This is a genomic window from Natrinema salsiterrestre, from assembly GCF_029502005.1.
Taxonomy (GTDB): domain Archaea; phylum Halobacteriota; class Halobacteria; order Halobacteriales; family Natrialbaceae; genus Natrinema; species Natrinema salsiterrestre.
The window spans coordinates 1-53,806 of the sequence record NZ_JAMQOT010000016.1; the positions used below are offsets into that span (position 1 = coordinate 1).

Below are 53,806 nucleotides of genomic sequence, written 5' to 3' on the forward strand. Positions count from 1 at the left end.
TTTTGAGCCAGCGACACTGCCTGTTTAACGAAGCGGAAGAGGGTGCTGGACACATCCGATTCTTCCGCTTCGCTTGTCCCTTCACAGCGACGCTATCCGCTCGCCGTCTCCGGATTCAACAGAGCAGTAAGGATCCAAATCAGGACTGGTCGGTGAGAAGAACCACGAAGTGATGTTAATTCGATCTGAAACTGGGCTATCCTCCGAAACTGTGGCAGAAAGAGGACCGAGATTTTGTATAGCGATATACGATATACAATATTCTGAAGTGCGGAGTTCCGGCGCTAAGAGACTCTAGACCCCCGAATACTCCCGATGGCTCGAAAACAACAAGTGGTCCTGATTATGCCCGTAATCACGACCACTTTGAAGTACCCCGACGCCGTCGGTGAAGCACGAATGCTGCAACTGCCTCACGACGGCGCTTCCTCCGGGGTAGAGGCACCGAGACCGGGGTCGCAGGACGGTGGAGGGCCGGTGGATGCCTGATCGAGCGCTTTCGACGCCGCTCCACGACAGCTTCGAGCGTTACCTCCAGGACAAGGGGAAAGGCCGCGGTGGGGACGGTGGGAACTATCGACGCAACGCAGCCCGCGAGCTCGAGCGGTTCGCCGAGTGGGCCGCCGGCGACCGCGGCGATGACGACTGGACCGGGATCGTCCCCGGTGATGTCGACCGGGAGCCGACCTTCGACGATCTTGACGAACGCGTGTTCCGGGAGTACGCCCGGCATCTCGGTGGAGATCGGGGACTCAAGCAGAACACGGTACAAACCTATTACCGCTATATCTCTGCATGGTGTGGCTGGTGCGTCAACGAGGGACATCTCGAAGCGCATTACGCGCAGCGGGCGAGTGCGATGGCACCGCTACCGGAGGACGATGGCCGCAAGCCCGGCGACCAGCAGGCCTGGACGTCCGAGCAGCGCCACACCCTTACCCGCCACGTCGACGACCAGGCCCGCGACGCCGTCGAGGCGTACACGACACTTCCGGCGGATACTGACCCCCTCGATAAGCAGCGCGCCCGCTATGCGGCGCTGAAAGCCGCTCGTGACCGGGCTCTGGTGTTCGCCCTCGCGTACACAGCTGTCCGCGTCGGGGAACTTCTCCGGGACCCGAATGACCCCCGCCGGCGTGGCGTCCGCTGGGAGGACCTCTCCCTCGACGACGGGAGTATGGACGTCTACCGGAAGAAACAGCAATGGGACGCCGCGAGTCTCCCCGACCCGGTGATCTCGCCCCTGCGGAGCTACCGCAAGCTGATGGACCCGCCGACAGACCGATGGCCGGTGTTTCCGACGTTCGACCAACGAACGCTCGCAGGGCTCGTCCAGGAAGAGCTCGCCGACCGAGGGGAACATCCGGATGCAATTGCCGAACGCCGTGAGGAGTACGCTCGCGACCTACTGCTGGCGCTTGAGGAGGATATTCGACCGCCGTCGATCACGACGGACGGCGCACGGTCGATTCTCCAGCGACTCTCGGAGGCCGCAGAGATCGATATCGACCATCCGAAACACGATTACCTTGCTCCACACGGCGGCCGTCGTGGAATGGGTGAAGTCCTCGTTCGCGCGTTTGGGTATACAGTCGCAGCTCGATATCTCGATAATTCCGAGGAGATGGTGCGGGAGCGGTATTCACACATCGAGGCTGGCGAACTCGGTGATGTGGCTACCGAAGCACTAGAAGAGATCGATTGACGCAAGCGTTTATACGGGAGTAGAACCAAGATTGGATTGAACAATGAGCCTCGAACAAGCGGTTGACGAAGCCCTCGCGACATACAATATGTCGCGGAGCGAAGAGGCCGAGGAAGCGGGCCGAACAGTCGCTACGCTCCAAGACTGAAAGGGTCACTTAGTCGAGATCCTGAATCTTCTCCGCGAATTCTGCTCTCGAGAGTCCCGGTGTCTCTGTCAGCTCCGGATAGCCGGCACGTTCGACAGCCTCCTCAACGAACTCGATCCAGAGATCCTCGTGCTGCTCCGCGTAGACGAGTTTCGCCTCACTCGGGTACATATCCAGTTTCTCAGGAAACAACGGCTATTGCCGGACTGTGTCGATGTCGCGATAGACCACCATCAATGCGGTTTTACGGTGATGCAGACACTGACCACGTTCTGATCACCTATCCCGATCAGGGAACAACTCGAACGTACTGTTTTGCGACAATCTGTATCGTTGTACCAGGAACGCGGTTTACACTTGATGTACTGGCATTGGAGGCGAACGGCTTTCGCGCCAAGCGCGAAGCCGTTCGCTTGCTGCTCGAAACGGCACGAAAGTACGTCTCGATCAGACACGTCTACCTCGATAGGGATTTCTATCAGGTTCACGTCGTTACGGAACTCGAACAGCTTGACGTCGACTACATCGTCCGTGCACGCCCGAGTAAAGGGATGAAAGACCGTCTCAGCGCCGGCGCTGAGACGGTCGTCGATGAGTATCTCATGCAACGAAAGCGTAAACCAACTGCTTCAGTTCCAGTAACTGTGTTTGCCGTTCCACATCGATCAACCGAAGACGAGCACGTCTGGATCGTGACGAATCTTGAGCTCAAGACAGAGTCGGCGAGAGCGTACGCGGCGACGGAACGTCGCCGCTGGGGAATTGAAACCTCCTATCGGCAGATCGGTGATTTTCTCCCGAGAACGTCGTCGCCGACGTTCTCGGTGCGGTTGTTCTACTTCTGTTCGCGGTTGCGATGTACAATCTGTGGGTCCTCGCAAATGTGCTCGTCTCAGCTGGTGCTGTACCAGAGAAACCGCCGATCCCGACGCGTCTCTTCCAAGAATTCGTCGTTATGACTGACTACGGATAGCGGTTGATTGACCCGACCGAGCTTATCGGTCAGCACGCCATAACTGAGTGGAAACGCTCAGAAACGCCGCCAGCAGCGGCGTTTCTTCGCTCCTTCCATCTCTGTATCGCCTAGAGCATCGCAGTTTCACAATCTAAATCGCTTCATCAACTACGACTTCGCTCGGCCGTCGTGTCGAATCGGAAACTACTGTAAATGACGGGATTCTCCCCTCGAAGAAAAATAGTAGGTGATGGTCAGTGACGCAGAGGATAATAGTGTGCTGGATACCTTATCTACCGAGCGATTGACGGGGAATAGTAGTGATTTGATCCAGAAATTAGACAAGTACTGGCTCTCAACGCCCGTGTTGATCTTACCGCCGTAGAATACAAACAGTCGATGAGAAGCGGTCAATAGAGACTCCTAACAATGGGCAAAAGTTCTACATTAGTTTACATGGCTGTAAGGATCGGGCTATGGGTTGTCAGGTTCTGTTCGCTTCCGTCTGGGTTACAGACGGTCAGGACCAGTGGTTATAGCAGGGAAATTCGTAGATTTTCACTAGTGGAGCACGGCCAACCGGTTATTCACTGGTCCCGTTACCGCCAGTTTCGTTGCCACCGCTGCCGCCACCTTGGATTTGCAAGTCGCCCTCCATATTCGGATGGGGCTCACAGCGGTATCTGGCCATCTCGCTACTGGCCGTAAAATCAAAAAACAGTCCGTCACCGGGGTCTGAGACCGGTTCGCCCGTCGTGAGGTCATCGATGACTTCGTCGTTACTGTTCCGAATCTGCATATTGTGGGCTGCACCATCGCCTTCCGACCAGCCGATCGTATAATCCTCACCCTTCTGAAGGATAAGCGTCGGGTTCTGCTCGCCCTCGATTGAGGATGGTGCAAGGCCTCCCCAGTGACCCGTTTGACCGCTGAAATCAAGTTGTGTTCCGGGTTCAATTTCGTAACCGTCGCTGCCACCACCACCACTACCACCGCCATTACCGCCACCGTTACCACCACTGCAACCGGCGACAATCGCCGTCGATGTCGCAACACCAGCCAACTTGAGCATCCTCCGTCGGGATAGCCGCTCGTTTCGTGTCATCAAGTCACTCTTGTGCTCGTTCTCAAATGGGGGTTTTGGTTCAAGTGTCGAAACGCAGTATAAATTAGTATACATCCTTTTGGCTCTGTCAAATTCTGTTTCCCATATAAGCCTGTCCAAGAAACACTGACAGGGTAATTGGATTCTGCGAGTTCTGAGTTCACATGGCGTAGATTTTATCTAGCAGAAACTTCTGGATAGTGTGAGAATCCACCCGTGACGTCCAACATCATCCGATACGACCAAGATCAGCAACACCTCTTGCCGAAGAACGTCGCGGAGTGGGTTGAAGAAGATAGCCTCGAACGCTACGTTTCCGGCGTCATCAATTATCTCGACAACGAGGGCCGGCTCGACTCCTTCTATCCGGAAGATCGGGAGGACGGCTGTGGGCGACCGTCCTTTCATCCCGTGATGATGCTGAAGATCCACGTCTTTGGGTACTGTATCGGGATCCGCAGCTCCCGAAAATCGTCTGTCTCCTTGAACGTGACGTCGCTTTCCGTTACCTTGCCGCGAATCAACACCCTGACTTCCGTACAATCAGCCTCTTCCGCAAGAACCACCGCGAGGGTCGTGGTGAATCGCCATACGGCGCTTGATTTCACTAGTTGACGGCACGCTTGATGTTATAGACAACACACATCAGGACGATTTCACGGAACTCTCGATACCAACTTCGCGCACGCACGGTGTCGCCGAGCGTGCGCTTGATTACGGAGAAGACGGTCTCAGACAACGCTCTCTGGCCGTAGAGAGTCCCATCAATCCGCGCGTTATGCGCGTAATCGATGGGACGGAACTCTCGATGCTTTATCAACGGTCTTACGCCCTCTTCCCTGAGCTTATCGCGCAATTGCTGCCAATCGTAGCCTTTGTCGGCAGCGAGGCTGTGCAACTCGTCCGCGTTGCGGCGGGCGAGTTGCCAGCCGATCTGCGTGTCGTGACGTTTCTCGGTTGTGCAGTGAATGTCGAGGATAGCTTGTGACTCAGTATCGACGAGAGCGGTTGTTTTGAGCGTCTGAACACGATAATTCGTCCGACGGCAGTAGTGTTTGCTGGCGTTCTCGCGGTCGAAAAACGTCGCGTCCATCGCTGCATGGCTAGATGGCTCGTGCAGCTGCGCCAACAGGCGCAGCAACACTCGCCAGACTGCCATATTGATCCTATCAAACGCCTTCACTAGCGTCGAGTGATCAGGGAGATCGGCCTTCTCAAGGCCGATCTCCGCCAATATTTGTGGCATCTCGCTCCAGAGATCGAGCGCTTCCCGGTAGGATTTCTCTAAGTAAATCCGGAGACAATGCAGCGAAACGACGGCGTAGTCGGCGAATCCGCCGCCACCCTGCGGGGCGGATTCGCCTCGGCCACCAACAGCATTTTTAGCTAATCGCACTGCTTTCTTCGTGAAGCGGGAAATCTTCGACATGGACATCGGCGGTTTCCCGCTTCATCTCCCTAGTTCTGACGAACGAAGCCGACGCTGTCTAGCGATTCACCAGAGCCTTCCCTCGAATATACCGACCTTGAGATGGTTCTCAAAGTCGTGTTTGTCCGTGTACGTACCGATTCCGAATTGATCGGCGATGAACTCGCTGTCGACTACGTCGAGCAGCGAGTAAAATGTGCTCGCAATTGTAGGAGAATGAACGTCTTCGCTACTGAGCTCCTGATTCGACGAACACGGTATCTGAGGATGTGTCGTTTCCGTCATCAGCTTGTATGTGACGGTCTGACGCCGGATTTAAGTACTCGAAATGGGACAGATCGAAAAGTGGTTTTACACTCTCAAAATGCATGTCGGCCACTTCCATAACTCGTGAGTAGGAAGTCGAACCAGCGTTAGAGAGTGGCTGGGTTTGAGAATTCTTCAGTGATGTTACTCAAACCGAAACAAATTTGGATGAGATATCAGCTAGTATCGCTAATATAGATCTTATGCCATCAAAAACCTGCCCCCTCTGTGCGGAACAATTTCCGTCAGCCAGTGCTGTACGAGACCACACATGGGATCAACATCACGCATGTCATTATTGTAACGAACAGTTAAACGACGATGTCTCTAAACATGTGCTGTTCAAACACTGGCTCACAGCCCACCCTGACGACCTGCGGCGAGTGGATCGCAAGCAGGCAGACTCAGCTGTCGACTCAATAATGTTCTCGGACCGGCTCTCCAGCCAGGGTGTTGGAGCTGCCGTGGCAGGCCTCCCTCGACGATATTTTCTCCTCGCGGGTGCTACTTCGGTAGCAGGTGGAATTGCTAGTGCTAGCGCATACCTAAACTCCCAGTCCAACGGCGAAGTGGACAACAAGGTGAATTCAGTCGACGAGTACGAGTATGCGACAATCGGGGCCGAGGATTCTGGGACGACTATCACCTACTACGGCAGTTACAAATGCCCATTCTGCGCGCAGTTTAGCACTGGCATGCTCAAGGAGCTGATTCGAGACTACGTTGAACCAAGCGATCTTGCAATTGTCTACCGCAATCTTTCGTATTTCAATGGTCAAGCATTCTTAGGAGCAGATGCCCCGAATGCCGGTCACGCAGGACTGGCAGTCTACAACAACGAGCCTGAATCGTACCTCGATTATCATGATTACGTATTCGAAAACCAACCGCCAGAAAGTCAGCAGTGGGCAACCGCAAACCGACTGACAGAGTTCGCCCGCGAAGCCGGTATGTCAGATTCAAGTATTGTGCAAACAGCAGTCCAAGAAAATCGATATAGGGGTGCACTCCGGGAAACGGAATCCGCAGCTATGGAGGCAGGTATTAGAGGAACACCAGCACTCATCATCGACGGAAAAATAGCTACTCCGGGCCAAGATCCAGTCCGAGAACTTATTGAAAATGCAATCTCCAATCCCTGACCGAGTAGACAATATACAGCTCTGGCTTGCAAGTGGAACGCTCATCGCTACTGTTGCAACTGCTGGAAGCCTTTATTTCAGTCTTGAACTCGAGTTACTCCCCTGTGAACTGTGCTGGTATCAGCGAATTTTAATGTATCCTCTGGTGGTTGTGCTCGGCGTTGCGACGCTTGAACGAAGGCCAGACATCTGGCGGACTGTTCTCCCACTGTCAGTTCTCGGGGGTGGCATTGCGGCGTATCATTCTATTCTGCAGGTAACGACCGACTCGTGTTCGTTCAGTGGGTCCTGTGCAATAGTGCAGTGGCAGGCTCCGGTCGTTGGACTATCGATTCCGAATCTGTCACTGCTTGGTTTTCTGTTTGTGACGATTACTGTATTCGGTGCGAGCGAGACTGCACGTACAGATACGACAAACTCGTGAAAACTTTCAGAACAATTCTCGGGTGAGGTGGCCATTTGAGGCAGTCTGCTACCTGGAAGGACGACTCCGGGTAGCTGAGCCCCAAATTGATGTTTATTGAACCTATAGTCAAATCTGTCTTCTTATTTGTATATTCCTACAATCATGCACAAATCATCTTCTTACTGACCGATCTAAATTGTTCTGCTAACAAGATAATCGGACGACGCGCTGATTTGACGAATAGATAGAACTTCTGACAAACAGGACACTACTCACAACGATGAACAGCATACTGAGCGGGTAGCAGTATCAACAAGTACTCAACCAGCGGTGTTGCGATGGAAGGTCTAGCTGCTAACTCAAAAAGTGCCATCAAACAGTGAAATCCATTGCCTCACGGTGATTCAACAGGGCCAATCAGGGAGACATCGAACGGTCTTTACACGAGAGATTTCGAATTTGACTATGGCCGATGACGAAGTCAACATTACTAGGGACGGAACTGCAGATGAGACGACGATCCAGTGGCGGTGGGATGCCAGCACCTCACGTACCGTTCGACTCCTATGGGCGTTCGGTGTTGGTACCTTCTTCGCCGCGATCGTTACCGTCATCTGCTGGCGACTGTACAGGATGGCCGGTGAGGTCGCTGGCGGATTTGGTCGAGCTGTCGTTATCGCCCTCATCATCGCGCTTGCCGCGACTGTTCTCGCACTAGCTGCCTCAAGCGATACCGAACGACACCTCAAGCGGATCACACGCCAGCTCCCCATCAATGTACCGTCAGAAACGAGTCTAGACAGGGCAATGGACGCTGCCGTCGGCACAGTCGTAATGGGGGTGATCATCGGTATGCTGATGGGTATCGGTCGATATGTTTCACAAAATGAGCTGCTGGCCGTCGGTGCTGGTCCCTTTACTGGGCTGGCTGCGCTGTTGCTTCCGCTTGCGCTCGTCGCGCTCGTCCTCGCTTCGTTCCTCCAATCCGTCGGTGCACTTGATTATGAAGAACAGATGATATACCTCTATGAGCCGGAACAGACAATCGACCTCGCAGTAATTGAAGTTGTTTCGACCCGGCAATTTGGGGATGTCGTAGTAGTGAAACTCAGCTACGCCCAGCCAGATAATCAATACATCCAAGGCCCACGTCGAATTGTTGTACCGCCGGAGGTTGCCCATAAATTACAGTCGCCCATCGAACACCGCATGGCATAAACAAGCACATGGGAGAATGTTGATCCACTCGCTGCCAGGGGCTAACCTATCCTTTCTCAATCATGATTACTATTCCCCTCCTCTTGAAGTTTATATATCAACGCCACAAGTGCTGATATAATAGCCACCTCTATAACACCAAATGTCCAAGCCAGGACCTTTCCCGTAGATAATGCGTATACCAAGCTCACAAACAAAATGGCGGCGACAGCTACCCATTTAGTCGAAACTTTGTTAGTAAGATAATTTAATGACATAAATGGCTATTCATGGGGCATGGGTAAAGGCCCTTGGGTAGAGATATCACGGAGAGTGTTATAGAGCCAATGCGATCGTCATACTACCTTTTCAACCGTAGTCCAATTAAATCGTGGTCTCCATAACAGTAGTTGTGAATATAAGCCGTCATAATTCCGCCATATCTGTGAAATATACGTGCGAAATAAGATATCCAGATTTGCATAGAAGCGACACGTAAATGGACCACCAGTATCAACTACTAACCGATGAGTGACCGTTCGGCTCTTGCTCGCCGGACTAGTATCGCCTTATTGCTTACACTTGCAGTTCTCGCAACTGGTGTCGGTGTCGTCGCTGCGAGCATGACTGCTTCAGGCCTCTCCGCGGGTGAGACTGATGTCACCGTTCCAACATGGTTATACCTCGCGACTGGCGGCGGTACCGTTGGTGCCTCAGCTTTATTGACGATGCTCGTCACTGATCGTGAGGTGATTGATACATATCATGATCGTGCAATCAGAACGTCTACGGACCGACTGCTAACTGCAGGCTCATTTTTGTTCGGAGTAATCGGTATCCTTGGGCTTATACTAATTTTCGTCGCTGGTGTTGTGGGGCCGAACATTGGGTTAGTCAGCGCAACTGTCTTAGTGACATTTGTTGGTGGGCGTACTCTGTTAACTATTGGTGCCTATACCATCGGAAATCCATGGCCGGCACTTAACCCTTGGAAACAGATTGCTAGAGCGCTCCCAAACAGCTATAAATCCTATCCCTCTTCGTTCGCCTCCTGGCCCGCCGTGGTGGCACTATTGACGTTTGTTGGTCTCGAAGTTATCGCTCCCCTGACTTCGTCACCGACTATATTGTTGCTTGTACTTGGCTTCTACTCGCTATTTACACTCTCAGGTGCGGTCGTGTTTTCGCCGGAAACGTGGTTCCGACGTGGTGATCCGCTCTCAATGTGGTTTCGGTGCTATGGGGCTGTTGCGCCGATCCAACTAACTGATAATGGGTTCGAATTGCGGTACCCTGGATCACGGCTGAGCGATGCCGACCTCATCACTGACACTTCGCTTGTGGCGTTTGTACTTGCACTGGTCTGGGAACTAACCTACAGCGGATTCATTGTCACTCCACTAGGTGTCCAGACTATCGAATTCCTCGTCGGACTTGGTGTACCTCCCTTATTTGTCTATTTAACGCTTCTCGTCGGTGGCTTCGGTCTGTTCTGGAAGGTATACTGGATCGCGATTGATCGGACTCGCCGGCGGGCCGAGACGTATCTCTCCTGTCGATACCTTGGGCTGCGGTTCGCAACGCCATTGCTGGCCATCGCGGCCGGCTACCACCTCGCGCACTACATTGGATTCGGAATCTCACTGTGGCCGTCGTTGCTTGACGCCTTGGCGATGCCGCTGGATCCACCGCCGAACCCAACCCGGTACGCTTTGCCAGGTTGGTTCAACTATGTTGAGATCGCTGGCATCCTGCTCGGCCACGTCCTCGCAGTTTGGATCGCCCACACCATCTCCTTTGAACTATTTCCTGGGAAGCTCCAAGCAATCAGGAGCCAGTATCCGCTCATCGTTTTAATGGTCTTTCTCACGATGGTGAGCCTCTATCTCGTTTCACAAGGAACGATGAACCCGCCATACATTTCGAGCTGACTAACCCACGATCGTAAACGGGGTGGCTGCTAGACGAGTACGATATTGGATTTTTGGCTCTGTTGAAATCATCATAACATGATGGGTTTGCCACTCTGTGCGGTCAGTACAGGGAATACACATTCCGCTTAGTACGAGTGGCTATTTTCTAAGTTGCATCAGAATATTCTCCATCTGAAGAGATTTCAGGCTGTATTGTAGAAATAGGCCCTATCTTTGCAGGTGTTAGATCTATTTGAAGAGAAGATGTGCGTTCCCTGCCGGGGTGCGGTGGAAAATCATACTACCATCGTCTCGTGTCATCACACTACCCCGGCCTTGTTAATATTCAGGGCCGCTCAGGAGAGTAGTACTCAACGGCGACTCAGTAGCCGAGACCTTGCTGCCTAGAGTGAAAATATTCACCCCAGTGACGACTGCTAAGATCTTCCCGAATAGAGTTGTTATTCAGTTTGGTTTCCGGTTTCATTCCCACCAGTTTGGTTTCCGGTTTCATTCCCACCAGTTTGGTTTCCGGTTTCATTCCCACCAGTTTGGTTTCCGGTTTCATTCCCACCAGTTTGGTTTCCGGTTTCATTCCCACCGTCACCGCCTTGGAGCTGGATATCTCCTTCCATCTGGGGGTGGGGCTGACAGCGGTAGAGGGCAATTTCGTCGGTCGCCTCGAACTCGAAGAACAGGCCATCCCCCGGATCCGAGACGGGTTCGCCTGTCGTGTAGTCATCAACGACCTCGCCGCTCGAGTTGCGCAGTTCCATGTTGTGGGCGGCACCGTCGCCTTCCGACCAACCGATCTCGTAGGTTTCGCCGCTCTGGAGGATCAGCGTCGGGTTCTGCTCGCCCTCAATCGAGGACGGTGCAAGGCCTTCCCAGTAACTGGTCTGACCACTAAAATCGATCTGCGTACCGGGGTCGATTTCGAACCCGCTTCCACCGCTGCCGTTCCCACCGCCATTACCGCCGCCGTTGCCATTACCACCGCCACCGCAGCCGGCGACGAACGCCGTCGACGTCGCGACACCTGTCAGCGTGAGCATCCGCCGTCGGGATACATGCTTATCTTGTGTCATCGGGTTGGCTTGGGACTCAACATGAATAGGTGAGTACCCGTCTAATGCATGGGAATCAAGCCTAATCGGAGATCCAACTCTCTGGACAAAAGCTGATAGCGATTTTAAATTGGTGTTTAGCTTTCACATGTGGTGTTCGTGTATACACGTTAAAAAACACATGAATGATATAATTTCAACAGATCCGGTTTTCGAATCAGCAAACATTTCATCACGCCACTGCAATGGTCGGACGAATGGTGACCGATCACATGATCGAACGAGAGTATCGGGTGCCGACGGACGAAGACGAGACCTGTCCGTACTGTGGGCGACCATTCCGATCCAAGCGCTATATGACATTTCACGTCGGCATCGATCATGCTGAGAAGTGTTCAGATGTCGAACTTGAGGCCTTTAATGAGGAGCGCGACGACGAGGAATACGAACTCTTCACGTTCCACTTCAAGGCAGCCATCTCCGTGTTCCTAGCCTACTTCCTGTTCACGTTCATTTATGCCCTCGTCTGGTCTGGATGAAATGGACTAATATTGCATAGCAGAGATTAGCTGCCGTGATGGCCTTGTTACGTACCTTTTGGCGGTGTGTGTATTATTGAAGGTCTTGATATTATCGTTAAGAGATGGTAGACTCGCTGCAGGGCTCTTTGAGCATTTCAAATTTAGATGAGTAAGTCTACAGCCACGGAAACATGAGATAAGTCACTAGTATCCCGATTCCAAAAAGGAAGATCAATGACACCTCAGACAATACCTCCATTCCTAAGGATGATCGAACTATGACTAACCGATCACGTCGCTCGCTTGCTAACGTCCGATCGTTACTTTCACGGAACCGACTCCGGGTCGCCTTCGCCGTTATTATACTCCTTTCGGCAACTATGGTCGTTAGCGCGTCGACAGGAGGAATTTCGACGGCGTCAAAGGACGATGTCCCGGAGGCACCGCCGACGGAGAATCACACTGTTGTCACTGAATCAGGACGGGCTGGGACGATTACGGCTTACACACCTGACGGCGAAGTCCTCTACTACAACAATACGCGGACGAAGTATTTCGATGTTGACCCCGTCGAGGGAGATCCCCTGACCGTTGAGTACACCGCTACAGACACAATCCACACGGAAGGACCCACCTGTGGCGACCCGCCATGTACCCGGAACGTTATCGAACGAGCCGACCTCGAGACTGGGGAGGTTGAGGTCATCTATGAGCGCTACGACTACAAGGAATACGCCGGTGAGTGGCATGACGCGGATCGCATCAATGAGACCCACGTCGTCGTCGCCGATATGGTCTCGGACCAGGTGTTCATCGTCAACACCGAGACGGAGGTCGTTGACTGGCTTTGGGATGCACAGAGCGACTTCCCCGTTGAGGAAGGCGGCTCGTACCCTCGCGACTGGGCTCATATTAACGACGTCGAATACATCGAATCAGGAGAAATGGGGGGTCGAATCATGGTCAGTCTCCGAAATCAGGATCAGGTTGTCTTTCTCGATCGACAAGAGGGTCTGCTTGGGAACTGGACGCTTGGAAGCGAGAACGACTACGATATCCAATATGAACAGCACAACCCCGACTACATCTCTGAGAGTGAGGGCGGGCCGGCCATCGTCGTCGCCGACTCTGAGAACGGCCGCGTTCAAGAGTTCCAGCGCGAGGACGGCGAGTGGAACCGAACCTGGCAGTGGGAGGACGACCGTATCCAGTGGCCCCGCGACGCCGACCGACTTCCGAACGGCAACACGCTGATCTCCGACACCCACGGCAACCGAGTGATAGAAGTCAATCAGTCTGGCGATATTGTCTGGCAGGTCCCATCAACGCTCCCCTACGAGGCTGAACGTCTCGAGACCGGCGATGAAAGTACGGGCGGCCAGAGCGCGGCCGCGCTCGGCCTTGAGTCCCGGATAGCAGCCGAGAGCGACGGTGGTGACGGTAGGGGCGTATTTGGGTTCAACCCACTGGGATTCCTCGGTGACCTCATCGAGTTGGTCCTCCCCCACCGGATCTACAACGCCCTCCTGTTCGTGAGTCCGGTCTGGATAGGTCAATCTGAGTTCGCCGCTATTGGGATTGCACTACTGACAGGCTTGTTCTGGGCTGGCCTCGAGATCAGATGGCAGCTCAGTGACGCTGGGATCAGCTTTCGGCTTCCTGTCTCCCGTCAGGGCGACGACTGATGAGGTCATAGAATTACCGCCCATACGGGTTCCGCTTTCATCGCTTTTGCTTGGTATATTTCCAGAAAACCGAAGTTTTGTGGGATGGATATCCGGATAACACGTATGTGGTGCGCTCTATTAGGTAAACATAGTACCTCTAAATGGTCCAAATGCCACTCCTCATCTGGGCTGGTGTTCTCGTTATTGGTGCATTCGTCGCTCACTGGGGGGCTGACAAACTAAGCGCACCACTCAAAAAGGTCCGCCGCCAGTGGGGTCTGACTTCCGTTGCCGGTGGTGCACTCGTCGGGATCGCCGCTGCTGGCTCTGAAATTGGTATTAATACCATCAGCGCTTACCGAGGCGTCTCAGATATCGGTCTCGGAATGATGCTCGGATCTAACATCGTCTCCGTTCCCCTCATCGTCACGACTGCCTACTTCGTGTCTCGCACAGAAAGTCTGGGGGGCGGAAACGGTGAGAATGAGGATAGTGGCAGTAATGGATCCACTGGCCAGTCTAACAGGCTAGAAGCAGGCCATGAACAGCACCGGCAGGAGAATTTACTTCGTATTGGTCGTGATGCAGTCCATGTCCTCACTGTGCCGTACTTGGGAATACTCGCTCTCGTCGCCATTCTCACAGTACCTGAACCAGTTCGAGGACTTCAACCGCTGGATGGGGTGGTTATGGGTGCGGCGTACCTCGTATATCTGGGGCAGGCATTCATGCGTGGCCGTTCTTCTCCAGAGGATGTTAAATGGAAGAGAAAAGAGATCGGTCTCACTATTGCTGGGTTAGTCGCACTCGCCGCGGGAGCATATACAACCGTCCGTGCAACAGAGAAAATTGTGGCTGGACTAGGGATCACCCGGCTCATCGGGGGATTGTTTATTACGGCGATTGTCACGGCACTTCCCGAAATTTTTGCCACCAGAAGCGTCGTCAAAAGTGGCCAAGTGACTGCCGGGACGACGAGCGTCATCGGCGATAACGCTGTGACGATGACCGTGGCGTTTCTCCCGCTAGCTGTTGTTACCGTCCCGATTGATAACTTCCAGTTATACTGGGTGAACCTTACATTTGTGGCCATCGTGGCAGCGATGTTTGGTTTACTCATTCACGTCGGCTCGGTCGGTGAACACGGATTTGAGCGCTGGCAGGTTCTGGCCCTTGATGGCGTGTATCTCCTATACCTGATCGTGATAGCGTTCTGGGTACTGTGATTTGAGCCGATCATATTATTCTCGAAAATTCCTAGCTGGATAGAAGGAGAAATCCATAATTTCATCGCTGTTCTAGAACAGTAGAAGTTTGCTGTGGATTTTGCTCACTACTCTATTCGGCCCTGGTGAATCGTCAGAAGGCGTTGGATTGGACTGTCTTAGCACTCCTCTGAACGAATCCAATCGCTTCGCCAGCATGGACTTGCTGGAAGTCATCGCCAAAATGACCTAAACGCAGCGTATCGACCCACTGAATCTAGTGGTGGAAGTCGCCGTCGTCTAGCGATTCACCTGAGCCCTCTATTTAAGTATTCTACAGGCGTCAAGGTGAATTTGTTGTTAATAGACTCGTAGGCCATTAGCAACATGCTAGTAATTTTATCCCTATTTTCGCAGCTACATTAATAGGGCTAAAGCGATTAGAGTCATACAATGGCTGATGAACCCACAGGATCACCACAAGATCAACCTCGAGAGAGTGATCACAACCATGGTCATGATCATGACTCTGACCACGACCAAAACCCTGAGAGAGCACTCGGTTTCAGGGAGAGTGAGGCAGTCCAGTTGTCAGTTTCAGAAATGGATTGTCCTTCCTGTGCCGGAAAAGTCGAAAATAGCGTCCAGAAGCTCGACGGAATCGAGGACATCGACCCGCAGGTGACGACAGGGACGTTGACAGTCACCTACGACGGGTCACAAACGTCAGCGGACGCTATCGCAGAGCGCGTCGAAAAGGCAGGCTACAGCGTTGATACCGATTCTAGTGAGGATACGGTGACGTTCACCGTCCCTGAGATGGACTGTCCGTCGTGTGCCGGCAAGGTCGAGAACTCACTCGACAAACTCGATGGCGTCACCTATGACACACGACCGACCGCTGGAAACGTCGTCGTAACGTACGACTCATCGTCACACTCCATAAACGAGATCGTCGACGCGATTGAGGCGGCTGGCTACGAGATCACCGACTCCTCCGCAGAGACAGGCGTCGGTTCCGACGACGAGCCGACCGACGAACGTGAGAGCGTCTGGACCAGTTCGCGTGCGATCAAAACATGGATCAGTGGTGGGTTCGTCGCGCTCGGTCTCCTATTCGAGTTCCTCATTACGAGCCAAAACGCCCGTCTGGCAACGGTTGTTGGCCGTGAGTTGTTCGTCGCGGATATCCTCTTCCTCGTCGGCATCGGGATCGCCGGCCAGGTAATCTTCCGCAACGGCTACTACTCGCTTCTCAACCGAAACTTGGATATCGACCTGCTGATGTCGATCGCTATCGGCGGTGCCGTCACCGCGGGGCTCGCGTTCGGTCAGTCACTCTACTTCGAAGCTGCGACGCTGGCGTTCCTCTTCAGCGTCTCCGAACTCCTCGAGCGGTACTCGATGGACCGAGCCCGTAACTCCCTCCAGGAACTCATGGACCTCTCGCCGGACGAAGCCATGGTTAAACGTGACGGAGAAGAAATCACGGTCCCTGTTGAGGAGGTATCCGTCGGTGAGATCGTCATCGTCCGACCCGGCGAGAAGATACCACTAGATGGCGACGTTTGTGAGGGCGAAAGCGCTGTCAACCAAGCACCAATCACTGGCGAGAGCATTCCCGTCGACAAGACAGCAGGCGACGAGGTATTCGCCGGTAGTATCAACGAGGAAGGGTATTTGGAGGTCGAAGTCACCTCAGAATCTGGCGATAACACCCTCTCACGAATCGTCGAGATGGTCGAAGATGCTCAAGCTAACAAGACTGAACGTGAGCAGTTCGTCGATCGATTCTCGGCGTACTATACGCCGGTAGTCGTCATGTTTGGTGTCCTTGTCGCGCTCGTTCCACCACTTGTCTTCGGTGGCTCGTGGGTCACCTACATCGTCTACGGGCTGACACTACTCGTATTGGCTTGTCCATGTGCATTTGTCATCTCAACGCCTGTATCCGTGGTGTCGGGTATCACCAGCGCCGCAAAGAACGGTGTCCTGATCAAGGGTGGTAACTACCTTGAGGCAATGGGTGAGGTCGATGCTATTGCGATGGACAAGACGGGTACGATCACGAAGGGCGAACTCACTGTTACCGACGTTATCCCTCTCAACGATAACACCGAAAAGGATGTTCTCCGGTGTGCTCGTGGGCTCGAGTCACGGAGTGAACACCCCATCGGTGAGGCCATCATCGATAGGGCAGTCGACCAGAATGTCGGTGACCGCGATGTCTCGGACTTCGAGAGCCTCACTGGGAAGGGAGTTCGCGCAGACCTTGATGGGACGACTCACTATGCTGGCAAACCGGGATTTTTCGACGAATTAGGCTTCGACCTTGGCCATGTCCATGCCACGACCGATGGCGGTGTCGTTACCCAGAAAACGCAACAGATATGTGAAAAGAACCGATGTCTCGATCTACTTGATGGCGTTGTTCCTGACCTCCAAGCCGAGGGGAAGACGGTTGTCTTGGTTGGCACAGAGGACGAACTTGAAGGAATAATCGCCGTTGCCGATGAAGTTCGCCCGGCGGCAAAGCGTACTATCGAGCGACTGCATGACCTCGGTATCGAGCAGATTATCATGCTCACTGGCGATAATGAACGTACTGCTCGTGCTATCGCTACGGAAGTTGGCATCGATGAGTATCGCGCAGAACTTCTCCCTGATGAGAAAGTCAAGGCTATCCAAGAGCTCAATGAGCAGTACAACGGCGTTGCAATGGTTGGCGATGGCGTCAACGATGCACCGGCACTCGCGACAGCAACGGTTGGTGTCGCGATGGGTGCCGCGGGAACGGATACGGCGCTTGAGACTGCCGATATCGCGCTCATGGCCGACGATCTTACGAAGCTTCCGTATCTGTATGAGCTTTCGCACGACGCTAATAGCGTCATCCGTCAGAATATTTGGTCGAGTCTCGCCGCCAAGTCCCTTCTTGCGCTGGGGGTGCCATTTGGCTTCGTTCCCGTCTGGGCAGCAGTCCTCATCGGTGATGCCGGAATGACAACTGCCGTCACTGGGAACGCGATACGACTGTCCCGTATCTCCCCTAAAGAGCTACTTGATCAATCGGACTGACGGGTGGATCGAACGGAATACTACTGTTTTCACGAGAGTTCGTGTTCATGTTGGTAACTAACGACTTCGACTGTCGAGTGTGTAATGTCATATTCAGCCTGTAATTTTTCGTGAATTTGGTTAATCAGTGCGTCACGCTCGTCAACTGTCTCCGCAGAGTCTGTCACGTAGACGGACGCAATCGCGATCTGACTTGAGAGGGCCCATACGTGAAAATCTTCGATATTCTCAACACCGTCGAGTTCCGCGATGCTTGCTCGGACTTCATCGGGATCGACAGGACTTTGCTGGAAAAATATCACACCGCTCTCACGGAGTAATATCATTGCCGACCAGACGATGAGAGCCGCGATTAGGACGGCTGTCAGCGGATCCACGATGAGTGCGTTCGTGAACATGATGACGAGCATCGAGACGATGACAGCAACTGACGCACCGGCATCGCCGAGAAGATGGTAGAACGCGCCGCGTTCATTGAGGCTCATCTCATCACCCTGGAGGATATACACAGACGCGAGATTGATGATAAGTCCGCCCGTGGCCAATATAATCGTCATCTGTGCATTGATATCGACCGGCGAGAGATAGCGCTGATATGATTCATAAATGAGATAGAGGACCATCGGAACGAGGAGAACACCATTAAGGAACGCCGCGAACGGCTCGATGCGTTGTAACCCGTATGACCATCGACCACCTGGATCCGACCGACGAGCAATAACCGTCGCTCCGAGGGCAATCACGTACGCTATAGCGTCGAATAACATATGAAATGCGTCGCTGATGAGCGCAACAGAACCAAAGAGCAGACCTCCGGTTAGTTCGATGACAAATCCCGCTAGGTTGATGGCAGCTACTATTCCCAGTTTCCGAGTGCTCTGTTCCTCCTGTTCTGTCGGTGCGCCGCGTTCATGGGTTTCCATTGGATGAACCAAACGAATGTTAAATAAGTTTTACAAGATAGCTTCCTGTGTATTTCAATAACTAGACCGCTTTGATGGATCAGGACATACTATACCGGATCGCTCAGATCCATGGCCATAGCTACCATGACAAGTTTTCTTGTGCCGATGGAAAGAGACGGTCCCTTGGCGTGCAAGTTTTTCTAGCAACGCGATCACTGCGAACAATTCCGGTCGTATTAGCCGGTATTCTATACGAAATTTCGGGCGTCCACGTTATGTCGACCGATAGTAGAGAGCCGTCGATACAATGGCAACAAGTATGGGATATTTGATTGCACCACTGAGATTTGTCCACGCGAAACCGGATTCGAATCCGGCGTTGACGGCAAGGCGCATCGTCGCGTGGGAGGAGAGCAGGGTCGCCAGCGGGTTATGGACCAGGACGACGTCTAACAACGGTGCAAACAGGAGGATCAAACACCGGCGAGCCGATCGACCTGTGTTCCGACGGTGACACCGACTAGCCCATAGATGAGCGCCGTTAGCAGTCTAGCAACCGCCAGCCCGAGTATATTCGCAGGGGCGAACACAGGTAGTGCGACCACCATAGACACTCCGACCGTCGCACTCGCTGCGATCGCTACGAGCGTGCCCCGTGCCAGAAGCGACCAGTAGTGCAAGCAGGACTGGTATCCGGAATATTTACGCAACTCGGTCGCGATGGTGGTTCGGACGTGGTTCGTTCGCATTAGGTGCCACCCCCGTTCACGCTCTCGGTTCGTCAATAGACAGGGATTGCTACAGTCCCTGCCGCGAGAGTATAGCCGACCACTGGGAGGACGTGCCCGCTACTGAGTCCACCGTCCACGACGGCCGTCTGGAGAAGTTGATATGGGTGATAGAGAGGAAACACCTCGCCTACGAATTGGTTCGTTGGGAGGAGACTCGTCGCGAGGATGACGACGATATCAACGAGGAAAACGAGCGCCAGCGATCCCTCGAGCTCACCCGATAGGACGACCCAATAAGGAGTCCGACGAACGCGTACAGAACGCCGCTAATACCGAGGATTGCAAATGTGAGTATGAGGTCTAAAACGTTCTCGGTCCAGACGAGGGCGACGGTCACGACAGCTGCCACGACTATTTCGAGGCCGCCGATCAGATATATGGGTTCGCCGAAGACAACCGGTTAAACAGAGAGAAAACCCCAGCACAGGATTAGAGCGCTAAGTGACACCTGCCGAGACCAAGATCCTCGGGACAAAGGTAATATCCTCAGGGGACATTTCGAATCTCAGGCTATCACCTCGTAGTGGACTACAACAGGGAACTTTTACCTCCATTCTGCATCAGAGGACGACTGGTGACCAAGTATGAATACTGTTGGAACCTTTCGCTTCAGACGACAAGAAGCCACAGGATCACGGTTAGAACGAGCGTCAACAGCAAGACAGTCGTCCCAATACCTGTTCGGAGGTGGATTGTCGACGGCCGGCCACCATCGGTCGGCTGGTGATCGTCGACTTCAACCAGCCAGTCAGGGAGACGACCCGCAGCCGCGTCGACGGCAAGGACAGGGTTGTTCCTAATCCAGTAACAGCGTTTAACCGCGCCGACGACGGCGTTATCGACCGCGGCATAGGTTTCGGTCATCGCGAGCATCGTCCACCGGCTACCGTAGTAAGTCGCGGGGAAGACGACCATCGCCGGATCGCCGAGGTTAAGTTTCGAAAGCGGTTTCCGGACGATCACGAATACGACGGCCGCGATCGCAGTCAGAATGCCTGCGGTTTCGAGGTGACCTCGGCTGTAGGGGTGAAGTTCGCCGTGGCCGCCGGGATACTCGAATTCAACGCCGTGGACCATTGGAGTAAGGTCAGCCAGGCCCTGCCACCAGACGCCGAAGAGGAGGCACGCACCGCCGAGTCCGAGCATTGCAACCGTCTGACCGGGTTTCGCGTCTGCGACCTCAAGGTCACTCTCACCGTGGAAAAAAACGTAGTAGCCAAGCTTGAGGAACGAAAGTAGCGTTCCTATTGCACCAAGGTATAGCAGCCAGTACAGCGCCTGGTACTCGGGCTGGCCGTAGTAGTGGGGGTCGGCCGCGTTGAAGAGCATCCCCTTGCTGATGAAGCCGTTAAACCCTGGAATTGCGGTGATCGAGAACGCGCCGAGGCCGAACCCGATTGCGGTCAAGGGCATCTCACGCCAGAGACCACCGAGTTCATAGAGGTCCTCCTCACCGGTCCGGTAGATGACGACGCCGACGGCCATGAATAGAAGGCTTTTGAAGAAAACGTTGTTGAACAGATGAGCCATCGCACCGGCGACAGCGATCGGAGACCCAATTCCGATGCCAGCAACGATATACCCTAATTGGGCCTGGATGTGGTAGGAGAGTAGCGCCCGCATGTCGTGTTGTAGTAGGGCAAAGGTTGCACCGTAGACGGCCATCAGGCCTCCCATGTACGCAATATAGATTGACAGATCGCTCTGACCCTCCACGGGGAACGCCCGATAAAGCACGAACGCGCTCGTCTTCGTCGTATACACCGAAAGGAACACTGAAGCCGCGAAGTGGGGTCGCGGGTAGGTGTCTGGCAGCCAGACATGAACACCGATGAAAGCGACGTTGATGCCCATTCCTAGCACTGCGAGCAATGCTGGAATCCCGTCGGCGATGCCGGCAGCGTCGTAGATAAACGTGCCAGACTTGACGTAGTGGACTGCGACCGCCATCATCAGGAGTACCCCAGCGGTGCCGTGGAAAAGCGCGTACCGGAAACCAGCTCGGACCGCTTCACCCCCATACTGCCAGACCACCAGCGTGCTGGTCACCGCCATCAGCTCCCACATAAACAAGAGCATGAGCCAGTCGCCAGCGAACGCCGCCCCGATTGACGAGGAGACATAGACGAGTGCGAAAGCAGTCAGCGTCTTACTGGCTTCACTTGAGTAAGCATAGATGACGCTACAGATACCCAGAAACCCGAGTCCGAGACCGATCATCCGAGAGAATTCGTCGACGTAGAATGGGACGACCTCGAACCCGAGGAAGGTCCCGGTTAGGTGCTGGCCCTCTGGGGCGACGATCGAGATCACCAGTACCGCCGCAAGGCTGAGTGTACCGACGGTGAAGCCGGCAATTCGCGGTAAGACAAGTACGAGCAGCGCCGCTATAAACACTAACAGTGGCGGGTAGGTCATTGTCAGAATGTCGACTTCCATTAGTCATTCACCTCTGTCATGAATGCCATACCAAAACTATCAACTAGTCACTCGAATAGTATCTTGAAGACTCCATCGATATCCACATAATGTATACCGCTTGTTAACATATTAGACCGGCGAGCGCTAAACAGGGAGTTATTTCCACCTGCTAGGACCGATTCCGTATTGTCTCTCCTCTCATTCTACAAAAATTAAAATGATTATATTTCCTTTAGATTTTTGAAGAGATAATGTCTGTGATTTTCGATAAAAGTTCGAGAGGGGACTGCCCTATGGAGTTCCTATCATGTGATAATGTTTCATCCCCTTCACTAGGGGTGTCTTTCTCAGTGATATCTTCACTTGGGGGATCCTGGCAATAGAGACACATTGTATGGTCTCCCGTTCAATATTAAACCATATAGATCCACCGAGTTAGATTAGAATCGCTGTCATTATCTGGGAAAATGAGCCGATGAGGATCATAGACGCACTCAGAGTCACTTAACAAATCGAATCCTGTTTATGATGCCAGCTTGGATCTAGACACAGTAAGATGAGTAGTTCACGCCTCCAATCAGCTTCCGCAGCTATCGGTCTTACCTATGGATCGTATCTCGTCGGAAACATAGTTATTCTTCTTGTGGTGCTTGTTTTGGGGGGAATTGGTATAAACCTCATGACCCGACCGTCACTTCGCCTATTACTCAGTACTGTTCTGCTTCAGGGAGTGACCTATGGCGGTATCGTAATTATCTATCTCAAAGTTCGTAGCCTCAGCCCCGAATTCATCCCATTCTCTCTCCCGGATAAACACGATCTTATCGTCATTATTGTCGGGATCGTAGCTCTTCTCGGACTTCTCTTTGCGATGTCATCGGTCATCTCGTATCTCGGAATCGAGTCGGCTGAAAATCAGGCTGTCGAGATCGGGGAGCAAAATCCAGCTACCCTCCTTCTTCTCATTCTCCTCTCGTTTCTCTTGGTGGGGCCTGGTGAAGAGTTGCTATTTAGAGGGCTCGTTCAAGGTGCACTCAGAGAATCATTTGGCCCCACTCGAGCAATTGTCTTAGCCAGTGCACTCTTCGCCTCAATTCATCTTTTCTCCCTCTCCGGGGATGGCAAATTCGTGTACATAGGTATTGCGTTTGTTCTCGCCCTTGTACTTGGAGCAACGTACGAACACACAGATAATATTATCGTACCATCACTTATTCACGGTGTGTACAACGCCATTCAGTTCGCCCTTGCATATTTAGCTGTAACTTGAGATATTTAATCCACAAGATGGCTGCTTACAGTTTATAAGTTCATGTTCACCCGTAGTCATTTTCAATTATTATATGTGTGGCGAACTCAATAGTGATTGTACCATCTCTCAAGATTCGGTTGACTTATACTGTTCGACAAAGATCCTTAATATATGAATAAGACACTTGGTGATGCCATGGTTGTAGTAATGTTGCTCCTTGGCTTTCTGATGGTGACAATGTATATTACACTTTCAGATCCTGCCGGATCTCCAATGTTTAATTTGATCGTTAAGGGGACTGCAGGGGTCTCCCTACTCTTCACGATCACTCTCATTGGGATGGTAATAAAAGACACTGGTCCTAGTAATTACTAATTCCTTGACGTTCCGTGTTGATTTGGGTTAGTAGCGTAGAAAGAGATGGTATCCACAGGAAATGATTGACGCAGCAAAGACAGAATGACCTCTTACCAGGCTGGCCCTCGAAAAGAGTGTTACCGCGCGGTGAAACTATGCGGACTAAAGTTTTAACATGCCTACTTGCTGCTATTTGATAGCACCTTCATAAGAAACCGAGATCTCAATTAACCGGTTTTGTGAAGTGTTGAGTATTGGTCAGTGGCCTGCACGGCGCATTTTCCAGAGGTCGTCATAATTGATGACTTCAACATTGTCGGTATCATTAATATGCTGAAGTAGTTTCTCATACTCGTTTTCATCAATTGTATTATTAATCTCGAATTCGTGAAAGTTCAAGATTGTACACTGGCGGTGTTCGGCAGCAAGGTCGATACATCGGGTTGCGATATCGAGATTACTGCCGATTGTTCGCGGCAACGCAAGCGGATCAAATCCGTGGACACCAGTGAGGTTGACGTTACCAGACTGGTTGAACCCGCCCGCATAATAGTAGTTCGACGCGATATCATGGACAGTCTTGTCGAAGCTGTTGTGGGGATAGACAAGGAAATGACCGCCCTCCAGTTCATTTTGAACAGCCCAGTTCTTATCTCGCCGTAGCGCATTCTCAAGGTCGTTCTCCTCCATCTCCGCGAGCCGCGTATGAGTCCCGTGAGCGACGATCTGATCGCCAGCCTCTTGGCGCTCCTTGAGTTGTGCGACTGTCATGACTCCCTCACGCTGGTTACGCGTCCATTGTCGGACGGCCGCTTGAACGGCATTTACATCGTACTCATCGTGCAGCGGACTTGCTCGCTCATAGAAGTCAGGAGTGCCGTCGTCCCAGCTGAGAATGACGTATCCATTGTCGGGTTTCTTGTGAGTACGTAGATCGTCAACCCATACCTCTGCATCACCAGTATTGTAAATAATAATCTGGATCTCCTCGACAACTTCCCGTTCAAGAGGCATCGAACTTTGCTCGAAGACACCAGGACAGGTCCGGAACCAGTCGACATCGGATTCCCCGTAAGTAACAGATCGAAGTTGATGGTGAGCGTAGCCGCCGTAGATATCAACGAGTCGGATATCGATGGCGATATTCGACGGCGTTGAGGTACGCACGGCCATCGAGACATCGAGGTCGCTCATATCAGTCTTCTCAATCTGGCGTGAGAGGATAATATTCTGGTTATTCTTGGCGGAGAGTCGGATGCTTTGAGAGCCGTCAAAGGTGATGTTCTGATCGGCTTCACCGGATCCCCGACTGACCTCCCATGGCTCGAGGTTCTCGAAGTCATCGAGTTGCTTGCCGGGTTGTTTGAACTTTTCGCGGCTGTTGTACTCCGTCTCGACCGTGAGTTCTGGCGATTCGATCTCGTCTATGTCGTTACTGGAATCAGATTCATTTCCGTTCGGCGAACTGTCGCCACCGTTGCCGTCGTTGACATTCGGAATTGCAGAGTTCACCCGGTCCATACAGCCAGCCATCGCGGCAAATGCAGTTACGCTAGATGCTGCAAGAAACTGGCGACGAGTATTCTGTTGGTTCGTCATCGGTGATACCCATTTTATAGACTAAGGATTGTGAATATACGTGTGTTAAATGGAATGTGCCGTATAAGCTTAAGGATGCATATATAGCCTATACCGCTGCAGATCCGAATATTACCACCTCTATAAACATTCTCAGGTTGAGCATTTTAGGACTTGTTTCCGAAGGGCTCTCAACACCTACTAGTAAAATATAGGACCTGAAAATATGGTAATAATATGTATAATATTTAATAAAAAGTGGTTCTTTAAGTATTGATTGCTGGCGTATTTTTTGAGCCTTATAAGAGGTGGAGCCCTTCTCGGGTTCGATTCGGGAAGCAGTACTCGAAAATGACTATGAGCAGCGCTACCCTGGAATCTTCGATGATTCAGAGACCCAGTACAACAAGATGTATAACATGATCGAAAACGGATTGACGACCTTGTTGACGAGGTCGATAAAGCGGTCTTGAGTGGCCAATTCAATGAGTGCTCGAGGTCCAAAGCCACTTCCATAACTACCCCGCATCGAAATACACTCTTCCTCAAACTCTAGTATCCCGAGGCGACAAAGGTTACCGGCTACAACACGTGACGAAACGACTTCGACCGATAGGATGAGACAATCACTATCAACGCCGAAGAAATAACGACCAAGAATAGTCGGATATAGAGTCCGCCGCCACTATCTCGCCAGAGCCACAAAATGACAAGTATATTTATTTGTTCGTATTATGTGAGCACGTCTACTGATTAGATGATCCGATCCTGAAAATACTGCAAATAAACACTTCTGTGACACCGCGCTTTCGTGAAGTGAACCAACGACCATTTGATCCGTTGGTTCTACAGGTGAGATATGGATCGACGGACATATCTCGGCACAGCCGGAATCACGGGACTCACTAGTATTGCTGGTTGCCTTGGAGGAACGTTTGGCAGCGATAAGGGGAACGGAAACGGAAGCGAAAACGGAAGCGAAGGCAGAGGAAACTCCAATACCGTCCTTAAGCCGCCAGAGAGGAACCTGAGCGAGGCATCACACCCGAGTTACGGCGACGAATTGCCCGCGCTCAGTCTTCCTGATCCCTTGGCCGGCGAAACGATCTCGACCGAGCAGTTTGAGGGTGAACGGGCCGTGTTGATGACGTTCGTCTATACAAACTGCCCTGACGGGGTGTGTCCGGCGCTGACACTACGATTGCGCCGTACTCAAGAAGTCGCTGCCGAAGAGGGCTTCAGCGACGATATCGCACTCCTCGAGATGACATTTGACCCTGAGCGCGACACCGAATCAAAACTGCGGACGTTTGCCAATGAGCAGGGTGTCGACGCCGAGGCCGAAAACTGGCACTTCCTCAGACCGGAGACCTACGACAGTGCAAAGGAGATTATGACCGAGGATATTGGCCTTCCCTTCAAGAAGACTGATGCCGAAGAGTACGAGGACCTTGAGTACATCTTCCCCCACTTCGCCCTGATCTTGCTAGCCAATGAGCGTGGAATCGTCGAACGAGCGTATCCGAAGGGCAGCTCCATCGACCCGTCGACGGTCGTTGGTGATGTCGAAACAGTGGTGTCAGAGTAGATGCGCCGGCGTGACGTCCTCGCTGGGATCGGCAGTCTGGGCGTCATCGGCGGTGCGGGAGCGGTGGCAATCTACGGCCTGCCATCGGTCAACGACGAATCCGACGATGAACGCGAGCCGGTCGACCCCCTTACAGTCGAGACAATCGAGGCACCTGGTAGCGAGGCCGGCAAGGTTCGTGTGCCGGCAACCAACCAACCGACGTTCGTCGACTTCTTCGCGACATGGTGTGACCCTTGTTCGGAGCAGATGCCCGCACTTATCGAGGCCCACGATCGGCTTGATAACGATGTGCTGTTCATGTCAGTTACAAACGAGGCGGTCGGGCGCTCAGTGGCGAAAGCGGAGATCGTCGACTGGTGGAAAAACCATAACGGAAACTGGACGCTCGGGATCGATCCGACCGCAGAATTGAGCGCCCAGTACTCCATCACCGGAATTCCCTATGCCGTCGCAATTGACGCCTCTGGGCGCGTACAGTGGTCGGCAAGTGGGAGAAAATCAACAAACGAGTTCGTTGACGGCATTGAACGAGCACTCGAGAGCGACGGTGCCGAGGGAGAATAACGATGGTCGACGCGACGCTTACTACCTCAGTCGTGTTCGCGCTGTCGACTGGTATCGCGACGTTTTTCTCCCCGTGTGCATACCCGCTACTGCCAGGTTACGTCGGCTATTACGTGAGCCAGACCGACGGCGAGCGGGCATCTCTCAGTGGTGCGCTAAGCCGTGGCTTGCTCGCTGGGCTTGGCGTCCTCGTTACCTTTACGGCCCTGCTTGGAGCGACCTTCTGGGTAGGTCAGTCAACGCTGTCGTCAGTCAAATGGTTCGAAGGCATAGCCGGACTCCTCCTAATTGGGTTCGGCGTATTGATCCTCATCGATCGTGCCCCATCGCTTTCGGTCCCACTCCCGAAGCGGCGTTCAAGTGTACTCGGTTTTGCTATCTTTGGCGCCGGCTACGCGCTTGCCTCGGCCGGCTGTGTCGCGCCGCTGTTCATCAGCATCGTCACCCGCGCGCTCTCGCTGTCAACGACTGATGCGGTGATCCTCCTCGGGATCTACGTTAGCAGTGTCGTCGTCCTGATGGTCTCGTTGACCGTCGTGACAGGGATGGGCCTCGTCGCCAGCGCCGGTCGATTCGCTGCCTACTCTGGGCTGCTCAAGCGGATTGCGGGTGCAGTGATGATTATCGCTGGCCTTGGCCAGCTATATCTCGCCATTGTCGTCTTCGACCTGGTCTCATTGCCCCCGTTCTAAAATTTCATTTAATAAATGGCGGCGCAATCTGTGTATCGTTTTTCGTGTCGTGTTGAGATGGAGATCAAAGATCGCATTCACGTTAGTCCCACGAGTAGCGTGATCTTCAACTGCTATATCATCAATTTAGGCTCAACAGTCACAGAAATGTTCAAAAGTGAAACTTTTTGCTCAGGAGATGTCGAGTTCCACATACTTATTCCCTGTTAATTTTGAAAGGGTGAAGGTTAGTTGTTGGCCCGCTTCGGTATACGGCGTAGAGTACAATAATAGCGATCAGAAAGTCGAAGCTGTGTTCAACAAGATGGTGGACGGTCATCGGTACCAGTCCAAAAACAGTACCGAGCCCAACTATAGAGCGGGCAACGAGCATTCCAAGCGCAACTGTAATCAAGAGATAGCGGGCCGTTCGTCGCCTCAGATATGATATAAGGCCTACACCGAATAGAAGGATTGTCCCGATAACAGCGAGGATGATTATCGCGATGAGAACTGGCGCTAGCTGTGGATCTAGCCATCCACTACTGAGTGAACTTAAAGCGAGCATACAGATGTGATCCGTATTTGGTTAGAAGGCTATCTATGTACTTCGGTGTAAAGCCTTCAGGAAAAATTTGTTATATAACAATAGGAGACTATCTATATATAAATAGTGAATATAAAAGCATTCTCTTTATCTAGCCTTCCTGCCTCTTTAGAATGGTCGAAAGTCGTTATGATAGTTTATATATATAATACAATCTATTCTGTTTGACATTCCTGCGTAGAAGAATGCAAGAACAGACGAATAAACATGTTCCGGTGTGGGGCTCAAATTACACGTCAATTGAGTTTCTCAAATTAGCTATTTGGAACTGATAATCCTTGGTAAATTGGATTATTCCTAAACAGTGGGAATCCCCCCTATACTCATATTTGGTCTAGTGCTACTTGCTAGACAGCCACTGCCAGGATACAACCAGATAACTATAATCATCTCAAATAATGTATAATATACACACCACGGTTAGATCTCATGAGACATCAGACCAAACAGAATCAACTGAGTCAAGTATAGTATGTCCAGAATGTGATGGACAGATTACCAGCGATGTTGAACATGGTGAGACAACGTGTAGTGAATGCGGGCTTGTCGTTGATGAGAATATGATTGATCGTGGCCCTGAGTGGCGAGCGTTTGGCGATAGAGAGCGTGTAGAGCGTAGTCGAGTTGGGGCACCGACAACCGAACTTAGACACGATAATGGTCTCAGTACGATGATTGGTTGGCGCGACAAAGATACGCACGGAAATCACCTCTCTTCGGAAAAACGAAAACAGATTCAACGTCTTCGAACCTGGGATAAGCGGTTCGCTACGAAGAATGCACAGGAGCGTAATCTCAAGCATGCCTTTGGTGAGATTGATCGAATGGCATCAGCACTTGGGATTCCAAAATCCTGTCGAGAAACTGCTGGTGTTATCTATCGGCGAGCCGTTGAACACGAATTATTACCAGGCCGATCGATTGAAGGAATGTCAACAGCTAGCTTGTATGCCGCTGCTCGCCAACATGGAACGCCACGTACACTGGTTGAGTTCGAGACAGTGAGCCGCGTCAAAAAGGTACGTATACAGCGGGCATATCGTTATCTGTCCCAAGAGCTCGGCTTACAACTTGAACCAGCCGATCCACTCCAGTATGTTTCGCAGTTTGCTTCGGCACTTGATGTGAGTGGGGAAGCTGAACAACTTACACGGGAATTAGTTGAGACGGCGAAAGCAGAAGCCATACACAGCGGACAGAGTCCAGCAAGTATCGCCGCTGCAGCGCTTTATGCAGCTGCTCGACTATCGAATGAGCAGATTACACAAGATGAAGTGAGCGATGCCGCCCATGTGAGTTGTGTCACAATTCGAAATCATTATACAGAAATACTTGACGTATTCGCTGAGCAGGATTGACAATGGATAACGATGATCGCTGGCGTACTGATTTTTGCAACAGGTGGAGTCACGTGGATCGGTCCCCGAGAGCGGCCGGTTGTCGTGAAGGCCGCGACGCTTGCAGAGATCTTCCACCTTCCGGTGCAGGTCCACCTCAGCGGGCTCACAGTAACGTAAGCGCCACAGCCGATTATCGTGTCAGTATATCTCGGTATCCCACTTCTCATCCTACTCAGCCTTACAGCTCCGACCTTGATGGCCTGATACAGTGTGAACTCTATTCACACTATCTGTCCTGTGAAGGAGGCCGTCGACAATCGACGGCAGGCTGCTGTACGGAAACAGAAGTATTCCGCTATGCTCTCTTCCGCGACATTCGCAAGTGGATCTGCCCCATAGCGTCACTGTTAGCACGTGAGAACTAGATGAAACCAGATGACCATCATTGAGGACACTCCACTTCCCGCCGGACAAGCAGCCGTCGCTTGTGAACAACAGAGACTACGCGCGGAGGTCGCTGCGTTTCAGGAATTTGCCGAGCGGCTCTCTGATATTGAGCCTCATTGGTCTCAACGGCAAATCTCTACTAGTGGCACACTCGGTAGCTTATCTACGAGCCGACCAATGAATGCCGACCAGCCGTCGGCATTCAATACAGTCTATACGGTGTACCACGAGACTGTGCTTGACGTTGATCACTGGCAAACTACGTATGCTGAAGACACGGTCGAAGAAAGCCTTGCGAACGTGTTCCCATCCGATTTTGCAGACGCACTCACGAATCCGTCTGGGACAACATTTTCACCAATGCTTCGTAATCGTCTCATTGCTGAAGCTACACAGGTTGCGACCACTCGTAGTGAAATTCTTGGTCTGATCGATACAGACTACTGTGGCGTCCATCTCCGATCGCTTTTTTGAGTTCGTCGTGGAATTCTTCTTGATCTGATTCACCGGCTTCGGCGGCTGAACGGCGTGATTTTTGATAGCTCAATCCTGCTTCTTTCAACAACCGCCGACAACTCGGATAGGAGTACTCGACGCCATAGGTCTCCTGATAAAAATTCCTAGACGAGCGCCGGTGTCCACGCCGGCGCGTCGATCCCGACTTCCTCAGGAGGTTGGTGAACGGTTTGTTTGAACTCTTCTTGCTGTGGTTCTGAGAGTTTTCTTTTTCTTCCGGATCGATGGGCATCAGAGACAGTTTGCTCAAGCGGTTCGTCCGTATCGAGTCGAATGAGCCAGCTGTAGACCGTTCTTCGACCGGTGTCGTGCCACTCCGCAAGTTCGGTCTGCGTCACCCCGTTCTTGTATGCAATCGCCGCTAACAACCGTTGTGTCGGCTCGTTTCCCTCAACCTTGTCAAGGGCATCTTGGAGATCTTCGACGGAAATTTTGTCGAGATGGTCTATTGCGTACAAGTAACAAGCTATCGGCGGAAAATTCTAACGGTTACTATAGCGGGCACGAACGAAAGCCGACTTATTAGCCGCGATGCGAACGGGACGTGGACCGACGCGGGACAAGTGCCAGATGGGATTCGATCGCTCGCAGAGTAGACCAAAAACGACTGTCTTCACCTACCGTTGCCGAATCTGCATTGGGAGGCCGTTCTTTGTCTGTGTGGTAATCTCCGGTTCGATCGTGATTGTTGGATCTCCACTAGCCCACTCGAGGGTCCACTGTTGGCCGATCGTCGCTAACACGAGCATCGCCTCAAGACGAGCAAACTCCCGACCGATACACGTCCGGCGACCACCACCGAATGGGATGAACGCATGGTCAGCGAGTTCCTTTTCAAATTTTTCTGTCCACCGGTCGGGCTGGAATGAGAGTGGATCGTCGTAGAACCGCTCATCACGATGAGCCGAGATAATGGACAGATGAACTTCCTCGTCGGCCGGGATCTGGTAGCCATCGACCTGGACATCTCGAGTCGTCTCCCGGGGGATCGTATGGATAGGGGGATACAGTCGGAGGGTCTCAGTGACGATTCGGTTTGTGAGATTGAGGTTTGTAATGTCTTCCGGTGTCGGTGGTTCATCCCCCAGAACAGCATCGAGTTCGTCGTGGAACGCTTGCCGGATATCAGGATTCATCGCCAGCGAGTACCAAGCAAATCCGAGCGCCGCGGCGGTGGTCTCGTAGCCAGCAAAGATCATTGTGAGCATCTGGTCTTCGACTTCCTCCGTTCTCAGACGGTCTTGGCCACTTGCCTCGCGTGCCTCGTGGAGCTTCGATAAGAGCGTCTCTTGCTGGAGGTCGTTCGACTGTGAACTGTCCGCTTGTCCCGAGTTTGCACTGTACTCCGCAAGCAGTTGTCGAACTTCCGTTCGGAGACGCTCTACTGAGTTGCCGAACTCCCGTCGTGATGGTGTTGGAATCCAGTTCGGTAAGAGCCATGACGTCGGCGCGAACCATTTGTTGAGTCCTTCCGATGCTGCACGGAGATCGTTGCCTTCCCCCGGAGGTAATTCGCGGCCAAAGAGTGTTGCAAAGAGAATCTCTATTGTGAGATCTTGCATCTCCGATTCTATATTTCGAGTTTCGCCTGGTTTCCACGTAGCGAGTCGCCGTTGCGTAGCGTCGACCATATACTCGCCATACCCCCTGATTCGATCCCGATGAAATAATGGCTGGAGGATTCCTCGCTGGCGACTCCATTGCTCTCCCTCTGTCGATAGCAATCCATTGCCAAACACCCGCCGAAAGTCCGCGGTCTTTCCGAATGCGTCGATGTCAGTCACTAGCGCTTGTTTGAAATACTCCGGATGGGCTAAGACGTAAACGTCGACGCTAGGAAGTTCCATCCGATAGAGGTCTCCACACTCGTTCGTCGCGCGGTCAACGAACTCAAACGGACTTCGAGCAAAATCGAGCGTATGACCGATCACTGGATGCCCTGAGGGCGTGGGAGGGAGACGAGCGTTTGGATTCATAGTAATTCATCCATACAGAACATAAATAAATCCACTGTAGATCCATGCTCAATTGGTAGTTATTTATGTGGTGTGGATTCCATATTGAGCTTGGTTATATCGAGAACCAATAAAATTGAATAACTATTAGATTAAAGAGACAGATTGGAAACTCAATATGGGGGATACAACTGTGACTGGAAATATACGCCGAGCAAAGAACCTCCTTACAGGCGAAAAACTCGTTGTCCGGAACGTTATCAATGAGACAGTCGACTCGGCGCGTCTGGAAGTTTTACGAGCTATGGGAGATTTCTCGAGCCCCGTGGCACAGACTGATATTGCCCAACAGGCTGATATCTCCCGACAGGCCGCCTCTAATCATCTTGCGGTTCTCCGAGATCGTGGATTCATCAAGAATCAGAACACGGGGATTGAGCTAACCGCTGGTGGTCTCTTACTCCTGGATGTTATCGAGAACTGTCTTCAGACGGTCTCGGTTGAGGGGCTATCGTTTCTGACTCGCTCTGTCCATCCAATTGGCGTATTAAGAGCACTTGAGGGACAATCATACCGTCCGAGTAAGCTAGAATCAGCAGTAAGCAGTTCCCCGTCACGTCCCACAATTGGGCGTATCCTCAAGGTCTTCGAAGAGTATGGATGGAGCCAAGATGGCGGGGGACAACAGCAGATCACATCTGCTGGAACACGAGCCCTGAATGCCTATGTTGATTTAGCGACGGCAGTTAAGCAACTCATAGAGAAAGCGCCATGGCTACAGCGCCTCCCGAGAGAAGATGCGACCTTTCCAATTTCAGAACTGGCTGACGCTGAGTTAATCATTTCTGACCCCACTCACCCCTCCTCAGTACTTTGGGCAGCTCTCAAGCTCTATGACCGACGAACAAGTCGCTTTCGAGGGTTCTGCTCTATCTTTAATCCAGTTCTGTTCCACGCCTACCGAGGGTTACTTGAACTTGGCATTGAATGCGAGGCTATCCTTGATTTGCCAACCTATGTTGAAGCCGCCGAAAACCCTCAAACCCAGTATGTGGTCCACAGCTCGACGTATAACAACTACCAGCCCCTGGTCCTCGATCGTGCGCATACGCTCGGTATCGGAATCTACGATACTCGCAAGGTCGCTATTGGAGCGTACAATGAATCCGGTAGTGGAAAGCACATTGCGATGATTGTCAGTTCTAACAAACGACTCGTCGAATGGGGAATTAACTTGTACGAGTCCTATCGCGCGCAAGCTCGACCTGCCTCCGAACTGGAACCAGAGTCGGTATAGAATTCATCAAACGCCCGTCTATCGAGATTATTTCCGGGTTACAGATAGATTCATCTGAGGATTAAATAACAGTACGGTTTACATACATATTGACGGTGTAAACGCCAGTGAAAATATAATCGTTCTCCTCGAAATTTCGCTTGGTGAGAACCAGTGGAAAAACAGTCAATGGAGATAATTCAGGACCGACTCGCTCGAGAAGCACCTTCACTCATCTCCACCTGGCTCATTGATGGTAGCGATGAACTCCTTCGGTTCAGCGTTCGAGTCACGCGATTACTGATTCATCGAGACTCTGATAGAAACGGTGACTCTGTGATCAGTACCCCGCACGATGAGGACCTTCTCTCGAGTTTCCTCAGTCAGCGACCGGTCTGTGAGTAAGAAAATGGTGAAACGAACCACCACTACGACTATCTCGGTTATGCCCGCCGACGCCTTGTTCCTCAGTTGGGCGACCGGTATCAACGCATCGGGGCTATTCCGCGAGGCACTCGCCGAACAGATGGCGTACCGTGACATCGAGCGGGACAGGCTCGTTGCACTTCTCGAGGAAGCGCTCCGCGACGACGATCGTGACCTCGACGACCTGATCGAACAGACCTCGTGCTTCGAGGACCTCGAAAACCTTCTCGACACACCAAGCGTCAACTCAGTTTCCCATGAGTAACCGTTCATCCTCCACGGCAACTGAATCGTCTAGTGAACACCCTGCTACCAACGAAAAGTCCCCGACATCTCGTCAAACGAGACCGCGAGTGCAGTTGCTTTTCACCTCTGTTCCACCACAGCTTGTCTCACTCGCAATTGGACTCCTCTTGTTAATTGTTGCAGTCGGTCCAGCGACCGCTCAAAGCGATGTCGGAGACGTTTACTGCGGCACCGGTGTCGAGACTGGTATCGGTATTGTTTTCGGCGCTGTTGCTGGTCTCGGGCTCCCTGCAACTGGTCTCTATGTTGGCCGAGCTGGCCTCTCGTACATGCGTGCTGGTGGAAATCCTGAAAAGAAGAACCAAGCCAAAGAGAAGCTCGTAATGTCGGGTATCGGATTCGGCATCATCGTCCTTGCCCTCATTTCACCGGAACTTATCGACAAAGTCGGTAGTCAGATGGGATTCGGCTTCTCTGACTGTGTGAAACCGTTCTAACACAGCGGACAAACCATTTCACCGAAATCCAATGACCACGTCACGTGCGATCTCCGTCGCCGTTGCGTTCCTCGCCGTAAGCGGAGGCATTGCGAGTCTGACTGTAGGTGTCGCTGCAGCTGCCCCAAACTCGAGTACGGCGATTCCTGCTGACGGACCGGATTACGGTGTAAACGAAACGCGGTTCCCGCTGTTGTGGTCGGAAGACATCGATAGGGAGGACCGCTCAAGTGAGGAGTTCACGAATACCGTTTCTTCCGACGCGGAGTTTTCCGCTCGGCTCGCAGGGTCGACGGATGTTCCGTTCGAAGAACCGGTTGAAGACGTCGAAACCTGGAACAGTGGTGACGTCCAGGATTTCACCCCTGGAAATGAGAAGACGTCAGTTCATCCCGAGAGAGCACAGCTTGAGGACGGGCGCTACATCAGGGATGCGTACGCGAGCATCTTTGTAGTACAGCCGTCGACGGTGTTGCATTCAGGAAACAACTCGACACAGTACATCGCTCCAGACGGTGAGATCCTCGCGATAACCGATTACCGAGTCCGTGTTCCAGATGACGATACCACTGGCTCGGTCCGCAATCAGTGGTCGATTGCTGAGACAGATATTGACAGTGTCGAACTACGCGCAGACGGTCAGGTACTCGACTCCGGTGACGATCATCGCTCCACTCTCGAGTTCAGTGGACTGTCAGGGACACAGAACCTCTCCGTGGACGTTGCCATCTCCGTTCGTCTTCGCCATGAAATACGAACGTGCGATGATTACGACAGTGAGGCAGACTCCTGTGATGAGTCGTGGGAGACTGAAACCGAGAATGTGAGCGAGCGGGTAACGGCAACCGAATCCCGTCAGACGGTCGTTACTCGGATCGACAATAGTGCCGGGAAGCGCGTGACGTTCGAGAGTAACGAGAATCGCACTGGCGTCGTCGTGCACCCGGGCACTAGGTGGACAGCAATCGATGTTGACAGTACCGCTCGTCTTCGTGGAAATTGGCGGTTCTACTCTGCAGGAGTAGACGGCTGGCGCACGATGGTGTCCCAAACGGAAGGGGACACGACCCGGAAGAACTCATCCGTCCGCCCAGCGCAAATTCACGCCGTACCGGCGCAGAAACGGCCAGATATGCCAAGCGAGGCGACGGATACTGCTGAGCCACCGTTGGTTATCGAAGAAGCCTGGGGGAGTGAACAAGACGGTCCCTCCCTCCCGAACGAGATCGATATTGCGACTGTCGATCGCTACGTGAACGCAACGTCAGTCGCCGTCCAATCGGAGACGCTTCCAGCAGCGACCTTTGACGAGGTGACCGTTCACGGCATCGTCCGTGGCCAGTCGCAATCCATCTCGATTGATGACAACGGAACCGTTCGCGAAACGAACCTCGAATTGACGGTCCTCGAAGCGAACTCGTCAGGGGCCCGCGTTCAGGCAACTGTCACAGAGAAGGCGACCGGTGATCCGATCACAACCGGCCGGGTCGAAGTTGGGAATCAGTCCACTACTGTCAACGCTAGTGGAATGGCCGTTCTCGAACTCGAGAATCGGCCGTCTGTAGTCGTTGATGGGCAGTACATTCCAACGGAGTGGTGGCGCGCGAATCAACTGTACTCCGCAGCAGAAGATAGGGCGAAGATCCCACCGAAATATCCCGGTTTCCAGAAGATCGTTCAGTTGATTCTCGTAACACTGCTCTGGTTTCTGCCGGTCGCTCTGGCTGTCTACGGTTTCGACTACCTGTCCGGAGGCACGTTCCTCGGACTTACAGATCAACAATGACAGAAAATTCCAATACGGATGGCAGTCGTATCGCTCGCAGGTCAGTCCTTGCTACCCTCGGCGTTAGTACAGCCACTCTTGCTGGCTGTGCGTCAGGGTCAGACCCATCGAACAATAGTACAAATGGAAACGGAATCAGTGCTGGAGATAGTGATGTCTTCACGTCCGTCGAGATAGCGGAGGAGAGCCTCGAGATCGAAGTTGCTGATGATACGTCGGTTGAGTTCATCAATCTCGTTGATCCGAGTGGAGAGCTGTATGATCAACAGCGTCTCGAGAACGGCGAGACTGAGACATCGTTCGAAATTCTTGGCCGATATGAAGATGACTTCCCCACTGGAAAATACGAGCTAGTCGCCCTCGATGGAGACGATCAGGTCGATACAACGACGCTCACGCTCGAGGCTAACTGTACAATCACAGATGTCCTGTGGGCGGCAGAGAATCCCGACATGGGGTGGGACAAAAACTCGCCTACTTGGGAGACATATGCGGCAGTCGTTATTGAGAACACGGGGACGATTCCATCGTTGCTCACTGAACTCGAGTGGGAAGGAGCTCCGGTTGCTCGACTGCAGTCGAAAAAATCGCAGTCATACTACCACGAGGCACGCTTACCGCCGGGGGAGACTACTGTTTATTCTAAGGGGTCGGTCTATGCTACAGATGGTGCAGTTCACTCGCTGAACTGTAGCGATCTCGAGACAGAACCGATGACTGTCACGGCCGTCGTTCAAGTCGGACCAGATCCATCATATACTCAGGATATTGAATATGGGGGCGATCAATCGTGTAGTCTTACCATCGTCAATAGCGACTCTACTAGAGGTTCATTTAGCGAGGGTGAGAGTTGAATGGGATGGCTTCAAAACGAAGTTGAGACTGCAATTGAGAACGTCATCGAGGATTTCACCGATGCGCTTCTCGGCCTTGTCAATGACATTTATGAAGCGATCTTAGGTCCAATCGTCGGTGTTCCAACCCCCAAATCAGATTCGGGGTATATGGTTGTCGGAACCCCGGACAATGCGCCATGGGAGAGTCTGTATCAGGACGTATACCTCTCATACATCATGCCGCTGGCGATCATGCTGTCGGTTATCGCCTTTGCGTTTGTTGGACTCCGGGCAGGTTCGATGAGTGAGTACCGACGAAAACAGCTCCTGCGACGACTTGGTCTCGTATTTATGGGGACTTTTGTTTGGTTTCCACTTGTATCGATTCCGTTACAGTTCATCGACGCAGTAGGTATGACGATTGCCCCAATCGACGAGATGTCGGCAGGACTCGGTGGCCTCATCCAATCCTCGCTTGGGGGCGTGTTCACCATCCTTGCGATGGTCGTCATATCGAACTTCTTCTTAGTTATCGCAGGGTTTGTCGTCGCTCTCCGATGGATTGCACTCTGCGTCTTGACGCCGATCATGCCGCTACTAGGCGTCCTCTGGTCGATGGAAGTCTGGCCGTTTAGTCCTGCGGCAAACATGGCACGCCGAGCTTCAGGGATCTATCCAGGCTTAGTGCTCGCTGGGATTCCGCCAGCTATTCTCTTCCGAATCGGCTGGGAGGTTGGCGGTCTCGAAACATCTGTTAAGGGCCTCTTTTCGTTGTTCATCGGATTAACGCTGATTCCTGCAGCGATTATCACGATGATCATGACGGTGTACTGGAGCAGCCCGGCAATACGGACCGTCGCACAGAAGGGCGTCTCGGCAACGAATCCTACAGCAGCCGCATCCGGGGCTGCGAAGGCAAAACGTACTTCTGGAAAGGCTGTCCGGGGGGCCCGAAACGTCCATCGAGGATATGCGAACAATCAGGTTGGCGCAGTCACGAAGAGTGGCCAGACGACGCTCGGGGGTGGCAACTCGAAAGCCTACCAGCTCGGATCATCAGCCCGCTCGACGAAGGCTCACGCTGGTCGGTACAATAATCTTCGGAAGTCGAAGACGGGCCGTATGCGAGACAAAGCCGCCGATGACGCTCGTAAAGCCACACAGAAGACATCGACTCGAGCAAAGCGCGGGCTCAAGAACACGAAACAGAAGGTCTCACGGTGGTAATTTCGTATGAGTACGAATACAGCTGATAGCGAGTATAGTACGAGAAAGATCCATCAATCACTGGGCGGCACTACGGCGTTCTTTCGAGGGTACACGATCGGCGAACTCATGCTGTTTCTCTCAGTGGCGTTCGTCACTGTCATCGCAGCGACGTTCGTCCCTGCTGCACTGACGATCCCGGTACTGGGATTCGGAATCATGCTCACGATCCTCCTGTTCTTGCTCCATAAGGTGAAGCCCAGATACCTCTGGCTCACCGAGTGGCTCGCTGCCCGCTTCGGCTGGGCGATCCAGAACAAGGAGTATGCCCACGGTGGTGAGGACAACAGCGAGGTTCGGTATCTGACTCGCTTACAACGGGTGTACCCCCACGCTGTCGAACGAACGGATGGTGCACTCGTCGGAGCGATGCAAGTCGAGCCAGCGAACATGGCCCTCGAGGACGACGATGCATGGGCGAAGGCTGTCCAGTCGCTTTCTGAGTTCGTTAACTCGACTGTGGACTTCCCAGTGAAGATCTATATCACCAGCCGAGAGGTCGACGATGACGATGTCGTCCGTGCACACCAAGACCGACTCGGTGACGCTGATGTTCGGTCACGGCCGGTCTTGAAGCGGCTTCTCGAAAAATACGTCACCGCGAATACGACCGAAAGCGGAGACATCGACTCAGAGACGACAACGATTCGCGAGTACTACCTCATCACTGCAGTGAACGATGACGATGTCGAACAATTCGATGAGACGGGTGACAGCGTCCTCGCCTATCTCGCAGAGATGCCTATGGTAGGTCGATTCTTCGACCGGTTCCAGACCGATGAGCTAACTGACCCTGAGCGTGAGCGACTCAAAGCAGAGCAACTCGAGTCACGACTCACACAGCTTCGACGCGGCGGCTCGTCGCTCTACCAGTGTTCAGTTGGCCCGGTTGACGCATACGACCTTGCTCGGATCACGAAGGAGTACTGGTCGTGTCAGTCCGAGGAGTACGCTGATATCACGGATACACTGGGTACGTTCCCAGTCGTCGCCCACGGGATTAGCGATGGTGTTCCAGCAACGCCCGATCCCGATGACGTCCTCGATGCAATGGACGAACAGACCAGTACGTCGGAATCAGCCTCGGACGATCGTACTGAAGAGAATATCGACGAGGGTCTCTCGATTCCATCCGGCGATTGGTTGCCAGATACGTCGACGATGCACCAGTCGGTTATCGCCCCGACGACGGTCGATTGGGAGACGACCTACGCCGTGATCAACGACGAGACGTACGTCCGTACGTTCTGGATCGAACAGTTCCCCGAGGAACCCTCGGATGGCCTCCTCGAGCGTCTATTGCTCGAGACCGACCTTCAGACGGATATCAGCATCCACCTCGACCCGTTCGACAGCCAGTCGGCCCAAGACATGATGGCGGACTGGATCTCGGATTTGAAGATCAATCAGCACGACTCGAACAGCCTCCAATCCGAGGATCTTCAGGACGATATCGATCAGGCGAAATACATGCGGTCGCTCGTTCGTGCGAACAAAGCGTCGTTCTACCGCGGTGGCGTGTTCATTCGCCTCGCCGCTGACAGCGAGCAAGCGCTCGACAATCAGACGACTCGCTTGCGGTCGATCGTCAAGGATGCCCCGGCGAACTGTACGCTCAAGGTCGCGAGCCGGTGGCAAGAACGTGGCCTCGCAACGGTGTCACCGCTCGGGACGAACGAACTCGGTCGCGATCGGATGTCCACACTGACGAATCAGGCGATCGGCGCGATGTTCCCGTTCTCGTCGAACTACCAGATGATGGACGACGGTATCGAGTACGGCTATCACGGCCACAACGGTTCTCCCATCCGAATCAACCCGTGGGAACTCGAGACCGGGCACAGCGAACTCGTCGTCGGGATGCCGGGTGCTGGGAAAACGTTCGGTGATATCATGCGCCACCTGCGGATGATGAAGCGGCGCAACGACACGATGCTCGTCCTCGTCGATCCAGTCGGCGGCTTCCGTGGTATCGCGGATGCTTTGAACGCGAAGACGATCACCGTCGGGGGCGACACGAAACTGAACCCGCTCGAGATCCGAGAGACGCCACGGCACGTCCTCAAGTCCAACGATGGTATCTCACCTCTCTCGGCGAAGAAAGACGAGGTCTACGCCATTCTCGAGAACTTCCTCGACGCTCGTGATATCGAACTCGGTGCCGAGACGGGTGTCCTCTCGTACGTCATTGACGAGGCCTACCGACAAGCAGGGATCGTCGAGGATGATGTCTCGACGCATACCTCGAAGAACTCACCGACGATGCAGGACGTCCATCGGATTCTCTGTGATATCGCCGAGAATCCAGATGAGCACAATATTGCGGCATCCGAATCCGCTCGCGAGCGTGCCGCACAATATGCAGACGAACTTGCAATCGCGTTTCAGCCCTTCCGAGAGGGCGGTGCCTACGAAAATCTCTCACACCGCTCGGAGATCAATATCCTCGAGGGCGACAACAAGGTCGTCTACATCGATCTCGGGCAGATCGAGGGCAGCGCATCAGGAATCGACCGCCAGACGTTCCTGATGCAACTCTTGCTCTCGACGATCTATCAGCAGGCGAAGAACACCCAACGGAACGTCGAACTCGCGATCGACGAAGCGCACTACCTCTTCGAGGACCAGGCGAACCTTGATTTCCTCGAGACGGCATTCCGTCACCAGCGCCACGCCGGCCTTCGAATGGTTCTCCTCTCGCAGACTGCCCAGGAGTTCTATGAGACCGAGCAGGCCGAGAAGATCATCGGGATGTGTCCGATCAAGGTCTTTCACAAATTGCCCGACCTAGGCGACGAGACAGCCGACAAAATCGGCCTCACAGAGGAACAACGTCGGTACGTTCGACGGGCTGATGCAGGGAAGGAAGACCTCGGATACAGTCAATCGCTTGTTCGCGTCGAAGAACATGGAACGTATCCGCTGCATCTCGTCGCCGACGACTTCGAGAAGCGCGTCATCAACTACGACCCAGAGGACCAGGCCTTCATCGAGCAGGCAATTCGTGAAGAGCCAGCGGAGTTGCTCGCCTTCGAAGAGTTTGTCGAGAACGAAGCCCAGCGCAACGCGCTTGCAACGCGTCTCGATCTCAGCGCAGACGCGGCCGGTCGGCTTCTTGAGGTAAATCTCACGAAAGAGGAGGTTCTCGATGCGCTCGTCAAGTATTCCCTCGAGACAGACAGTGAGAAGTCGGCTGTCCGGCCTGATGGTGGAGAATCAGGAGAGTCAGTTACTGCAGAGGAGACGACTGAAACTACGTGTGATACCTAAGACCATGACTAGGCTCAAGCGAATCAAGACGATCTTGGATTCGTCGCCACAGTACGAGGCGACACAACTCGACTTCGGTAAACACGATTCGTTCGTCCAACAGCAAGCGGATACGCCAGGTACGCTGCTGCGGATCCGCCCCTACAAAGAGAACAACGGTATAGCGGACGGGGCTGGGGTTCTCCAGTCAGTCCACGATGTGACGACGAACTTCCGCGGAAAGAATACGAGCGACCACCACTCGTTTGAGGTCTGGTTCGACAAAGGGAAGATCAAGTTCTACATGCACGCTGCCACTGAGGCAGCTGTCGACAAGTTCCGTCGTCGTGTTGGGAACAACTACGCCAACAGCGAGGTTTTCCCGGTTGAAGAGGGCTATGCGTTCCCCATTATCAACTCTGACGAGTACGTCGCTGGTGCGTGGCTCGAGATGGAGAAGATCCCCTACTACCCGATTCGCCATCACAATAGCGAGGGGTTCGAGACGGATCCCTACGGCGAGGTTACGAGCGAGATGCTGTCGCTCGATGAGAGTACCGTCGTTACGCAGGTCGTCTTCCGGCCTGCAAAACAGTCGTGGACCGACGGCGACCGGTTCAAACATAATAGCGTCGACGAACTCGCTCACGCGCTTCGGCAAGGGACGTCCGTCGGCTGGCTCAACCCTCGTACGCGACCGCCAAGCGAGAAGGACAAACAGGCCGCGAAAACCATCGAACAGCAGCGTGGTCAGCAGGCGTTCCACGTGAACATTCGCGTCCTCGCTGCCTCGAGCGAACAAGACGAAGCCGAGGCCCGTGCTCGTGGCGTCGCGGGAATGTTCAGGAAGTACTACAACGCGATCACTGAGCAGGGCCTCGACGACAAGCCCGTCTGGCATCGCCGAGAGAGCAAACGCGCAACGCGGCTTCGGCAGTTTGTCGAGCGAATGCGTGACCGCGAGTGGATCAATCAGCACATGATTATGACCGTCGACGAACTTGCCGGTGTCGCACACATCCCCAATTCGGAGATTGAGACACCAAAGATTGACTGGCGATATACACAGCGTGGTGATCGGTTGCCAGCAGATGGAAGCCGATACGCAGCTGACGAATCACCGGTAGATGGGCAGACCCCTAGCATTCCGAACGAGACAGCAGTCAGCTTTGAAGAGCCCACTCGAGAGCAGGAGGGATTCGATGGTGCTTGATCGCTTCTTCGGACCCGGCAACGAGGCTTCCAGCGACGACCGACATGAGGAGCGAGTTGCTAGAGGCGATGAACAGACAGAAGAGAACACGATCTCAGAATCGTCCACTCATCAGCAACCCGATCTCGATGACGGTGACCAATATAATATCGTGGAACAGAACACGACTCGTATTGGTGGGAAGCCGGTTATCACGGAAACAGTCGACGAGGGAACAGTTGCAGGCTCGTTCGTTCGAGAAATGTTCGAAGCTGGGATGTACAACGCACCAGCCCCACTCTGGATTGGCTACTCAGAGGATCCCCAGACTGGTTTTCGTGAGGCGCCGCTCCGTTTCGAGTCGCTCTTTCGCCACACCTGGATCGCTGGAACAACTGGCTACGGAAAGACAACCGAACTCCTGAATATGATGGTTCAGTGGGCCTACTCCGGCTATGGCTTCACGTACTTCGACCCCAAGGGTCGTGACTCTCGAGAGTTGCTCCGGATGCTCCCCAAACATCGTCTCAAGGACGTGGTTTGGATCGAACCTGGCTCGACCACCCACGAGAAGACGATCGGGATGAACTTCCTCGAGGTGCCCGAGTGTGAGACTACCGAGGAACTCGAGAACGAGATCGAAAACCGAGTTGAGAACCTGAAAGCGGTCTTCGATACTTCCGATTACTGGGGTATCAACATGGAGGCGATCACCGAATCGATGGCGCGAGCGATGATGAAATCGGAGAAGCCGTTCTCGATTATCGATATGTACTTCACCTTACTCAACGCCGAGCGGCGCGAAGACTTCGCACTCGACGTTGAGGACCCCTATATCAGAGAGTTCTGCCTCGAGATCGCGAACATGGAAGAGGAGACGATCCGCCCGCTCCTGAAACGGATCAAGTCGTGGGTCGAGAATTCGGTGATTCGTCGGATCATTGCCCATCGTGAGAGTACGATCGATTTCCGAGACATCATTGATAACGACCGAATTGTCATTGTCCGAACGCCCGTCGAGAACACAGACATCAAGAAGATGGTCACGCTCGGCGTAATGCGCAATCTCTGGAGTGCTATCCAGCGGCGGTCGTACGAGATAGATACGACGCCGGATCCCTACTTCGTCCTCTGTGATGAGTTCGATGATATCGCCAGCGATAATCTCGATATCGAGTCAATGTTGGCTCGAGCCCGGTCGATGCGGCTCTCCGTGACCCTTGCCTCACAGTATCCCTCGCAGTTTGACGAGGATACGTTGAAAGCGATGCAGAACAACTGCGACAACCTCCTCACGTTCTCGGTCAACGACAGTGATGACGCTAAGTTATTGATGAAACGGTTCCGCGACTACACAGCAGAAGACCTCATCACGACCGACCAGTTCAAAGTGTGGACGCGGCTTCCCCTCTCTGGAGGACGATACTCCGAACCCGTCTTGATTCGGACGTTTCCGCCGTATCCGCCTCTCCGTGGCACAGACGACGTTGATGATGTTATCGAACAGAGCTTAGAGCGCTATGGTACTAAGCCGTTGACTGACGCGGAGATCCTCCAGAACCTCATCTACAGCGACGCCAATGAAGCCGCCAATCCGACGAAGATACTGGATGAGACCATGGCAGAAGCGCTACGTACAGTCCAGATCCGAGAAGGTGTGCGGGCGGAAAACGGCTGGGTCGACGTCACGGCTGTTGACGAGGAACTCATGGCCCGTCTTGAGAAGACCGAGCCTGAGATTGATTATGCATACGAAGACCTGCCGGACGTGCGTGATACCTCGCAGTTGATCGAGGTCGACCTGCAGAACGACGAGATCGTCGCTCGCCTCACTGACAAGGGTGAAGAGCTAGTCCGGCCCAAGACGGGCACTGTCGGCTCAGCTGGTGGAACTAGCCACGATGCAGTGCTCCTGGATGCTGAGGTATCGCTCACTGAATGCGGGTTTAGTGTCGAGATCCTCGAGCAAGATGGGAGCGAGCAACCTGACGCAGTTGCCACGCACCCAGATCGCGATGTGGTGTTTAACATCGAGGCTGAGACAACAACGCCCGACCGACCGGCGAAGGTTCTGCAGAATCTCAAACGCGCTCACGAGGAAGACCGCATTCCGATCTTCGTTGTTCGACCTGGAGAATCTGAGACACAGGTGGCATCACGAGTCGAGAATATCCTTTCAAAGCCACTGCACGAACGATCGGATGGCACTGAGCAGTTCTACAACTGTGATGAGATTGTGACCTTCGGTGGTGGCGCGACAGCTCATGGTGGCGTCACTGCGGTTCGTCCACAGACGACGGATGCAAATCGGACTGTCTGGGTACGTGACAACGGAGAGCGTGTGCTGTCAGATGGTGAGACAGAATTTACCCGTGTGCCGGATGATGGTCCGACCTCGAAAGATGATGTGCCGGCCTACTACAGTTATGATCATGAGTCCGGTCAGTACACCGTCCACCAACCCGGTGAGACACTGACTTACAACTCGAAAAGCGAGTTCGAGACAGAGTGGACGCCGATCAAACGGCCGTTCCTTCCCGACGTTGACCTGCCAGACGCGAACTATTCGCGTGAGAGCTATCTCATCCTGATACACCCGACAGACGGGAGTCCCCTGCTCTTCCAGCAGGGCGACACGTACGAGCTGTCTGAATCGCCGGATAACGAGGAGCTATGGCCAGATGCTTCTTCTGCTGAACACTCCAAGGCTGTGGAGCCGTCCCAGCCGGCAGAATCATGCTCCACAGGAGAGCAATCTGTACAGATCGAACCAGATAGTGATGGCATCGAGGCGTTCGCAGCGATGTACATCAGAGAGGCAGATGGTGTGCAGATACCGAAGGAAGAATTGTTTCAGGCGTACTCGAGATGGACTGATCAGCAGGACATTGATGGGACAAACGCGAGCTGGTTCGGTCGGAAGCTTGCGAACGTCGTTGAGTATGAAGATGACCGTATCAGAGACAGCGATAATCTGGTAACAGTCTACACTGGAATTGACCTGACCAGCGATGGATCAAAGCTCCTTGAATGAGATTCATATCATAAACATGTCTATATTTAAAGAGAATAAAACATTGGATACCTCTGCACTAGCACTAGTATTCCGATCTCTGCTCATCAGGCCAGTCACACGCCAATTTCCTGTTTACACCACTATTTGTTCAGGGCAAATTAATTATTCAGGTCAAAGGTCTGAAAAATGTTCAGGGCAAAACCGCAGGACGGAAGCGATGTTCATGGCAAGTCGAGGGTCAAAACCAACTAGTATAGAAGGGGTAGCCCCCGTTGGACAGGGTAGCGAACAGCCCACTGGATTTCGGTGTGTTTGTCAGCACCGTGATAGTGGATGCACGATGTCCAACTGGACGCATATTACGAGGTCGATCGATGATGTCTGAGAGTGCGGTCTCGGTATTCCCCGAAGAACTACGTGAGCGCGACCAGTGGGTCTGCTGGAAAGAAGAGCCTCGAGATGGGAAGACGACAAAGATACCCGTGACGCCAGGCAGTGGTGCGTTCGCGTCGTCAACGGATCCCGAAACATGGGCGTCGTTCAAGACAGCACTCGAGTACGCTGACACAGGGAACACCGATGGCATTGGCTTCGTCTTTACCGACGACGATCCCATCGTCGGTGTGGATCTGGATGACTGTCGAGATCCCGCAAGCGACGACGTCGACGGCATAGCGCTGGACATCATCGAGCGACTCGATTCCTATACGGAGATCTCTCCCTCGGGTACTGGGTTCCACGTACTCATTGAGGGAGAACTCCCAGATGGGCGGAACCGCCGTGGCAGTATCGAACTGTACGACACTGCCCGGTTTTTCACCGTGACCGGCGACCGCCTCGAGGACACGCCACCTCGCGTTGCACGCCGGCAGGACGCACTAGTAGCAATCCATCGTGAGTACGTCCAAGACTCTGACCCACGTTCAGAGCACGAATCTGGGAACCATCGCAATAGGGACGAGACCGAAACGACAGGCAGTGCAGCTCATACTGGCGTTGATCTCAAGGATCAGGAGCTGCTCGAGCGAGCGCAGAACGCATCGAACGGTGAGAAGTTCGAACGGTTGTGGCGTGGTTCGACTGCTGGTTACGAGAGTCAGTCAGAGGCGGACATGGCGCTGTGTTGTTTGCTGGCGTTCTGGACTGGTGGTGACCAGCAGCAGATAGATCGGCTCTTCCGCCAATCAGGGCTGTTCCGAAACAAGTGGGATGAGGTCCACTACGCAGACGGCTCTACGTATGGCGAGAAGACCATCGAACGAGCGATTGCGAGTTCCTCCGAGTTCTACGACCCGGACACTCGAGATACGTCAACTGAATCTATTCCAAGAACAAGCAAGTCGTCCACCACTGCTAGCCGTGACGAATTGGAGCAGAATCAGAATCGTGCGTATCTAGTCGAGAAGAATCGACTGTTGACTGTCCGTGTCGACGAACTTGAGGCCACGCTCGAACAGAAAGATGAGCGTATTGATCGCCTCGAGGCAACGATCGAGGATCTCAAAACCGAACTTGCGGAGCGTAACCGAGAGATCAAGCAGACTCGAGAAGGACAAGCCGAGACGATGTCCGACTGTGACACCGCTTCAGAGACATCCTCTCTGTGGGGACGATTATTTGGAGGTAGTTCCAAGTAACTCGTTGAGAAAAGGGTTTCTTCAACTTAGAGCGACTGATAATAGAGGCACCCAATTCGGTAAGTAAGTCTGCGAACTGAATGACAACAGTTTAAGTCCAGTTAGTCATCAGAATCCGTCCCTACTCTGAGGGGACGCATCATGTCGTGATCCTCGTGTTCAATCATGTGACAATGCCACATGTATTCGCCAGTCTGGTCGTTGAACAACCCTTTGTACTCTCCAAAGTGTGCAATCACGTGAACCACCTCACCAGGATCAACAGTCACTACGTCTTTCCAGCCCAATTCGAAGGGTCTTGGTGACTGGAATGTGTCCGTATCGATGGTCTCCGCGGTCGCGTCGTAGTCGGCCAGCGACTGTCGGCCCAATACCTGAAAGTGGATAAGGTGGATATGTATTGGGTGCGACATCCCGGTGTTATTAGCGATACTCCAGATCTCGGTATCACCGAGCATTGGATTTTCGGTGACGGGATCAGTCAGTTTGTACCCTCGTATTTGATCCTGTGTCCCGAGTAGGTGGAGCCTCCGTCCATAGTCATCGGTTCGCGTAGAGAGCCAGAGCTTTCTGTGTCTGTCAACCGTGTCAGCAGGGAGTTTCGGAACTGTCGTTAGTTCGTTCGGGACCTGGCTTGAATCTTGAACATTTCCTGCGTCGTCAACGTCGATGAGCATAACCTCCGGAAGTGGCTTCGTCTCCTCGCTTCTCTCTAGCGTGCCTCGGTACAGTGATGGTGCATTGTTGTGGAGGAGCAGCGTTTGGCCAGCGTAGTCGGAAAAGTCAACGACGACATCGGCACGTTGACTCGATCCAAGTTCGAGGCGATCAGTGATCTCGACCGGTTCTGAGAGGAGACCACCATCGTTCCCGATCTGGATGAATGAGGGACCATCGGCAGCGGTCTCGCCGGAGGTTTCGTCGTACTCAAGGAGTGTAAGATTGTAGTATCGACTATTTGCCCCGTTGAGAAGCCGCAACCGGTATCTTCTAGGTTCGACAGGCAGTCGAGGCCAGGCTTTCCCGTTAACGATTGACGTATCTCCGTAGAACTGTGGAACGATGCTTGGCTCCGGTTGTGGATCATCTCCACGTATCTGATCATCCGAGACGGCTGTCGGATAGAACAACGATCCGTCATCATTGAAGCTTCGATCCTGAAGAACGAGTGGGATCTCGTACTCGCCCTCTGGTAGCCCGAGTTCCTGTTCGTGTTCGTTTCGAAGGAGATAGAAGCCCGCCAGACCGGCATACACGTTTAGTCGTGTGATGCCGAGAGAGTGGTCGTGGTACCACAGAGTCGTTGGAGGCTGATCGTTCACATAGTAATAGTCATTTTTCTCGAATTTCGGTCCCGTCTCCTGAAAGTCCCGAGTGAACCACGCCTGAGCATGACCATCGCTCTCGGATTCGACGTTCCCACCATGAAGGTGCGTTACGACGCGTACGCCTAGCGTATCGTACGGTATAAGATCGCTATGGATCGTCGTATCTTCGGGTAAGAGGTGATCGTCTGGTAATTCGTTTTGCCACCGCACATAGATTGGTTCGCCCTGTTGGGCTTCGATAGTCGGCCCTGGATACTGGCCGTCGTATCCCCAGACTGTCGTCAAGGGAAGATCGTTGTGGAGTTTCTGTTCAACCTCACGCATCCCAATTTCGTAATAAGGTTGTCCGTTTTTCGTCCCAGTTGGCTCTATAACTCCTGGGCGTGGAACTTGGTCGACCCATTTTTCGAGGTCTGGCGACGAATGCTCTGATACAGTAGTTGGTATTGGTTCCTCCGTTGAGCTCGGTGCTGAACAGCCTGCAATAGCCGAGATACTTGTCGCACTGGTTGCCAAGAGAAGTTTACGGCGTGAGACACCTGTTCCAAGCACCTCGCTACGCTCGTTCATAATACATATTAGCGTATAAACCTCTCATGGATAGTGGTGAGGGCCGTTCCTGTCGGATGGGAATCGAGAGAACATGCTTGTCACTACTACCACCTACTGTATTTCATAAGATGGGGAAGTTGGCTGGAGAATTATTGGTATAAGAAATGGGCGAGTTCTAAATCCACAACGGCAGGTGAAACTACTGACCTAGGCGATATGTATTTCACCTGTATTTGTCACGGTATTTGAACCATCGAGTTCCCCGGAATGTTGACGCTCTATAATCGCTTTAAACGCGAAACCTAAGAGATGTCGCCTGTCTCATGGAACTGGTCGGGGTAGGACGTCTCCAGGAAGTATACATCATGCCCACGTTCAAAGTTACCGTCGGTGAACGTAATCGTCTCAATCAGCGCACGCATAGCCACATCAAGGCTGCCCAAGCGGGTAAAGACCTTGACGATGCCCAGCCAGTGTTGAACTTCGGATCGTATGCAGAACTTAGTCGCCTGCTTAGCCCGAAAAACCTATAACTGTTGGTGACAGTCTCCAAACACGAGCCCGAGAGCATCCGCGAAGCCGCTGACCTGGTGGAGCGAGACTACAAGCAGGTCCATCGGAACCTTTCCGAGCTCGAAGACATTGGCATCATTGAGTTGAAAAACGACAGACCTGGTCAGGCAAAGAAACCGAAACTGGCCTATGACAGTCTTGAAATTGACATCTTGTTTGCAGAATCGAATGGGAGTATCGGTTCAGCAGCACCCTGAAAGATCCTGTTCTTGGATATCCGAAAACCGAAGCCCTCACTCTCTGTTCTCGCTACACGTGGTCGACGAGTTACTCTGGCGCACCGATGTACTTTGCCAGCAGTATCTATGAGATGAATCCCCTGTTCGTTCGAAACAATTGAAGCGGTAGCGCAGAGTCACTCGATCCCACTTTGATCTCTTCGGGGGTGTGCGAATGATGCGCTGATACGCTCACTTGTGGTTCTCTTTTCGCCAAAGAAACGCGATGCCAGGTGAGCCATCAATTACCCAGAGCGAGAATACCAGTAGATACGGTACTGTGTAAATAGCGAGAAAGAGAAAATGTTCGGTAGTCAGCATCTCGTTGAAGAATGTACTGAAGATTCTCTCGATTTGCCCAAACAATGTTGGTTCGCCTCGGTATGGCGGAAGCGTAACGATTGGCCAAAGAAGCCGATCGCCCGGCGAAACACCACGTTTTGGAACGGCGAGCATCGCATCACCAACGAGATGCGACCAGTATGCCAGGACAAATGCGATACCGATATCTCGGCTTCTGAAAGCTGTTACACCGAGAATAAGTAGCCCAACGGGGACAGCAACGAGTATGGAGTGAGCGATAGAATAGCCTTGTGGAAAGAGATGGAGTCCCCATGAGAGCGTTTTATCTACGACATCCGGCAACTGAGTGCCGACTACTATTGCGAGAACGACTCCAAATCCAGCTGGTGGCTTACGTGTCACAAAACGATGACCAAGTGAATACAGAACATAGCCGAAGGCGAGATGCCCCCATGGCATCATAATCGCATCACCAATCGAGGAGCACGGTAATGCAGAAATCGAGTAGCGGTAGAGATGACTGTAGAACCACTATCGTCTGATGATCTCATTGTTAACGGGTAGTAACTCGATCCTTAAAAGCACGCAATATCGATATACATATCTACGACGGGAAGCCGTTCTGCGACGAACTCTGTGCCGATGGCATCCGCCCGTTGATCAAGCATCGGATCTATTCCCCGCTGGATAAAGCGCACAACGCCCGGCTGAATCGTCGCTGGTACAAACCGCCAGTGATGGTTGAACCGTTTTTTCAAGCATCAAGCGCACGCACGGCAGAGCCGAGCGTGCGCGAAGCTGGTACCTCGAATTCCGGGAGCCGGTGCTGAAATCTGCTGTCTACAATCTTCGTCGGACGGTTAGATATCCGTAGAAGTGACCGTCGTCTCTCGGTTTCTGACTAGTGGCTGAGTTAGTGAGTACGCCGAAATCGAGCTTCGTCTAGCGATCCTACGAAGCAGATCGCTGATGTCGCAGGAACCTCGCCGAATATTCTTCGCAGCCGTCGAGACGAACTACTCTGGATCGAAGTCTGTATTTCTAGCAGATAACCAGTGAGGGAAACGCGATGAGATCTACTCAAACGCTGACTTGAGTTCGTTTTTTCTCCCCCTGAGGGGTGAGGGCGTTCTCCGAAGTGAGCGTCCATCGTCGAGAACAATGACTACGAGCGACTGTAGACCGGTGTCCTTCGATGATTCGGACACCAGACGTGACGAGATGCACAGTACAATGGAAACCTGGGTCGACGACCTCGTCGACGAGGTTGATGACGCAGTCTCGAGTAAGCAGTTCCAGGAGTGGCTCGATGTCCAGAGTCACTTCCACGACTACTCCTACCGAAATAAGCTGCTGATCACTCGTCAGTGTCCGAACGCGACTCGCGTTTCCGGCTATCGAACCTGGCAAAACGAGTTCGATCGGCATGTGAAAGAAGGCGAGAGTGCAATCTGGATCTGGGCACCGATCATCGCAAAGCAGTGCCCCGAGTGCGAAAACTCGCCGTCGTACCACGATCGAAGCGACTGTGAGTACGACGAGACGTCACCAGAAGAGTGGTCGAAAGGACTCATCGGCTTTCGGCCAGCGCCAGTCTTCGACATTTCTCAGACAGAGGGAGAGCCACTGCCCGAACTCGAGACCGAGGCGACCGGGGAGGCCGACGAGCTGGTGCCAGCGCTCCTCGAAGGGGCTTCGATGCTTGAAGTGGGAGTCGAGGTCGTTTCTCCAGCGGAGTGGCCTCACGGCGATGCCAGAGGTGTGTGTCAGTACCGTTCTCCTGCGGAGCGACCACTAATCGAGGTCTGCGATCGTGAGAACAGCGCCGACCTTGCCGTAACGACCGTCCACGAGTACGCTCACGCACTCTTGCACGGTGATGTCGATGACGAGACCGAACGCTCGAAACGCGAACTCGAGGCGGAAGCCGTCGGCTACATCGTCGGTCGGTATTTCGGGCTGGACACGAGTGGGTCGGCGTTCTACCTCGCTGCATGGGAGTGCGAAGAGTCGGAGGCCATCCTCGATCGACTCGAGCGGATCAGTTCGACCGCTGCGGAGATTATCGATGTCGTTGACGAGGTGATCACAGTTGAGTGATCGACACCTCCTCTTCGAAATCGTCGACGCGCTCGAAACGGAGGGGCTCGGGTGTAACGAGTACCAACTGCAACGAGTGATCGATGTTGAAGCACTCAAGCACCTCGTGGACTCGGCGAACGATGATCTCGAGGTTAGATTCTCGATCGGAGAGTTTCGTGTCCTCGTCACGCAGTCCGGTGTACGGATCCTCACGAATCCATAGATTGGCTTTGTTGGAATCCTTAACTTTGATAGTTTCTACACCACCAATCGCTCAGTACAGATAGTTCACTGAACGGTTGTTTATTCCGGCCCCTGTTTTACGCCGTAGGTTGGTCTAACAGTGAGTGATGGTAGCATCTGTATTCGGTTAAGCTTCTGAGCCTGCATAGAGATCAGCACACACCTCCTCTAAGAGCGTCATTCGTGCCGGAGACGGCTGTTTAGCTTCTTGATACAGCAGCTCAGGGATGTTCGGCGAAGG

The 53,806-nt window shown here is 53.1% G+C and carries 39 protein-coding genes and 6 pseudogenes; 32 read left to right on the top strand and 13 right to left on the bottom strand.

Features of this window, described 5'->3' with window-relative positions; all coding sequences use genetic code 11:
• Positions 1-481: 481 nt before the first annotated feature.
• Positions 482-1,705 (top strand): phage integrase SAM-like domain-containing protein, encoded by a 1,224-nt coding sequence (locus tag NDI89_RS23105; protein WP_277525162.1) that lies wholly within the window; start codon positions 482-484, stop codon positions 1,703-1,705.
• Between the two features lie 157 nt (positions 1,706-1,862).
• Here NDI89_RS23105 and NDI89_RS23110 read toward each other — a convergent pair whose 3' ends face one another.
• Positions 1,863-2,024 carry a DUF8172 family protein gene (locus NDI89_RS23110; protein WP_277525164.1) on the bottom strand — a complete coding sequence of 54 codons (162 nt, stop codon included), beginning with the start codon at positions 2,022-2,024 and terminating at the stop codon, positions 1,863-1,865.
• Between the two features lie 65 nt (positions 2,025-2,089).
• Between NDI89_RS23110 and NDI89_RS23115 the strand changes: the two genes are divergently transcribed.
• On the top strand, positions 2,090-2,812 hold the full coding sequence (locus NDI89_RS23115; RefSeq protein ID WP_277525166.1) for a transposase: 723 nt from the start codon (positions 2,090-2,092) through the stop codon (positions 2,810-2,812).
• A gap of 579 nt (positions 2,813-3,391) precedes the next feature.
• Here NDI89_RS23115 and NDI89_RS23120 read toward each other — a convergent pair.
• Positions 3,392-3,913, bottom strand: a complete 522-nt coding sequence (locus NDI89_RS23120) for a cupredoxin domain-containing protein (RefSeq protein WP_425607778.1) — start codon at positions 3,911-3,913, stop codon at positions 3,392-3,394.
• Between the two features lie 216 nt (positions 3,914-4,129).
• Here NDI89_RS23120 and NDI89_RS23125 point away from each other — a divergent pair, with 216 nt between their 5' ends.
• Positions 4,130-4,528, top strand: coding sequence for a transposase (locus NDI89_RS23125; RefSeq protein ID WP_277525168.1), 399 nt, complete (start codon positions 4,130-4,132; stop codon positions 4,526-4,528).
• Here NDI89_RS23125 and NDI89_RS23130 read toward each other — a convergent pair.
• On the bottom strand, positions 4,521-5,342 hold the full coding sequence (locus tag NDI89_RS23130) for an IS5 family transposase (protein ID WP_277525236.1): 822 nt from the start codon (positions 5,340-5,342) through the stop codon (positions 4,521-4,523). The genes NDI89_RS23125 and NDI89_RS23130 overlap by 8 nt on opposite strands.
• 78 nt (positions 5,343-5,420) lie before the next feature.
• Positions 5,421-5,627: pseudogene (locus NDI89_RS23135) on the bottom strand (IS4 family transposase); the annotation flags it as partial.
• A 356-nt stretch (positions 5,628-5,983) separates the two neighbouring features.
• Here NDI89_RS23135 and NDI89_RS23140 point away from each other — a divergent pair.
• The 4 genes from NDI89_RS23140 to NDI89_RS23155 all read left to right on the top strand — a co-directional run bounded on the left by NDI89_RS23140 (position 5,984) and on the right by NDI89_RS23155 (position 10,324).
• Complete coding sequence (locus tag NDI89_RS23140; RefSeq protein ID WP_277525171.1) at positions 5,984-6,790, top strand: DsbA family protein; 807 nt, start codon at positions 5,984-5,986, stop codon at positions 6,788-6,790.
• Positions 6,771-7,214, top strand: a complete 444-nt coding sequence (locus NDI89_RS23145) for a disulfide bond formation protein B (RefSeq protein ID WP_277525172.1) — start codon at positions 6,771-6,773, stop codon at positions 7,212-7,214. Before NDI89_RS23140 ends, NDI89_RS23145 begins: the two co-directional genes overlap by 20 nt.
• Positions 7,215-7,661: 447 nt before the next feature.
• The gene (locus NDI89_RS23150) at positions 7,662-8,414 is read left to right on the top strand and encodes a hypothetical protein (RefSeq protein ID WP_277525174.1); all 753 of its coding nucleotides are present in this window, start codon (positions 7,662-7,664) and stop codon (positions 8,412-8,414) included.
• A gap of 506 nt (positions 8,415-8,920) precedes the next feature.
• Entirely contained in the window at positions 8,921-10,324 is a 1,404-nt protein-coding gene (locus NDI89_RS23155) for a hypothetical protein (protein ID WP_277525176.1), read from the top strand.
• A gap of 443 nt (positions 10,325-10,767) precedes the next feature.
• Here NDI89_RS23155 and NDI89_RS23160 read toward each other — a convergent pair whose 3' ends face one another.
• Positions 10,768-11,361 (bottom strand): hypothetical protein, encoded by a 594-nt coding sequence (locus tag NDI89_RS23160; protein WP_277525238.1) that lies wholly within the window; start codon positions 11,359-11,361, stop codon positions 10,768-10,770.
• 269 nt (positions 11,362-11,630) lie between these two features.
• On the opposite strand from NDI89_RS23160, the gene NDI89_RS23165 reads away from it, so the two are divergent.
• From NDI89_RS23165 to NDI89_RS23180, 4 genes are all read left to right on the top strand, one after another.
• On the top strand, positions 11,631-11,912 hold the full coding sequence (locus NDI89_RS23165) for a DUF7410 domain-containing protein (RefSeq protein WP_277525178.1): 282 nt from the start codon (positions 11,631-11,633) through the stop codon (positions 11,910-11,912).
• Between the two features lie 260 nt (positions 11,913-12,172).
• Positions 12,173-13,579, top strand: a complete 1,407-nt coding sequence (locus NDI89_RS23170) for an aryl-sulfate sulfotransferase (RefSeq protein ID WP_277525180.1) — start codon at positions 12,173-12,175, stop codon at positions 13,577-13,579.
• Positions 13,580-13,731: 152 nt separating this feature from the next.
• On the top strand, positions 13,732-14,787 hold the full coding sequence (locus tag NDI89_RS23175) for a sodium:calcium antiporter (RefSeq protein ID WP_277525182.1): 1,056 nt from the start codon (positions 13,732-13,734) through the stop codon (positions 14,785-14,787).
• 432 nt (positions 14,788-15,219) lie between these two features.
• On the top strand, positions 15,220-17,844 hold the full coding sequence (locus NDI89_RS23180; RefSeq protein ID WP_277525185.1) for a heavy metal translocating P-type ATPase: 2,625 nt from the start codon (positions 15,220-15,222) through the stop codon (positions 17,842-17,844).
• A 29-nt stretch (positions 17,845-17,873) separates the two neighbouring features.
• Here NDI89_RS23180 and NDI89_RS23185 read toward each other — a convergent pair whose 3' ends face one another.
• Both NDI89_RS23185 and NDI89_RS23190 read right to left on the bottom strand, forming a co-directional pair.
• The gene (locus tag NDI89_RS23185) at positions 17,874-18,767 is read right to left on the bottom strand and encodes a cation diffusion facilitator family transporter (protein WP_277525186.1); all 894 of its coding nucleotides are present in this window, start codon (positions 18,765-18,767) and stop codon (positions 17,874-17,876) included.
• A gap of 1,382 nt (positions 18,768-20,149) precedes the next feature.
• Positions 20,150-21,979 (bottom strand): Na(+)/H(+) antiporter subunit D, encoded by a 1,830-nt coding sequence (locus tag NDI89_RS23190; protein WP_277525188.1) that lies wholly within the window; start codon positions 21,977-21,979, stop codon positions 20,150-20,152.
• A gap of 538 nt (positions 21,980-22,517) precedes the next feature.
• Here NDI89_RS23190 and NDI89_RS23195 point away from each other — a divergent pair.
• Both NDI89_RS23195 and NDI89_RS23200 read left to right on the top strand, forming a co-directional pair.
• Positions 22,518-23,231: a CPBP family intramembrane glutamic endopeptidase gene (locus NDI89_RS23195; RefSeq protein WP_277525190.1), complete on the top strand. Its 714-nt coding sequence runs from the start codon at positions 22,518-22,520 to the stop codon at positions 23,229-23,231.
• Positions 23,232-23,384: 153 nt separating this feature from the next.
• A complete protein-coding gene (locus NDI89_RS23200) occupies positions 23,385-23,588 on the top strand; it encodes a hypothetical protein (RefSeq protein ID WP_277525192.1) in 204 nt (67 codons plus the stop codon).
• A 240-nt stretch (positions 23,589-23,828) separates the two neighbouring features.
• Here the strand turns inward: NDI89_RS23200 and NDI89_RS23205 are convergent, their stop codons facing one another.
• A complete protein-coding gene (locus tag NDI89_RS23205) occupies positions 23,829-25,169 on the bottom strand; it encodes a polysaccharide deacetylase family protein (protein ID WP_277525193.1) in 1,341 nt (446 codons plus the stop codon).
• An 838-nt stretch (positions 25,170-26,007) separates the two neighbouring features.
• On the opposite strand from NDI89_RS23205, the gene NDI89_RS23210 reads away from it, so the two are divergent.
• Genes NDI89_RS23210 through NDI89_RS23220 form a run of 3 tightly spaced genes read left to right on the top strand, consistent with a single transcriptional unit; the run spans position 26,008 to position 27,995 of the window.
• Positions 26,008-26,736, top strand: coding sequence for an SCO family protein (locus tag NDI89_RS23210; RefSeq protein WP_277525195.1), 729 nt, complete (start codon positions 26,008-26,010; stop codon positions 26,734-26,736).
• Entirely contained in the window at positions 26,737-27,303 is a 567-nt protein-coding gene (locus NDI89_RS23215; protein WP_277525197.1) for a TlpA family protein disulfide reductase, read from the top strand. It abuts the gene before it with no gap.
• Positions 27,304-27,305: 2 nt separating this feature from the next.
• A complete protein-coding gene (locus NDI89_RS23220; RefSeq protein WP_277525199.1) occupies positions 27,306-27,995 on the top strand; it encodes a cytochrome c biogenesis CcdA family protein in 690 nt (229 codons plus the stop codon).
• A 196-nt stretch (positions 27,996-28,191) separates the two neighbouring features.
• On the opposite strand, the gene NDI89_RS23225 is transcribed toward NDI89_RS23220, so the two are convergent.
• Positions 28,192-28,542, bottom strand: coding sequence for a DUF7471 family protein (locus tag NDI89_RS23225; protein ID WP_277525201.1), 351 nt, complete (start codon positions 28,540-28,542; stop codon positions 28,192-28,194).
• A 437-nt stretch (positions 28,543-28,979) separates the two neighbouring features.
• Between NDI89_RS23225 and NDI89_RS23230 the strand changes: the two genes are divergently transcribed.
• Positions 28,980-29,939: a transcription initiation factor IIB gene (locus tag NDI89_RS23230; RefSeq protein ID WP_277525202.1), complete on the top strand. Its 960-nt coding sequence runs from the start codon at positions 28,980-28,982 to the stop codon at positions 29,937-29,939.
• Between the two features lie 417 nt (positions 29,940-30,356).
• Positions 30,357-30,746: pseudogene (locus tag NDI89_RS24135) on the top strand (DUF7260 family protein); the annotation flags it as partial.
• Between the two features lie 42 nt (positions 30,747-30,788).
• On the opposite strand, the pseudogene NDI89_RS23235 reads toward NDI89_RS24135, so the two are convergent.
• Together NDI89_RS23235 and NDI89_RS23240 are read right to left on the bottom strand one after the other, a co-directional pair.
• Positions 30,789-31,333, bottom strand: a pseudogene (locus tag NDI89_RS23235) (IS630 family transposase); the annotation flags it as partial.
• Positions 31,334-31,501: 168 nt separating this feature from the next.
• A complete protein-coding gene (locus NDI89_RS23240; RefSeq protein ID WP_277525204.1) occupies positions 31,502-32,860 on the bottom strand; it encodes a cytochrome P450 in 1,359 nt (452 codons plus the stop codon).
• 157 nt (positions 32,861-33,017) lie between these two features.
• Between NDI89_RS23240 and NDI89_RS23245 the strand changes: the two genes are divergently transcribed.
• From NDI89_RS23245 to NDI89_RS23290, 10 genes and pseudogenes are all read left to right on the top strand, one after another.
• A complete protein-coding gene (locus NDI89_RS23245; protein ID WP_277525206.1) occupies positions 33,018-34,136 on the top strand; it encodes a transcriptional regulator FilR1 domain-containing protein in 1,119 nt (372 codons plus the stop codon).
• Positions 34,137-34,560: 424 nt separating this feature from the next.
• Positions 34,561-34,806: a hypothetical protein gene (locus NDI89_RS23250; RefSeq protein ID WP_277525208.1), complete on the top strand. Its 246-nt coding sequence runs from the start codon at positions 34,561-34,563 to the stop codon at positions 34,804-34,806.
• 88 nt (positions 34,807-34,894) lie between these two features.
• On the top strand, positions 34,895-35,284 hold the full coding sequence (locus NDI89_RS23255) for a pilin (protein WP_277525210.1): 390 nt from the start codon (positions 34,895-34,897) through the stop codon (positions 35,282-35,284).
• 31 nt (positions 35,285-35,315) lie between these two features.
• A complete protein-coding gene (locus NDI89_RS23260; protein ID WP_277525211.1) occupies positions 35,316-37,070 on the top strand; it encodes a DUF8186 domain-containing protein in 1,755 nt (584 codons plus the stop codon).
• Complete coding sequence (locus NDI89_RS23265) at positions 37,067-37,924, top strand: hypothetical protein (RefSeq protein ID WP_277525214.1); 858 nt, start codon at positions 37,067-37,069, stop codon at positions 37,922-37,924. Before NDI89_RS23260 ends, NDI89_RS23265 begins: the two co-directional genes overlap by 4 nt.
• The gene (locus tag NDI89_RS23270; RefSeq protein ID WP_277525216.1) at positions 37,925-39,133 is read left to right on the top strand and encodes a TrbL/VirB6 family protein; all 1,209 of its coding nucleotides are present in this window, start codon (positions 37,925-37,927) and stop codon (positions 39,131-39,133) included.
• Positions 39,134-39,139: 6 nt separating this feature from the next.
• Complete coding sequence (locus NDI89_RS23275) at positions 39,140-42,442, top strand: VirB4 family type IV secretion system protein (protein ID WP_277525218.1); 3,303 nt, start codon at positions 39,140-39,142, stop codon at positions 42,440-42,442.
• 4 nt (positions 42,443-42,446) lie between these two features.
• Positions 42,447-43,634, top strand: coding sequence for a DUF8128 domain-containing protein (locus NDI89_RS23280; RefSeq protein ID WP_277525240.1), 1,188 nt, complete (start codon positions 42,447-42,449; stop codon positions 43,632-43,634).
• A complete protein-coding gene (locus NDI89_RS23285) occupies positions 43,624-46,647 on the top strand; it encodes a TraM recognition domain-containing protein (RefSeq protein ID WP_277525221.1) in 3,024 nt (1,007 codons plus the stop codon). The genes NDI89_RS23280 and NDI89_RS23285 overlap by 11 nt, the downstream gene beginning before the upstream one ends.
• A 359-nt stretch (positions 46,648-47,006) precedes the next feature.
• A pseudogene (locus NDI89_RS23290) lies at positions 47,007-48,126 on the top strand (phage NrS-1 polymerase family protein); the annotation flags it as partial.
• A 241-nt stretch (positions 48,127-48,367) separates the two neighbouring features.
• On the opposite strand, the gene NDI89_RS23295 reads toward NDI89_RS23290, so the two are convergent.
• Positions 48,368-50,164 carry a multicopper oxidase family protein gene (locus NDI89_RS23295; protein WP_277525225.1) on the bottom strand — a complete coding sequence of 599 codons (1,797 nt, stop codon included), beginning with the start codon at positions 50,162-50,164 and terminating at the stop codon, positions 48,368-48,370.
• 347 nt (positions 50,165-50,511) lie between these two features.
• Between NDI89_RS23295 and NDI89_RS24015 the strand changes: the two are divergent.
• A pseudogene (locus NDI89_RS24015) lies at positions 50,512-50,916 on the top strand (HVO_A0114 family putative DNA-binding protein).
• A 213-nt stretch (positions 50,917-51,129) separates the two neighbouring features.
• Here NDI89_RS24015 and NDI89_RS23305 read toward each other — a convergent pair.
• Positions 51,130-51,702, bottom strand: a complete 573-nt coding sequence (locus NDI89_RS23305; RefSeq protein WP_277525229.1) for a metal-dependent hydrolase — start codon at positions 51,700-51,702, stop codon at positions 51,130-51,132.
• A 143-nt stretch (positions 51,703-51,845) separates the two neighbouring features.
• Between NDI89_RS23305 and NDI89_RS23310 the strand changes: the two are divergent.
• From NDI89_RS23310 to NDI89_RS23320, 3 genes and pseudogenes are all read left to right on the top strand, one after another.
• Positions 51,846-52,114: pseudogene (locus tag NDI89_RS23310) on the top strand (IS5/IS1182 family transposase); the annotation flags it as partial.
• A 287-nt stretch (positions 52,115-52,401) separates the two neighbouring features.
• Positions 52,402-53,340, top strand: a complete 939-nt coding sequence (locus NDI89_RS23315) for a DUF955 domain-containing protein (protein WP_277525230.1) — start codon at positions 52,402-52,404, stop codon at positions 53,338-53,340.
• Entirely contained in the window at positions 53,333-53,545 is a 213-nt protein-coding gene (locus NDI89_RS23320; RefSeq protein ID WP_277525233.1) for a HalOD1 output domain-containing protein, read from the top strand. The genes NDI89_RS23315 and NDI89_RS23320 overlap by 8 nt, the downstream gene beginning before the upstream one ends.
• Positions 53,546-53,806 lie beyond the last annotated feature (261 nt).

What these genes read in the sequence shown, in the direction of transcription:
- NDI89_RS23105 (WP_277525162.1), top strand. Translation starts at nt 482, where the DNA reads ATGCCTGATCGAGCGCTTTCGACGCCGCTCCACGACAGCTTCGAGCGT.
- NDI89_RS23110 (WP_277525164.1), bottom strand. Translation starts at nt 2,024, where the DNA reads ATGTACCCGAGTGAGGCGAAACTCGTCTACGCGGAGCAGCACGAGGAT.
- NDI89_RS23115 (WP_277525166.1), top strand. Translation starts at nt 2,090, where the DNA reads ATGCGGTTTTACGGTGATGCAGACACTGACCACGTTCTGATCACCTAT.
- NDI89_RS23120 (WP_425607778.1), bottom strand. Translation starts at nt 3,913, where the DNA reads ATGACACGAAACGAGCGGCTATCCCGACGGAGGATGCTCAAGTTGGCT.
- NDI89_RS23130 (WP_277525236.1), bottom strand. Translation starts at nt 5,342, where the DNA reads ATGTCGAAGATTTCCCGCTTCACGAAGAAAGCAGTGCGATTAGCTAAA.
- NDI89_RS23145 (WP_277525172.1), top strand. Translation starts at nt 6,771, where the DNA reads ATGCAATCTCCAATCCCTGACCGAGTAGACAATATACAGCTCTGGCTT.
- NDI89_RS23150 (WP_277525174.1), top strand. Translation starts at nt 7,662, where the DNA reads ATGGCCGATGACGAAGTCAACATTACTAGGGACGGAACTGCAGATGAG.
- NDI89_RS23155 (WP_277525176.1), top strand. Translation starts at nt 8,921, where the DNA reads ATGAGTGACCGTTCGGCTCTTGCTCGCCGGACTAGTATCGCCTTATTG.
- NDI89_RS23160 (WP_277525238.1), bottom strand. Translation starts at nt 11,361, where the DNA reads ATGCTCACGCTGACAGGTGTCGCGACGTCGACGGCGTTCGTCGCCGGC.
- NDI89_RS23165 (WP_277525178.1), top strand. Translation starts at nt 11,631, where the DNA reads ATGGTGACCGATCACATGATCGAACGAGAGTATCGGGTGCCGACGGAC.
- NDI89_RS23170 (WP_277525180.1), top strand. Translation starts at nt 12,173, where the DNA reads ATGACTAACCGATCACGTCGCTCGCTTGCTAACGTCCGATCGTTACTT.
- NDI89_RS23175 (WP_277525182.1), top strand. Translation starts at nt 13,732, where the DNA reads ATGCCACTCCTCATCTGGGCTGGTGTTCTCGTTATTGGTGCATTCGTC.
- NDI89_RS23180 (WP_277525185.1), top strand. Translation starts at nt 15,220, where the DNA reads ATGGCTGATGAACCCACAGGATCACCACAAGATCAACCTCGAGAGAGT.
- NDI89_RS23185 (WP_277525186.1), bottom strand. Translation starts at nt 18,767, where the DNA reads ATGGAAACCCATGAACGCGGCGCACCGACAGAACAGGAGGAACAGAGC.
- NDI89_RS23190 (WP_277525188.1), bottom strand. Translation starts at nt 21,979, where the DNA reads ATGGAAGTCGACATTCTGACAATGACCTACCCGCCACTGTTAGTGTTT.
- NDI89_RS23195 (WP_277525190.1), top strand. Translation starts at nt 22,518, where the DNA reads ATGAGTAGTTCACGCCTCCAATCAGCTTCCGCAGCTATCGGTCTTACC.
- NDI89_RS23200 (WP_277525192.1), top strand. Translation starts at nt 23,385, where the DNA reads ATGAATAAGACACTTGGTGATGCCATGGTTGTAGTAATGTTGCTCCTT.
- NDI89_RS23205 (WP_277525193.1), bottom strand. Translation starts at nt 25,169, where the DNA reads ATGACGAACCAACAGAATACTCGTCGCCAGTTTCTTGCAGCATCTAGC.
- NDI89_RS23210 (WP_277525195.1), top strand. Translation starts at nt 26,008, where the DNA reads ATGGATCGACGGACATATCTCGGCACAGCCGGAATCACGGGACTCACT.
- NDI89_RS23215 (WP_277525197.1), top strand. Translation starts at nt 26,737, where the DNA reads ATGCGCCGGCGTGACGTCCTCGCTGGGATCGGCAGTCTGGGCGTCATC.
- NDI89_RS23220 (WP_277525199.1), top strand. Translation starts at nt 27,306, where the DNA reads ATGGTCGACGCGACGCTTACTACCTCAGTCGTGTTCGCGCTGTCGACT.
- NDI89_RS23225 (WP_277525201.1), bottom strand. Translation starts at nt 28,542, where the DNA reads ATGCTCGCTTTAAGTTCACTCAGTAGTGGATGGCTAGATCCACAGCTA.
- NDI89_RS23230 (WP_277525202.1), top strand. Translation starts at nt 28,980, where the DNA reads ATGTATAATATACACACCACGGTTAGATCTCATGAGACATCAGACCAA.
- NDI89_RS23240 (WP_277525204.1), bottom strand. Translation starts at nt 32,860, where the DNA reads ATGAATCCAAACGCTCGTCTCCCTCCCACGCCCTCAGGGCATCCAGTG.
- NDI89_RS23245 (WP_277525206.1), top strand. Translation starts at nt 33,018, where the DNA reads ATGGGGGATACAACTGTGACTGGAAATATACGCCGAGCAAAGAACCTC.
- NDI89_RS23250 (WP_277525208.1), top strand. Translation starts at nt 34,561, where the DNA reads ATGCCCGCCGACGCCTTGTTCCTCAGTTGGGCGACCGGTATCAACGCA.
- NDI89_RS23260 (WP_277525211.1), top strand. Translation starts at nt 35,316, where the DNA reads ATGACCACGTCACGTGCGATCTCCGTCGCCGTTGCGTTCCTCGCCGTA.
- NDI89_RS23265 (WP_277525214.1), top strand. Translation starts at nt 37,067, where the DNA reads ATGACAGAAAATTCCAATACGGATGGCAGTCGTATCGCTCGCAGGTCA.
- NDI89_RS23270 (WP_277525216.1), top strand. Translation starts at nt 37,925, where the DNA reads ATGGGATGGCTTCAAAACGAAGTTGAGACTGCAATTGAGAACGTCATC.
- NDI89_RS23275 (WP_277525218.1), top strand. Translation starts at nt 39,140, where the DNA reads ATGAGTACGAATACAGCTGATAGCGAGTATAGTACGAGAAAGATCCAT.
- NDI89_RS23280 (WP_277525240.1), top strand. Translation starts at nt 42,447, where the DNA reads ATGACTAGGCTCAAGCGAATCAAGACGATCTTGGATTCGTCGCCACAG.
- NDI89_RS23285 (WP_277525221.1), top strand. Translation starts at nt 43,624, where the DNA reads ATGGTGCTTGATCGCTTCTTCGGACCCGGCAACGAGGCTTCCAGCGAC.
- NDI89_RS23295 (WP_277525225.1), bottom strand. Translation starts at nt 50,164, where the DNA reads ATGAACGAGCGTAGCGAGGTGCTTGGAACAGGTGTCTCACGCCGTAAA.
- NDI89_RS23305 (WP_277525229.1), bottom strand. Translation starts at nt 51,702, where the DNA reads ATGATGCCATGGGGGCATCTCGCCTTCGGCTATGTTCTGTATTCACTT.
- NDI89_RS23315 (WP_277525230.1), top strand. Translation starts at nt 52,402, where the DNA reads ATGACTACGAGCGACTGTAGACCGGTGTCCTTCGATGATTCGGACACC.